This is a genomic window from Methylobacterium sp. 10, assembly GCF_000519085.1.
Lineage (GTDB): Bacteria > Pseudomonadota > Alphaproteobacteria > Rhizobiales > Beijerinckiaceae > Methylobacterium.
In genome coordinates this window covers 3,094,035-3,150,665 of the sequence record NZ_KI912577.1, presented here as the reverse complement: position 1 = coordinate 3,150,665, position 56,631 = coordinate 3,094,035, and the positions used below count along the sequence as shown (strand labels likewise).

Sequence of the window (56,631 nt, the reverse complement as noted above, 5' to 3'; positions counted from 1 at the left end):
GACCAGGTAATTGTGCTTCGTGCAGTGGCGCGTGATGCCCACCGTGTCGCATTCCTGGAACGCATCGGTGCCGATCAGGTGCGTCGGAACCTGGCCGGTGATGCAGACGAGGGGGATCGAATCCAGCATCGCGTCGGTGAGCCCGGTGACGATGTTGGTGGCGCCGGGACCGGACGTGACGAGGACGCAGCCGACCTTGCCCGACGAACGGGCATAGCCCTCGGCCGCATGGACCGCGCCCTGCTCGTGCCGGACGAGGACGTGCTTCAGTTCTTCCTGGTGGAAGAGGGCATCGTAGATCGGCAGCACCGCGCCGCCCGGATACCCGAACAACGTATCGACACCCTGATCCCGGAACGCCCGGATGACCATTTCGGCCCCGGTCATGACCTCGCCGCTCATCGTCCTGCTCCTCAAAACCTGATTGAACCCAGTGTCAAACGTCTCGTCGCGGCAACAAAAAAGGGCCCCGAAGGACCCTGCACGCGCCACCATCCGGATCACGACCCCTGTATCAGGGCCGTCCGGTCGGTGGCGCTTCCGTTACGATAAGGATGACCCGCATGGGAAAACCGAAACCTCGTCGTTCGTCGATCTGACGAATCGTAAACTCGTGACCGGTTGTTTAAACAGATCCGAGGAGCCGGTCAACGCCGTTCGAGGCAAGATAATGCCTCGCGCTGGCACAGTGAGATCGCGCCGTCGATCCCGGCGATGACAGTCCGCCCGGATTCACTCCATTTGCGTTTGCTCGCCTCCGATGAGCGGACTAGGTGCTGAAGGACCGAGAATCCGGGGCTCCCGCACGAGACCCCGGGCTACCCGACGACGATCCTGCAGCGCGGCTTTCGATGGGCCTCAATCTTCGCCTCGGCCGGGTCACATGGTCAGCTCGGACCTGGATCGTGCTCGGTGTTCTCGCGCCGATCGGCATGCTGATCACCTCCGGGGTGATGCTGCTCGACATGCGGCGCGACGCTTGGGACAAGGCCGAGCAGACCTCGCGAAACCTGCTTCGGGTCATCGAGCGCGACATCGCCCGCAATTTCGAGATCATCGACCTGTCGATTCAGGGCGTCGTCGACGGCTTGAACGTGCCGGGCGTACGAGACGTCAGCCCCGAATTGCGGCAGCTGATCCTCTTCGACCGCGCTGCCAGCGCCAGGGACATGGGGGTGATGCTAGTCCTCGACGAGAACGGAGACACCGTCATCGACGCCGCATCGGTCACGCCGCGTAAGCTCAACAATTCCGATCGCGACTACTTCAAGGCGCAAAAAGCCCGGGCCGATCTCGGCCTCTACATCAGTCCTCCCGTCGTCTCGCGCCTGTTGAGGACGCCGGTGCTGGTCCTGAGCCGCCGCATCGACAAGCCGGACGGATCCTTCGGCGGCATCGTGCTGGGCTCGCTGAGCCTGTCCTACTTCCACAGGCTGTTCGATCGGATCGGTCTCGGCCCGTACGGCGCGATCAATCTGTATCGCTCCGACGGCATGCGCATCGTTCGCCATCCTTATCTGGAGAGTGATATCGGCAGTTCCATCGCCGGGACCCCGACATTCGAACGGTTCCGGCGGGAGGGCAGCGGCAGCTTCGTGGGGACATCGCCCCGCGACGGCAGCGAGCGGCACTTCGCCTTCACCCGCATCGGCGATCTTCCCTTCATCCTCAACGTCACCCTGTCGGCTGACGAGATCGAGGCGGAGTGGCGCCGGAAGGCCTTCGTCATCAGCCTCGTCGTGGTGCTGCTGTGCGGCCTGACCATCGGCCTCTCCCTCCTGTTCTGGCGGGAGCTGCAACGCCGTGCCGCGATCCAGGCGGAATTGGAGCGGCTGTCCCGGACCGACGTGCTCACCGGATTGCCCAACCGCCGCGCGTTCGAGGAGATGGTCGCCCGGCTCTGGACAAGCGCCCGCCATCAGGGAACGCCGCTCTCTCTCCTCGTGGTCGATGCGGACCACTTCAAGCGCTACAACGACCGCCATGGCCACGCCGTCGGCGACAGGGTGCTCCAGGGCATCGCTGGCCGCCTGTCCGCCAGCCTGCGTCGTCCCGGGGACATCGTCTGCCGCGTCGGCGGTGAAGAGTTCGTCCTGCTGCTGCCGCATGCCGATCGGGCCGCCGCCCTTGGCGTCGCCGAGCGCGTGCATGCGCACATGTCGACCCTGTCGGTCCCGGCGGCGGGGATCGAAGCGGGCGCGATCACCGTGAGTGTCGGCGTGGCCAGCGCCCTGCCCGAAGCGGGCGGTTCCCTGGAACCGTTCGACCTCTACCGGCGGGCCGATGCCGCCCTCTACGAGGCCAAGGCCGCCGGCCGGAACAGGACCTGCTGCGCCGCTCCGGAGGGTGCCCCGCATCCGCGGGCCGCGCCATACCGCTTCGAGGGCTGATCCGGCTCCGCAGCACCGGTGGCGGAGCGAGAACTCCGGTCCGGGGAGATCGAATCCATTTGCGTGGCTCTCCGGCATCGGCCTATCTGGGCGACCCTCCCATCATGCCTTCCGGGACCGATGCCCCCGACCGCGACGACGGCCTTCCTGATCCTCGACGTGGCGGGCACCGCCTGCGCCCTGGCCCGGACCTGTGTGAGCGAGGTCCTGCCGCTTCCCCGGCTGCACCGGCCATCCGCGACGGCGGGCATGCTCGCGGGATTCCTCAACCTCGGCGGTGCCGCGGTTCCGGTGATCGATCTCGCGCGGCTCCTCGGGCTGAGTGAGACGGCGGCCGATCCCGATGACGTGGATCGGCATCTCGTCCTCGACGCGGCGCGTTCCACCGCCTTCCTGGTCGACCGCGCCGAGGCCCTCGTCGTCGTTCCCGATTCCGAGATCCAGCCGGCGGATGAAAAGCGCAGCCTCAACGGCTGCGTGGTCGCCGGGTTCGAGCGGGGGCGCAGCCGCGTCGATGTGTTGAGCCTGCCCCGCCTTCTTACAGAAGAAGAGCGCATCCGCCTCGATGCCCTCACCCGCGCGGCGGCCGAGCGGCTGTCCGGGCTCGACGCAGCGACTTCCCCATGAGCGACTTTCCCATGAGCGGATCGCCCATGAGCGGATCGCCCATGAGCGGATCGCCCATGAGCGGATCGGCCGCCCGATGATCCGTCCGGCCAAGGCTGGTCCCGAACGCGATCCGACCTTCGCCGCCCTCAAGGCGAAGGTGATCGCCCGGACCGGGCACCATTATTACGCAGACAAGGACGACCTGCTCTTCGACCGGCTGCGCAAGCGATTCAAGGCATGCCGGCTCGCCGATTCCGCCGCCTATCTCGCCCATCTCGACGCCGAGGCCACCGGTCCTGCGGAATGGGCCGCCCTCGAGGCCGAGATCACCATCGGCGAGACGTTCTTCTTCCGCTATGCCGAGCAGTTCGCGGCCCTGCGCGGGACGATCCTGCCCGGCCTGATCGCGGCGCGCGCGGAGACGAAATCCCTGCGGATCTGGAGTGCCGGATGCTCGACGGGGGCGGAGCCCTACTCCATCGCGATCCTGCTCCACGAACTCCTCGGCGACGACCTTCCCCACTGGCGGATCGCCATCACCGGCACCGACATCAGCCACGAGGCCCTGGCGACGGCCCGCGCGGCGGTGTTCGGCCGCTGGGCCCTGCGCACCCTGCCGCCCGAGGAACATGCGCGTTACTTCGTCCTCGGCCCCTCGGTGCCGGGGATCGCCCGCGAGGGCAGTTTCACCCTGAGGCCGGAATTCCGGCGGATGGTACGCTTCGAGCGCCAGAACCTGATGAGCCTGATCGACGGTTCCGCTTCCCCGCCCACCGCAGGGTTCGATCTCATCCTCTGCCGCAACGTGCTGATCTACTTCCAGGCCGAGGCGGTGCTCGGCATCGTGCGCGGGCTCGGTCATCGCCTCGTTCCGGACGGCTGGCTCCTGATCGGGCATGCCGAACCGAACCCGGCCTTCGCGGCCACCCTGCAGCCGGTGAACCTCCCCGGTACGGTGGCCTACCGCCTGCCGACGACCGCGCTCCCCGTCGAGCCGCCGCCGGTGCTCGCGACCGTGGCGACCGCCGTCGCCATATCCGTTCCCGGACCTCCGGCGCCCGAGGCCGAACCGCCGTCGGTCTTCGCCTCGATCCCGGCTCCCATCGCCGACGCCCCCTCCCCCTCGATCGACGGGGTCGAGCCGGAGGATGTCGAGGCGGTCCTGGCAGCGATCCGGACGCTTGCCGATTCCGGGCAGATCGCGGAAGGGTGGCGCAGGGTTCACGCCGCCCTCCTGGCCACGCCCACCGATGCGCGGCTGCACTATTACGATGGTCTCCTCGCCTACGACCTCGGCCGCGAGGCGGAGGCCGAGCGGGCCCTGCGCGGGGCGCTCTACCTCGACCGCACCTTCGTGATGGCGCATTACCAGCTCGGATTGCTGCTGGGCGCCCTGGGACGCGAGGCCGAGGCCCGTCGGGCGTTCGACAACGCCGTCCGCTTCGGCCGCGACCAGCCGCCCGACACCCTGCTCTGCGAAGGCGACGGGCTGAGCGCAGGACGATTGGTCGAGAGCGTGGACGCCGCCCGCCTGCGCATGAGGAGCTCCGCAACGTGATCGCACAGGCCGCAGGGGACACCTCCGACGATCCGCGTATCCGGAGGCTGCTCGATGAGCGCACGGCCGCGCTCGCCCGCCGAGGCGGCGACATCGCCCGCCATGCGGTGACCCGCCCGTACCTGGTCTGCGCCGCCGGGGACGACCGCTACGGCCTGCCCCTGGACTCCGTCGTCCAGGTGGTGCCGGCGCGGACCTACACGCCCGTTCCGGGGGCGCCGCCGGAACTCCTCGGCCTCATCGCTCTGTCCGGCCGCGTCGTCAGCGTGCTCAGCCTCGCGGGCACCCTCTCGCGTCCGGTTCTCTCGCGCGCGGATTCTTCTCGGGCCGAGTCCTCGACGGCGACGGGCCACATCCTCGTCCTGCGCGGCGGCATCGCCCCCGTGGCCCTCGCCGTCGACCGGGTTCTCGCCGTCGCGGACGTGGACGGCGCACTCACGGCCGAGTCTGTCCCCATGGGCGGCTTGGGTGCGGATGCGGTTTCGGGCTATGCAGCGGCTCCCGGCCCGGAGGCCGCCCTCCAGGGCGGAGAGGCCGGCTTCGTCGTCATCGATCTGCCGCGTCTCCTGCGGCGATACCTGCCTCAAGGCTGACGGTCAGGCTCCCCGCGAGCCCTGCCCGTCGAGCGGTTTCGGAGCGTCGCCCAGCGTGTCGATCTCGATCGGAAAACGGATCCTCATCGGCTTTGTCGCCATCACCCTGGTGATGGTGGGGCTCGGCGTCTACGCGCTGGGCCAGATCGGAGCCGTCCGCGACAACACCGCGACGATCGTCACGCGCGACCTCAACATCGCGCGCAAGCTCGACGACCTCGGCAACAAGTCGCGCGACCTCGGCAGCCTTCGCCGCAACGGCGTCATCGCGGCTTTGATGCGCAACCGCCCCGATGGCGAGATCGCCGCGATCGTCGATACGTGGCGCCGCGTGGCGTCCGAGTCGGAAGCGATCCTCGTCGACACCATCCGCACCGCCGACGGCTATGGCGCCACGGCCCCCTCTCCCGAGCGCGCGGCGATCTGGAAGCGGCTCGGCGAGGCCGCCAGCGCCGCCGCGGTGGATTTCCGGAAGCTGCGCACCGCCAGCGAGGTGCAACTCGCCGCCATCTCGGCCAAGGACGTCGAGGGGGTGGAAGCCCGCAACGACGATCTCAATCGCATCCAGGACGAGTTCCTGCGTGATCTCGACCGCACCCGCGACCTGCTCGACCAGGGAATCGATGCGGGCCAGCGCCGCTCCAGCGACATCTACGAGCGCAGCCTCGTCTCCATCGGCCTCATTCTCGCTCTCTGCGTCGTCCTGAGCATCGTGGTCACGGGCCTCATCCGCCGGGGCGTGGTCAAGCCCCTCGAAGAGGTCATGGCCTTCGCCGAGCATGTGGGGTCGGGCGACCTGACGCGGACGCTCGCGCGCACCGGCTCCGACGAGATCGGCCGCCTGGCATCGACCCTGAACGCCATGGTCTCGGGCCTCGCCGACCTCGCCCGCACCAACCGGGCGGCCACCTCCGACCTCAATGCCGCCGCCGCCGAGATCCGCGCCTCCGCCCAGGAACAGGCGGCCAGCGTAGAAGAGCAGTTCGCGGCCGTGCAGGAGACCGCCGCCACGGTCGACGAGATCACCCATTCCGGCGCCCAGATCGGCAAGCGGGCGAGCGAGGTGATCGCCACCGCCCAATCCACCGCGCAGATCTCGCGGGCCGGCCTGCGGGCCGTGGCGGATACGGCCAAGGCCATGGATTCCATCCGCGAGCAGGCGGAGGCGGTGGCCGGCAACATCGTATCCCTCAGTGAGAAGACCCAGGCGATCGGCGAGATCATCACCACCGTCAACGACATCTCGGAGCGCACCCACCTCTTGGCGCTCAACGCGGCGATCGAGGCGGCGGCGGCGGGCGAGAGCGGCCGGAGCTTCGCCGTCGTCGCCTCGGAAATGAAACTGCTGGCCGATCAGGCCAAGGCGGCCACCGCGCAGGTGCGCACCATCCTCTCGGAGATCCAGCGGGGCATCAACACCTCGGTCATGCTCACCGAGGAGGCGGTCAAGCGCACCATGACCGGCAAGGCCCGCTCGGACACGACCCAGCGGACCATCGAGGAGATCACCGCCAAGGTCGAGGAGAGCGTCCAGACCTTCCAGCAGATCGTCGCCTCCACCAACCAGCAGCAGCTCGGCATCGAGCAGGTGATGGGGGCCCTCCAGAACATCCGGCAGGCGAGCCAGCAGACCGCCGCCGGTACCCGTGAGGTCGAGGCGGCCTCCGCCAATCTCACCGAACTCGCTCAGGCGCTCCTGACCCTCGCCGACCGATACCGGCACTGACGGGAGAGGCCGGGCGCAGCCGACCGATGGATATCCGCCAGCAGCTCCTCGCGGCCTTCGAGGTCGAGCATCGCGAGCATATCGATGCGATCCGCGCTGCCTTGGCCGGTGCGGCCGGGAACGTCCCTCCCGACTGGAACGACGTGTTCCGCCGGGCGCACAGCCTGAAGGGCGCCTCGCGGGCGGTGGACCTGCCCAGGGTCGAGGCCGTGGCGCATCGCCTCGAGACCCTGTTCGAGCGGATCGTCGCCGGCGACGCCGCCCTCGACCGCGAGGCGACGGGCGCCGTCCACCTCGCCCTGGACCGGATCGAGGCCTATGTCGCCGCCCTCAAGGGCGAAGCCGATCCGGCCATGCCGGCCGATGCGCTCGCGTCCCTCGACCGCTGCCTCGCCGGGCCGTCCCCGGTTCCCGCCGAGACGCCACCGGTCCGGACGGATCCGCCTGCGGTCGGTATCCCGGCGCAATCGCCGCCGCAGAAGCCCGCGCCGAATCTGGCGGACTCCACCGCCGATGCGGGAGCGCTGCTGCGCGTGCCCGCGGACGCGGTGGAGGCGATGACACGGGCCTCGCATGAATTGACCAGTGCGCTCGGCGCGGAATCCGTGGTGGCGGAGGGACTGGCGAAGCTCCAGCGGGACGCCGCCGCCCTCGGTCGCCGGGCCGAGACCCTTCGCGGGGCCGAGATCCTTCGCGGGGCAGAGGCCCGTAGCGGCAAGGGCCGAACCGAGCCCGGGGCGGATGCGTCCGGCCTCGACGCCATCAGGGCGGAGTTGCGCGGTTTCGAGACGGCCCTCCTAGCCCTCGCCCGCGATGCCGCGCTGCTCGCCCGGATCCGTACGGGCGCCATCGCCGCGGCGGACGCCGCCTCCGCCCGGATCGGACGCGAGGCCGAGCGACTGGCCCTCGTGCCGGCGGAGACCGTGTTCGGCGCGTTTCCACGGGCGCTCCGCGACATGGCTCGCGAGGCCGGCCGGGAGATCGACGTGGTGGCGCGCGGCCTCGACCTCCCCGTCGACCGCGCCATGCTGCAAGCGTTGAAGGACCCGGTCCTCCACGCCCTGCGCAATGCCTTGAGCCATGGCGCGGAGCCGCCCGAGCAGCGTGAACGCCGGGGCAAGCCGCCCGCGCTCTCGATTACCCTCGACGTCGCCGTGCGCGGCGGCCGCCTCGTCATCGGCATCCACGACGACGGAGGCGGGCCGGACCTGCGCGCCATCGAGGCGACGGCGCGGGCGCGCGGCCTGATCGGTGCCGCCGATGGCGATCCGGATTCCTTCCTCGCCCTCGTGTTCGAACCCGGCTTCTCCACCGCTTCCGCCGTCGACACCCTGTCCGGACGGGGCATCGGCCTGTCCGTCGTCGCCGATACGGTCCGGCGTCTCGGCGGCAGCGTCCGGCTCGAACCGCGTGTCCCGGCGGGGACGTCGCTCATCATGCACCTGCCGCTGTCCGCGGCGCGGCGGACCCTACTGCTGGTGGATGTCGGCGCCTCGATCTTCGCCCTGCCGAGCGCCAGCGTGGAGCGCCTCTTGCGCCTCGACCGATCGAGCCTCTCCTCGGTCATGGGCCGGACCATGGTGCGTCTGCCGAGGGAGGGCGGCGAGGATCTGTCTCTGCCCCTGGTGGACTTGGCGGGCCTCATCGGGGTGGCGGGCGAGGACAACCGTCCGGGCGAGGGCCGCCCGGTGACGGCGGTGCTGATGCGCGCGTGCGGCCGGTCCTGGGCGGTGCGGATCGATGCCCTGCGCGATGTCCGCAACCTTCTCGTCCTGCCGGCACCGCCCATCGGCGCGGACCCGCGTCTGATCTCGGGCACCGTCGTCCTGGGCGGTGATACGCCGGTCCTCGTCCTCGATCCCGATGGCCTCGCCGGCCGGGCGGGCGACCTGAACCATGCCGCGCCGGACCCTGCCGGCGAACCCTCCGGAACAGCCGCGCCCCCGCGACGTTCGACGATCCTGGTGGTCGACGATTCCATCACCACGCGAACCTTGGAGAAGGGCATTCTGGAATCGGCGGGTTACCGCGTCGTCGTCTGCGTCGACGGGCAGGACGCCCTCGACCGCCTCCGCGCCGGCATCGAGACAGTGGATCTGGTCGTGGCCGATGTGGAGATGCCGCGCCTCGACGGGTTCGGGCTGCTGAAGGCCTTGAGGGCGGACGAGGCCTTCTCCCGCCTTCCCCTGATCCTGATGACCTCGCGGGGGGATGCAGACGATGTCGCACGGGGGCTCGCTCTCGGCGCCGACGCCTATCTGACGAAACAGACGTTCGACCAGCGCCAGCTTCTCGACACGATCGGGCAATTATTGTGAGTGACGCCGAACAGACACCGATCGAGGTCCCTCCGGCGGCGAGACGGGGTACCCCCGTGCGCGTGATGCTGGTGGAGGATTCCCTCGTGGTTCGCGAGCTCCTGCGCCACATCGTGGGCCGCGACCCGCGCCTCGAAGTGGTGGCCGCCGTCGCGTCCGGCGAGGAGGCCCTGGCGGTGCTTCCCAATGCCCGCCCCGATGTCATCTCGATGGACATCCGTCTCCCCGGCATCGACGGTTTGGAAACGACGCGCCGGATCATGGCCGAGCGGCCGACGCCCATCGTCGTCATCGCCGATTCGGTGGAAGATTCCTCCCTGCGCATTTCCATGAACGCCCTGCGCGCGGGTGCGCTGTCCGTGGTGGAGAAGCCGGTGGCGACGACGCATGCCGGCTACGATGCCGTCTCCGCCGAGATCTGCACGCAATTGCGGATCATGGCCGCGGTGCCGGTGATCCGCCGTCGGCCGATCGGTTCGGAATGGGCCGGGCGCCGGTGGGCGCCCCTTTCGTCGTCGGACCTCGCCGCTCCGCCGGCTGCCTCGGACGCCGCCAGCGTCCTGGCGATCGCTGCCTCCACCGGCGGCCCGCCCGCCCTCGCCCGCGTCATCGGCGGGTTGCCCGACGGGTTCCCGCTTCCCGTCCTCGTGGTCCAGCACATGGGGCCCGCTTTCATGGAAGGCTTCGCCTCCTGGCTGAACGGTGTCGTGTCCCTGCCGGTCAGGCTCGCCGCCGATGGCGAGCGGGCCGAGCCGGGGCATGTCTACGTGGCGCCCGGCGATCGACATCTCGAATGGGCGCCCGGGGGATACCTCCGCATCTCGGATGCGGCGCCCGTGGGCGGCCAGCGCCCGGCCGCCACTGTCCTGTTCTCTTCCGTGGCCCGCCATGCCGGGGCGCGCGGCATCGGCGTCCTTCTCACCGGCATGGGCGAGGATGGAGCCACGGGGCTCCTCGCCATGCGCCAGGCCGGTGCCCAGACCGTGGCCGAGCACGAGAGCACCGCCGTCGTGTTCGGCATGCCGGCCGCCGCGATCCGGCTCTCGGGAGCCTCCGCGATCCTCCCCCTCGACCGGGTCGCTCCCCATCTCGTCCGCCTCGCTTTGCCCGGCCTCGCGGCGACGGACCCCTTCGCATGAGCGGTCCCGGCACTCCCGACGGTACCCTCCCCCGGCCCCGGATCCTGCTCGTCGAGGATTCGGAGACGCAGGCGCTGGAACTGCGTCTGCTCCTGGAGGGCCACGGCTTTTCGGTGGAGCGCTGCCCCACGGCGGAGATGGCCCTCGACCACCTCAACACCCGCCTCCCCGACCTTGTCGTGGCCGACCACCACCTGCCGGGAATGAACGGCGACGAGTTCACCCGCCAGCTTCGCCTGTCGCTTCGTACCCGCGCACTGCCCCTGCTGATGCTCACAGGCGCCCGCGACGGCGAACGCCAGGGGCTGGAGAGCGGCGCCGACGCCTATGTGGCGAAATCCGCCGACCGGGACATCCTGATCCTGCGTATCCGCGCCCTCCTGCGCGAGCGCCAGGGGGGCGGCGCCCCCGGCGACGGGCCGGGCGTGTCGGCCTTCCGGCGCGGCCGCGTGCTCGTGGTCGACGGCAGCGCCACCTATCGCACCTTCCTCGCCGGCCTCCTGGCGCATGAGGGGCACGAGGTTCGTACCGCCGCCACCCACGACGCCGCCCTCGCCGCCCTCGATGAGGCCGACGCCGCGTTCGATTGCGTGACCATCGACCTCCTCGGCCCCGCCTATGACGGCCTCGCCCTCTGCAGGGCCATCGACCGGCGCCGGGCGGCCGGGATCGAGGCGCGGGAGGCCGGCGCGCCGACCTTCCACCTCGTCGGCATCGCCGGCAGCGCCCCGGCCAAGGACTTCCTGGTGGAAGCCTATGCGGCGGGGGCCGACGACGTGGTCTCGAAGGCTGATGGCGAAGTCCTCGTCATCCGTGTCAGGGGTCTCGTCCGGCGCAAGCTCCTTGAGGAGGACGACCGCCGCATCGCCGGCGAGTTCGGCGCCCGCGAGCGCGCCCTCGAACGCGCGCGCGCCGAGGCCGAAGCGGCCGAGGCGCGTGCCGCCCTGGCCGGCGCCCTCGAACAGGCGAACCGCGACCTCGCCACCGCCAACCGCAAGCTCACGGATGCCCAGGCCAAGCTCGTCCAGGCCGCCAAGATGGCGTCCCTCGGCGAACTCGTCGCCGGCATCGCCCATGAGATCAACAATCCCCTCGCCTTCATCCTCGCGCATCAGGGCACGGTCGAGCGCCTGCTCGGCGAGATCGCGGCATCCGAGGCGGAACTCGCTTCCCACCGCGCGCTCGCCAAGTGCCGCGACCGCGTCGGCTCCATGCGCATGGGGCTCACGCGCATCCAGGATCTCGTCCTCAACCTGCGCAAGTTCTCACGCCTCGACGAAGGCGAGCGCACCCTCGTCAACGTTCCCGAATCGATCGAGACGGTGCTTGCCTTGATCCAGCACAAGCTCGGGACGCGGATCACCGTCGAACGCGACTTCTCGGGCCGTCCCGAGATCCACTGCACTCCCGCCCTTCTCAATCAGGTCGTCATGAACATCCTCGGCAATGCCGCCGATGCCATGCCGGAATCCGGCACCATCTCCATCGTCACACAGGAATTGCCCGAGACGGACGTAATCCGTATCAGCGATACCGGTCCCGGCATTCCCGAGACCCTGCGGGAAAAGATATTCGAGCCCTTCTTCACCACGAAGCCCGTGGGCGCGGGGACGGGCCTTGGGCTGGCGATTGCATACAGCGTGGTACAGGCGCATAGCGGCTCGCTCAGCGTGGAGACGGCCGAAGGGGGGGGAGCCTGTTTCGTGATCGGCATTCCGCGGCAGGCAGCGTAGACATGGTCAAAGGCACGATCCTCGCCGTCGATGACGAGCCGGACATCCTGATCGCCCTCGAAGACCTGTTCGAGGACGATTACACGGTCGTCACCACGACGAAGCCGTCCGAAGCGCTCGACATCCTCAGGGCGAGCCCGGACATCGCCGTGATCCTCTCCGATCAGCGGATGCCCGGCATGACCGGCGACGTCATGCTGGCCGAGGCGCGGGCGTTCCACGACGCGCAGACGATCCTGCTCACCGGCTATGCCGACATGAGCGCCGTCGTCGCCGCGCTCAACCGGGGTGGCATCACCGGCTACGTCACCAAGCCGTGGGACCCGGTCCTGCTGCGCGCCACCGTCCGTCAGGCCTTCGAGCGCCACAGCCTCGCCCGCGACCTCGCCACCGAGCGCGCCCTGCTGCTCGGGCTCCTGGACAATGCGGAAGACGCCATCGCGTTCAAGGACAAGGACGGGCGCTTCGTCCGCCTCAACGCGCGCAAGGCTAGCAGGCTCGGGCACACCGTCGCCGAGTGCCTCGGGCGCACCAGGGAGGAGATAGAAGGCAGGCCGAACGGTGAGAGCACCGCGCGCGAAGCCGATCGCGCCGCGATCGCGAGTGGAAGCATCTCTGAGACGGTCTCCGCCGAGGGGCCGCTGGGGGCGGAGCGCTGGAGCCATGTCACCCGCGTGCCGATTCGCGGTGCCGCCGGGGCCATCACCCACCTCGCCACCATCGAGCGGGACGTCACCGAGCAGAAGAACCTCGAGGCGCGCCTGCGCCAGTCGGACAAGATGCAGGCGCTGGGGACCCTCGCCGGTGGAATCGCCCACGACTTCAACAACCTTCTCACCGCGATCCTGGGTAGCCTCGAACTCGTCGGCCCCAGGATCGTCGACCAGCCGCGGGTCCAGCGCCTGGTCACCAACGCGACGCAGGCCGCGCAACGCGGTGCCTCACTGACGAAGCGCCTCCTCAGCTTCAGCCGGGCGCGTGACCTGCGCCCCCGGTCGGTGGACGTGAATGCCCTCGTCGCCGGGATGGACGTGCTGCTTGGCGGAAGCCTCGGCGGGCTCGTCACGGTGACCACCGATCTCGACGCCGCCCATCCGGCGGCCCGGGTCGATCCCGACCAGCTGGAACTCGCCATTCTCAACCTCTGTATCAACGCACGCGACGCCATGCCGGACGGGGGGTCGATCGCCATCGCAACGGGCGCGGTGACGGTGAGCGACGATCCCGACCTGGCTGCGGGCGACTACGTCACGGTGACGATCACCGATTCGGGCATGGGCATCCCGCCCGAGATCCTGGCGCGGGTGTGCGAACCGTTCTTCACCACGAAGTCGGTCGGCCAGGGCACCGGTCTCGGCCTCGCCATGGTGTTCGGCCTCACCCAGCAGTCGCAGGGCAAGCTGCGCATCACGAGCGAAGTCGAGAAGGGCACGAAGGTCGAGGTGTTTCTCCCTCGCGCGGACTTGGCCGAGGAGAGACCGCCCCTCGCCACCGTGACGGCGCCACGCGCTCTGAGCTCGGCGCGTATCCTCGTAGTGGACGACGATGCCGAGGTCCGCCACGTCACCGCGTCATTCCTCAACACCTTCGGCTACACCGAGACCGAAGCGGCCGACGGCGCGGCGGCGGTGGCCCTGTTGGAGCACTCCTCCTTCGACCTCATCGTGGCGGACCTCGCCATGCCGGGAATGACGGGCGTCGAACTCGCGGAGATCGTGCGTCGGCGCTGGTCGACCGTTCCGATCCTCATCGTGACCGGGCATGCCGAGGCGATCCCGATCCCCGAGGATTTGCCGGTTCTGCGCAAGCCCTTCGACTCGGCCGATTTGGCCGCTTTGGTGTCGGGGATGCTCGTCACCGCATAACGAGTCCCTCTGCGTCCGCTCGGTGCGCTCCCGCTGGGGGGACAGGGCCGAGGGTCCGGGCCCGGAGCGGTCAAGAAAAAAGGCGGCCTCTCGGCCGCCTTTTCGTCGTCAGGTGGAGGGAGCCGAGGCTTACGCCGCGTCGGAGACCTGCGACGGACCCGAATCAAGGCCGCGGGCATCCACGTCGCGATCGACGAACTCGATCACGGCGAGCGGAGCGTTGTCGCCGTAGCGGAAGCCGGCCTTCATGATGCGGCAGTAACCGCCGGGACGGGCGTTGTAGCGCGGGCCGAGAACCGCGAAGAGCTTGCGGACCATGGCCTCGTCGCGGATCTGCGACATGGCGAGGCGGCGCGTATGCAGGCTGTCGATCTTGCCCAGCGTGATCAGCTTCTCGATGACCGGACGCAGATCCTTGGCCTTCGGCAGGGTGGTGATGATCTGCTCGTGCTTGATCAGCGCGGCCGACATGTTGGCGAACATCGCCTTGCGGTGTTCGGTGGTGCGATTGAAGCGACGACCGCGAAATCCATGACGCATCTGGCTGTTCCTTGCTTATCTGGCCGCCGTGCCACGGTACGGCCGAGCGCCCCATGATCGGGGCTGTTCATTCCGCATGACCCCGCGGCGGGTTTTTTGTGAGCTGGCGTACAAGGTTGGACGCCGGCTGGATCGACCAAACCGGCGGCGCCGAGACGCGCCGCCAAGTCATGCCCGAGGCGGCTCGCCTCAGTAGTGCTCTTCGAAGCGCTTGGCGAGATCTTCGATGTTCTCCGGCGGCCAGCCGGGGATGTCCATGCCGAGGTGGAGACCCATCGCGGCCAGGACTTCCTTGATCTCGTTGAGCGACTTGCGACCGAAGTTCGGGGTGCGAAGCATCTCGCCCTCGGACTTCTGGATGAGGTCGCCGATATAGACGATGTTGTCGTTCTTCAGGCAGTTCGCCGAACGGACCGACAGCTCGAGTTCGTCGACCTTCTTGAGCAGCGCCGGGTTGAAGGGGAGCTGCGGCGCGAGCGGCTGCGCCTCCTCCTTGCGGGGCTCCTCGAAGTTCACGAACACCTGGAGCTGGTCCTGGAGGATGCGCGCGGCATAGGCCAGCGCGTCCTCCGGCGACACGGCGCCGTTGGTCTCGATCGTCATCGTCAGCTTGTCCTTGTCGAGATCCTGGCCCTCGCGGGTGGTCTCGATGCGGTAGGACACCTTGGTGACCGGCGAGAACAGGGCGTCGACCGGGATCAGACCGATGGGCGCGTCCTCGGGACGGTTGCGCTCGGCCGGGACGTAGCCCTTGCCGGTGGCGACGGTGAATTCCATCCGGATCTCGGCGCCATCGTCGAGGGTGCAGATGACGAGTTCGGGATTGAGGATCTGGATATCCCCGACGGCGGCGATGTCGCCGGCGGTGACGGTGCCCGGACCGGTCTTGCGCAGGGTCAGGCGCTTGGGCGCTTCGGTCTGCGACCGGATCGCGATGGTCTTGATGTTGAGGACGATGTCGGTGACGTCCTCACGCACGCCGGGGATCGACGAGAATTCGTGCAGCACGCCGTCGATCTGGACCGAGGTCACGGCCGCGCCCTGGAGCGACGACAGGAGAACCCGGCGCAGGGAGTTGCCGAGGGTGGTGCCGAAGCCGCGCTCGAGGGGCTCGGCGACGACGGTGGCGACCCGCTTGGGGTCATGCCCGGTCGAAACCTGGAGCTTGTTCGGCTTGATGAGCTCTTGCCAGTTCTTCTGTATGACCACGGTCCTACCTCTCGCACTTCCGACACGAGCCACTGCAGTGGTCGGTCCTTGAGCCCTTCCCGTGCATCGCCTTGCACGGCTCGGTCTCGAAAATCATGTACCCGCGACGCAGCGGGCGGTTATTGGGCCGCGACCCAGAGTTCCGGGACGAAGCTGTAGGCCCCGCCCTCCCGCGCCACGTAGCCGAGCGCCGGGAACTCCAGATGTCCGCCGGTGACGAAGGTTCTCTCGCTCGAGACCTCGTCCAGCATCCGCTTGCGCACCGCCCTCGCCCGATCCGGATCGACGTCGAAGACCATCGTGGCCTCCGGACGCTTGAACTGGATCGCCGGCAAATGGACGATATCCGCCCACATCAGGAGGGACGCGGAGCCCGAGACGATGCGAAAGCCGGTGTGACCCGGCGTATGCCCCGGCAAGGGAACTGCCGTGATGCCCGGAAGGACGTCACCATCGGTCATCGTCCGCACGCGGCCGGCATAGGGAGCCACCGCCTTCTGCGCATTCTCGAAATACGGCCGGGCTCCCGCGGGAGCCCGTGAGATCGCATCGTCCGCCAGCCAGTGAGCGCTCTCGGCCTGATGCAGGACGAGTTCCGCGTTGGGATAGGCCGCCGAACCGTCGTCGTGGATCAAGCCACCGGCATGATCGGGATGGAGATGCGTGAGCAGCACCGTCTCGATGTCGCTCGGGCTGACCCCCGCCGCAGCGAGCGCGGCCGGAACCCGACCGAGCGTGTCGCCACCGAAACGGCCCATGCCCGAATCGATGAGGATCGGCTTCCGGCCGGGCCCCTCGATCAGGTAGGCGTTGAGCGTGATCCGAGGGGCCTGCGCACGAAAGCCGGCCGCCTGAAGCGAACCGGCCTCGTCCGACCCGATCCCGGTGACGAGATCGAGGGAGCCTTGAAGGTAACCGTCATTCAGAACGGTGACGGTCAGATCGCCAAGGCTCCAACGTAGAACGCCGGGGAGCGCCTTCACGGCATCGGGCACACGTTTCTCCGCTTTCACACCAAAGGGCCGAGCAACGAACCGGTATCAGACGCGACGACGCTTGCGCGGACGGCAGCCGTTATGCGGGATCGACGTCACGTCGCGGATGGAGGTCACGGTGAAGCCGGCGGCCTGCAGCGCGCGGAGCGCCGATTCACGGCCCGAACCGGGACCGGACACCTCGACTTCGAGGGTGCGCATGCCGTGCTCGGAGGCCTTGCGGGCGGCGTCCTCGGCGGCGACCTGGGCGGCGTAAGGCGTCGACTTGCGCGAACCCTTGAAGCCCATGGCGCCGGCGGACGACCAGGAGATGGTGTTGCCCTGCGCGTCGGTGATGGTGATCATCGTGTTGTTGAACGAGGCGTTCACGTGGGCGACGCCCGACACGATGTTCTTGCGTTCGCGGCGGCGAATGCGGGTTGCTTCCTTGGCCATTGTCTCTCGTCTCGTCCTTCAGGCGCGCCCGTCATTCCAGGCGCTCGGGATTTTTGTGCGGTGCCGGCGGCGCGGCTCAGGATGACCGTTCCGCCATACGGGCTGCCGCTAGCGGGCCACCCGGCGCGACAGAAGGGAGGCAGAGCGAAGCGCTGCCTCCCAATCTCGAAAAATTACTTCTTCTTGCCGGCGATCGGCTTCGACTTGCCCTTGCGGGTGCGCGCATTGGTATGCGTACGCTGACCGCGGACGGGGAGATTGCGGCGATGACGCAGGCCGCGGTAGCAGCCGAGGTCCATCAGACGCTTGATGTTCATCGACACTTCACGGCGCAGATCGCCCTCGACGATGTAGTCGCGGTCGATCGTCTCGCGGATCGACAGCACCTCGGCGTCGGTCAGCTGGTTCACGCGGCGCTCGGCGGGGATGCCGACCTTGCCGGTGATCTCTTCGGCCTTCTTCGCGCCGATGCCGTGAATGTACTGCAGCGCGATGACGACGCGCTTGTTGGTCGGGATGTTGACGCCTGCGATACGGGCCAAGGTCTCACTCCATTGGGCGCTCGGACGCTGCGGTCCGGCCCTGCTGTGTCACGCGCGTCCGGTGGAGGCCGGCCCCTGCGCGCCGCCCATAACGACAAATCGGCCCGCAGCGCCTCTTGAACCAAGGCACTCCAGACCCATCACGCATGGACGAATAACGGCCTGCTAGCGCGGGCCGACGATATTGTCAACGTCCAACGGGACGAAGAATTCAGGACGCGGTGGTGCTGGCCAGAGGCTCGAGGAGAGCCATCACCTCGTTTGTCACGTCGTCCACCGGCTTCATGCCGTCTACGGTCCGAAGCATGCCGAGGCTCGAATAATAAGCCGACAGAGGCGCCGTCTGCGCGCGGAAAGCGGCGAGGCGAGTCTTGAACACTTCCGGCGTGTCATCCTTGCGGACGGGTTCCCCGCGTGCCGCGGTCTCGGCTGCGCGCTTGGCGATGCGCCCGACCAGGATCTCTTCGTTCACTGCGAACTCAACGACCGTGTCGAGCGACAGGTTCTTCTCGGCCAGCATCCTGTCCAGGGCCGCGGCCTGCTCCACCGTACGGGGGAACCCGTCGAGGATGAAGCCGGGGCGGGCATCCGCCTCCTCGATCCGGTCGGCGACGATTCCAACCACGACGGAATCCGGAACGAGCCCGCCACTTTCCATGATCGACTTCGCTTCGAGGCCGACGGGTGTTCCCGCAGCCACGGCCGCGCGCAGCATGTCGCCCGTGGAAAGCTGCGGAATGCCGAAACGCTCGACGATCCGGGCCGACTGGGTTCCCTTGCCGGCTCCAGGTGGTCCGAGCAGAATGATCCGCATAGCGTCGTTGTCCTCGTCCGGTAGCCGCTTCGGGCGTTATGGTTCAGGCGTTCAGGGCGCAGGGAGGCGATGCCTTCCGGCATCGCCCTGGTCTATCGGCTTCGTCACGGGTGGCTCAGCGGCGCCGCGTGGCACCGCGCAGCTTCGCCTTCTTCACGAGGCCCTCATACTGGTGGGCCATCAGATGTCCATGGACCTGAGCCACCGTATCCATCGTCACGGAGACGACGATGAGGAGCGAGGTGCCGCCGAATCCGAGGCTTGCCGATGCGTAGGAGGCCAGGATCTCCGGCACAAGACAGACGAAAGTCAAATACAGCGCGCCGATGAGGGTGATGCGCGTCAGCACCTTGTCGATGAAGGTGGCGGTGCGCTCGCCCGGACGGATGCCGGGAATGAAGCCGCCCTGCTTCTTCAGGTTGTCCGCCGTCTCCTGCGGATTGAAGACCACCGCAGTGTAGAAGAACGCGAAGAAGATGATCAGCGCCGCGTAGAGAACCATGTAGAGCGGCCGGCCATGGCCGAGATAGGTCGTGATCGTCGCCAGCACCCCGGTACCGCCATTATTGGCCGAGAAGCTCGCCACGGTGGCGGGCAGCAGTAGCAGCGACGACGCGAAGATCGGCGGGATCACGCCGGCGGTGTTCAGCTTCAGTGGCAGGAACGAGGTCTGGCCCTCGTACATGCGGTTACCGACCTGGCGCTTGGGGTAGTTGATCAGGAGCCGGCGCTGAGCCCGCTCCATGAACACGATGAAGTAGACGAGGACGATGGCCGCGAGGCCGACGCCCAGGATGACGGCGGCGGACAGCGCACCGGTCCGGCTCAGTTCCAGCGCACCGACGATGGCGGTGGGCAGATGGGCGACGATGCCGGCGAAGATGATGAGGGACGAGCCGTTGCCGATCCCGCGAGACGTGATCTGCTCGCCGATCCACATCAGGAACAGGGTTCCGCCGGTCAGCGTGATGACGGTGGACAGGATGAAGAACGGGCCCGGATCGATCGCGGCGCTCGAACTCTGGAGGCCGAAGGCGATGCCCCAGCTCTGAACCAGCGCCAGCACCACCGTGAGATAGCGGGTATACTGGTTGATGACCTTGCGGCCGGATTCGCCCTCCTTCTTCAGCGTCTCGAGGCTCGGGATCACCGAGGTGAGAAGCTGGATGATGATGGAGGCCGAGATGTACGGCATGATGTTGAGGGCGAAGATCGCCATGCGCTCGACGGCACCGCCGGAGAACATGTTGAACAGCCCGAGGACGCCGCCCGCCTGCTGCTGGAAGTTCCGCGCGAACTGCTCGGGGTCGATGCCGGGGATAGGGATGTAGGTGCCGAGGCGGAACACCACGAGCGCGCCCAGCGTGAACCAGATGCGCTTCTTGAGCTCGTCGGCCTTGGCGATGGCCCCGAAATTGAGGTTCGCGGCAAGCTGCTCGGCGGCTGAGGCCATGGCACCCGTTCCTGAAATCGATCCAGATTGGGGGTTGAAGCACCCCCGAACAAACTGAAACGGCGGCCACGCGCAGGTCGCACGGGCCGCCGCTCAGAGCTTCGACTTAAAGTCTGCCCCGACGCTACGCAACAGCGGCGTCGGAAGACTTATTCCGCGGAAGGCTTGCCGCGGGTGGAGATGCCGGCACCATAAGCGACGTTGACCGTGCCGCCGATCTTCTCGACAGCCTCGACCGCCGACTTCGATGCGCGGGTGACCTCGAAGGAGAGCTTCGCGGTCAGTTCGCCGACGCCGAGCAGCTTCACGCCGTCACGGGGACGAGCGATGATTCCGGCGGTGACGAGGGATTCCACCGTGACAACCGCCGAAGCGTCGAGACGGCCGGCGTCCACAGCCTGCTGGACGCGACCGAGGTTCACCTCGTTCAGGTCCGTGGAGTACAGGTTGTTGAAGCCGCGCTTGGGCAGGCGACGGTGAAGCGGCATCTGGCCGCCCTCGAAGCCCTTGATCGAAACGCCGGTGCGGGCCTTCTGACCCTTGACGCCGCGACCAGCGGTCTTTCCCTTGCCGGAGCCGATGCCCCGGCCGACGCGCATCCGGTTCTTGGTTGCGCCGTCGTTATCGTGGATTTCGTTCAGTTTCATGATGCCCTCCCTCAGGCCGCGTCGTCGAGGACGCGCACGAGGTGGTGCACCTTGCGGATCATTCCGCGCACGGAGGGAGTATCCTCCAGCGTGGCCACCCGGTGCAGCTTGTTGAGCTTAAGGCCGATCAGCGTCGCACGCTGGTCGCCCTCGCGGCGGATCGGCGAGCCGATCTGCTCGACGCGGAGAGTCTTCGTTGCCATTGCACCCTCCCCTTAAGCGACTGCGGCTTCGGACAGGTCGGACGGATCGGCATCGCGACGGCGAGCCTGAAGCGTCGACACCTTGAGACCCCGACGGGCAGCCACGGCGCGCGGGCTGTCCTCGTTCTTCAGCGCCTCGAAGGTGGCGCGGACGAGGTTGTAGGGGTTCGACGAGCCGAGCGACTTGGCCACGACGTCCTGCATGCCCAGCGTCTCGAAGACGGCGCGCATCGGGCCGCCGGCGATGATGCCGGTACCCTGGGGGGCGGCGCGAAGGATGACCTTGCCCGCACCGTGACGTCCGTAGACGTCGTGGTGGAGGGTGCGGCCCTCGCGCAGGGCGACACGGACGAGACCGCGCTTGGCGGCTTCCGTGGCCTTGCGGATGGCTTCCGGCACTTCGCGTGCCTTGCCGTGGCCGAAGCCGACGCGGCCCTTCTGGTCGCCGACGACGACGAGGGCAGCGAAACCGAAGCGACGGCCGCCCTTCACCACCTTGGCGACACGGTTGATGTGGACGAGCTTGTCCACGAATTCGCTGTCGCGCTCCTCGCGCTCATCGCGGCGGCCGCGGCCACCGCCTTCCCGTTCACGTGCCATGTTTGAATCCTGTCTCACTAACGCAGGCGGCGGAGCCCGCTCGCTTGATAGCTTGTCCGAGGGACGGCCTGTGCCGCCCCTCCCCGCCTAGTCTTAGAATTCGAGGCCACCCTCACGGGCGGCATCGGCGAGCGCCTTGACGCGCCCGTGATAGATGTAGCCTGAGCGGTCGAAGATCACCTTGGTGACCCCGGCGGCCTTGGCGCGCTCGGCGACGAGCTTGCCGACAGCCGCGGCCGCTGCCGTATCGGCACCGGTCTTCAGGCCCGGGCGCAGATCCTTGTCGAGGGTCGAGGCGGCGGCGAGGGTCTTGCCCTCGGCGTCGTCGATGACCTGGACGTAGATCTGCTTTGAGGAACGGAACACCGAAAGCCGGGGCCGTCCATTCGCCGCCGCCCGCAGCGCGCGGCGCACACGCGCCTTGCGGCGGTCGAGTGCATCGATTTTGCGTGACATGATGGCCGGCCCTTACTTCTTCTTGCCTTCCTTGCGGAAGATGAACTCACCCGCGTACCGCACGCCCTTGCCCTTGTAGGGCTCGGGACCGCGATAATCGCGAATCTCGGCTGCCACCTGTCCCACCACCTGCCGGTCGATGCCGGAGATGACGATCTCGGTGGGCTTGGGCACCGCGATCGTGATCCCGACCGGGATCGCGTACTCGATGTCGTGGCTGTAGCCGAGGGAGAGCTTGAGGGCCTTGCCGGCCATGGCGGCACGATAACCGACGCCGGTGATCTCGAGCTTCTTCTCGAACCCCTTGGAGACGCCCTCGACGAGGTTCGCCACCTGGGCCCGGGAGGTGCCCCACAGCGAGCGGGCCTCCTTGGTCTGGTTCTTGGGCAGCACCGAGACGGCGCCGTCCTCGAACTTCACGTCCACCACATTGGGGACGACGTATTTGAGCTCACCCTTGGAGCCCTTCATCGTTACCGTCTGACCGGTCACCGTGGCCGTCACACCGGACGGGACGGGAACGGGCTTCTTGCCTACGCGAGACATTGCCTTTCCTCCAAGTCCGAGATCAGAACACCTTGCAGAGCACTTCGCCGCCGACGTTGCGCTCACGCGCCTCGTGGTCGGCCATGACGCCCTGCGGGGTGGACACGATGGTGACGCCGAGGCCATCGGCGACGCGGGGAAGTTCGGTCACGGCCGAATAAACACGGCGGCCGGGCTTCGAGACGCGCTGGATCGAGCGGATGACGGGCTGGCCGTCATAATACTTGAGCTCGATCGAGAACTCGGTGCGGCCGTTGCCGAAATCGGTCGTGGCATAATCGCGAATGTAGCCCTCGGCCTTGAGGACGTCGAGAACGCTCGCACGGAGACGCGAGCCGGGCGTCTGAACGACGTTGCGGCGGCGCATCTGGCCGTTGCGGATGCGGGTGAGCATATCACCCACGGGATCGTTGACCATGGTGTCTGCTCCTTACCAGCTGGACTTGACCAGACCGGGGATGAGACCCCGATTGCCAAGTTCCCGAAGCGCCACACGCGAGATGCCCATCTTGCGGTAGAAAGCGCGGGGACGTCCCGTGATGCCGCAACGATTGCGGACTCGGGTCGCCGACGAGTTGCGGGGCAGTTCCGCGAGCTTGAGGCGCGCCTCGAAGCGCTCCTCCATCTCGAGGCCTTCGTTATTGGCCGTAGCAAGGAGGGCCTTACGCTTGGCGGCGAACCGCTTCACGAGTTCCTTGCGGTGGTTGTTCTTCTCGACTGAGCTTTTCTTTGCCATGTCTCTCTCCAGTGTCCGCGTCTAAGCGCTTTTCAGCCCTTACTGCCGGAACGGGAATCGGAATTGCGACAGGAGCGCGCGCGCCTCGGCATCGGTGCGAGCCGATGTCTGGATCACGATGTCCATGCCCCAGGTGGCATCGGCCTTGTCGTAGGAGATCTCGGGGAACACGAGGTGCTCCTTGAGGCCCAACGCGTAGTTGCCATTGCCGTCGAACGAACGGGGGTTCAGGCCGCGGAAGTCACGAACGCGCGGGAGCGCGATGGTGATCAGACGGTCCATGAACTCGTACATCCGATGCTTGCGCAGGGTGACCTTGCAGCCGATCGGCATGCCTTCGCGGACCTTGAAGGTCGCGATGGCCTTACGGGCCTTGGTGATGACCGGCTTCTGGCCGGCGATCAGAGCAAGGTCGCCGGCGGCGACGGAGGCCTTCTTAGAATCGGCGGTGGACTCGCCGACGCCCATGTTGATCACGATCTTCTCGATGACCGGAACCTGCATGGGGTTCTTGTAGCCGAACTCTTCGATCAGCTTCTGGCGAACGACCTCATCGTAATGCTTGCGCAGACGAGGGGTGTACGCGTCGTTGTTCTTCTCAGCCATCGATCAGATCCCCCGAGCGCTTGGCGAACCGGACCTTGCGGCCGTCGTCGAGAATGCGGAAACCAACGCGCGTGGGCTGACCGTCCTTGGGGTCGGCAATCGCGATGTTGGACAGATGAATTGCGGCTTCCTTTGAGATGATGCCGCCTTCCTGGTTCTGCGTCTGCTTCTGGTGCTTCTTGACCAGATTGACCCCGCGCACGAGCGCACGGTCTTCCTTCGGCATCACCTGGATGACTTCACCGGAACGACCCTTGTCGCGTCCGGTGAGAATGACGACCTTGTCGCCCTTCTTGACCTTGGCAGCCATCACAGCACCTCCGGAGCGAGCGAGATGATCTTCATGTGGTTCCGGGCGCGCAACTCGCGCGGCACGGGTCCGAAGATGCGGGTGCCGATCGGCTCTTTCTGATTGTTGATCAGGACAGCGGCGTTCTTGTCGAACCGGATCACGGATCCGTCGGCGCGCTTCACTTCCTTGGCGGTGCGAACAACGACGGCTTTCATGACGTCGCCCTTCTTCACGCGGCCGCGGGGAATGGCCTCCTTCACCGAGACGACGATGATATCGCCGACTCCGGCATACTTGCGCTTCGACCCGCCGAGAACCTTGATGCACATCACGCGACGCGCACCAGAATTGTCGGCGACGTCCAGATTCGTCTGCATCTGGATCACGAGAGTGACCTTTCCTTGTTTCAGACGGGTTTCCGCACACGGACGGTATTGTCCGGCGGACGACGTCTGATGGGGATCTGATGTCCCCGGCTCATATAGAAGGACCGCGCAATCGGCGCTTGCCACGCCGGCGCGGTCACCGCGTCCGAAAGGTGCGAACACCCTTCTCAACTGTCGCGAAGGAATGCCCGATACATCATGGCTCGGACAGGTGCAAGACCGAACTTCGCTTTCGGGCCCGCGAAAGGGCTGCCGGGACGCGCGCGACCAGTCCCGTCACGACCCGCACGGCGGCGAATCCATGCGCTCTGAGACGACCCGGCGGCCGGCGGTGTCACCAACCGCCTGCGGGCTGCCCGCCCTGGGAAGGCGGACGGCCCGCAATCCTCTCGCCCGGTTCGGTGTCCCGCCCCGCCGCCCTCCCCCGCCGCCGTCCCCCGCCATGTGCCGCCGCCGAGGGTGTCTGGTCAGGCCCCACCGCAGCACTCGTCGAAGGCCCGCGTCTTCTGTCCACCGATGCTGCGGGCCGTGTCCGGAAGTCCTATGATCCTGCGGCCAATCCGGTTCTCGTTACCCGTGGCTTCGCCGAGGATCGTCGACACGGTCGCGCGGTCGACCTGGTTCCCGTTGCCGGCCGCGAGGGCGGCCTGGGCGAGGCGGCGTACCACCTCCTTCACAAAGGCGGCGCTGGCCCCCTCCGAACGCGTCACCGCGTCCTCGATGGCGCCTTCCTCGAACGCGAGGGCCCCACCGTAGAGCGCGATGAGCCGTGTGCGGCATCCGGCATCGGGATTGGCGATCTCGATCGCTTCGTCGACCCGCCCCGGGCGGGAGGCCAGGGCCTCCTCGATCTCGGCGGGACGGTTCGTGGTCAACAGGAAGAGCACGTCGGCGTCGTCGTGCAGGCCATCCATTTCGTTGAGCAGGCGGTTCAGCAGAACCTCCGTATTGGGACTGTTCATGTCCCCACGTGACCGGCCGACGAGATCCACATCCTCCAGGACGACGATGCTCGGTTGGAGGGTGCGGGCGAGTGTCATGTATTCCGACAGCTTGCCGACCTGCTCCGCGGTGATCAGCACCGTGGTGCGGTCCGGCATGTTCGCCGCGATGAAGCGGATGACGTGCGTCTTGCCCGTACCCGGCGGCCCATAGAGGAGCAGCCCCTTGCGGGTGGATTGTCCGAGCCGTTTGAGGTCCGCCCTGTGGCGGTCGAACTCGAAGACGTGTCGGTCGAGCCGCGCCATCGTTGCATCGTCGAGAATGATCGCGTCCCGTCCAACGTAAGGGAGCTTGTGGACGGTCATCGCCGCCCTCATGCCCGAGTACGAAGAGCCGGTCTCGAAGGAGAGAACCTTGCCCCGATAGAGGGTCGAGTTGGCCGCGGCAGTCTGGGCCGCCGCGAGGAACTCGCCGGCGAACCGGAGGGATGCCGTATCGGCCAAGGTGGCGATTTCGAGTTGCGTGAACTTGCCGTCCGCATAGGTCGCATATTGCGACAGCAGCACCGCGACGGGACGGCCTTCAGCCTTGAACAGCCACAGGCCGTTGTTGAGGGTCGCGTAGGGCGATTCCTCCCCCACATCCATGTCACGATACTGCAGCGGCGTGATCGAGATGGCCTGGTCGCCATTGCGAACGAGCAGGGCGGAAATCGTGAGCGGCAACATCTCGTGGGGCTGGTGCACGCCCATGAGAGTGGGATGGAACGGGGAGAGGCGGTCGATCGTGGCTGCTTGAAGGTCGGGAAGGAGGTGCACGCCGAACTGCCGGCGCGAACTCATGATCCCATTGATCGCCTCGGCGCCGAACAGGGCGAGCAGAACCTGCCAGGTGGTGTTGGAGTTTTCCCGCATCGTCGGCGCGCCTCGGCAGAAGCTTCCGCCGGGCCGGCGGCCCCGTGATCCGCAGGAAACTCCTCATCGAGTCTGTCGGTCGGGACCCGCGGGAAGACACCGCCCCGGCGAAATAAAGTCGGCGCTGCAACCGGAGCGATACGGCATGCACGAAAAAGCGGGCGCAGAAGACTGCGCCCGCTTTTTGATACGTCCGACCTGTCGGTTCACGCCTCGGCGGCGGGAGCATCCGACGTGGCGCCGGAGACCAGCTGCCAGGTCTTCGTCTTCGAGAACGGACGGCACTCCTCGATCGACACGGTCTGACCGACCTTGGCGACGTTGGTCTCGTCGTGGGCGTGGTAGTTCTTCGAGCGACGGACGGTCTTCTTCATCACCGGGTGGGTGAAGCGACGCTCCACCTTCACGACGATGGTCTTCTCGCCCTTGTCGCTAACGACGACGCCCTGCAATACGCGCTTCGGCATGGTGTACTCCTCAAGCCTGCGCGGACTTCAGCGTCTTCTGACGCTGGAGAGTGCGAACGCGGGCGATATCGCGGCGGACCTCACGGACCCGTGCGACGTTCTCGAGCTGGCCGGTGGCGCCCTGGAAGCGCAGGTTGAACTGCTCCTTCTTCAGGTTCAGCAGCTCATCGTTCAACTGATCGGGCGACAGGGCGGCCAGATCCGACTGTCTCTGTGACGACTTCATGATCCCCTCCCCTTAGTCAGCGATGCGCTGAACGACGCGCGTGCGGATCGGGAGCTTCGCCGCACCGAGGCGCAAAGCCTCCTTGGCGATGTCCTCGGCGACGCCGTCGACTTCGAACATGATACGTCCGGGATGCACGCGGGCAGCCCAGAACTCGGGTGCACCCTTACCGGAGCCCATTCGGACTTCGGTGGGCTTCGCCGTGACCGGAACATCCGGGAAGATCCGGATCCAGACACGGCCCTGGCGCTTCATCTCACGGGTGATCGCGCGGCGAGCCGCCTCGATCTGCCGTGCGGTGACACGCTCGGGCTCGATGGCCTTCAGGCCGAACGTCCCGAAATTGAGGTCGAAGCCGCCCTTGGCCGCACCGTGGATGCGACCCTTGAACTGCTTACGGAACCTGGTCTTCTTGGGTTGCAACATGGCAGCCTCTCAACACCTTCTATGGCTAACGGGCGTACGCGATCACGCCTCAGGCGTGTTCGCGCCGGCCGCGTTCGCGGCCACCCTCGCCATCGCGCTCGCGACGTCCGCCCGAACGGCCGCCTTCTTCCTGAGCGCGCTTGTCCTGCGCCATCGGGTCGTGCTCGAGGATTTCGCCCTTGAACACCCACACCTTGATTCCGCACGTCCCGTAGGTCGTGAAGGCAGTCGCCACGCCGTAATCGACATCCGCGCGCAGGGTATGCAGCGGGACGCGACCTTCGCGGTACCATTCCTGGCGAGCGATCTCGGCGCCGCCGAGACGACCGGAGCAATTGATCCGGATGCCCTCGGCTCCGAGACGCATGGCCGACTGCACGGCGCGCTTCATGGCGCGACGGAAGGCGACACGACGCTCGAGCTGCTGGGCGATCGAATCGGCCACCAGAGTGGCATCGATCTCGGGCTTGCGCACCTCGACGATGTTGATCGTCACGTCAGCCTTGGTCAGGGTGCCGACGAGCTTGCGCAGCTTCTCGATATCCGCGCCCTTCTTGCCGATAACCACGCCCGGACGACCCGAGTGGATGGTGACGCGGCACTTCCGGTGCGGACGCTCGATGACGATCTTCGAGACCGCCGCCTGCTTCAGCTGCTTCATGAGGGCGGCGCGAATGGCCACGTCCTCATGCATCAGCTTGGCGTATTCGCCCTTCTGGGCGAACCAGCGGGAGTCCCAGGTCCGGTTGATACCGAGCCGTAGACCGATCGGATTGACTTTCTGGCCCATCAGGTCCTCCTCACGCCGCTTCGGCGGTCGGGACTTCGCGCACCACGATGGTGAGGTTCGCGAAGGGCTTCAGGATGCGGGCGCCGCGGCCACGCGCACGGGCGTGGAACCGCTTGAGCACGAGCGCCTTGCCGACGAAGGCCTCGGAGACGACGAGATCGTCGACATCGAGGTCATGGTTGTTCTCGGCATTGGCGATGGCGCTCTCGAGGCACTTCTTGACCTCGCGGGCGATCCGCTTGCGGGAGAATTCCAGGTCGGCCAAAGCCGACTCGACCTTCTTACCGCGGATGAGTTGCGCGACGAGATTGAGCTTCTGAGGGCTCACGCGCAGCATGCGCGCGACGGCCTTCGCCTCGTTCTCGGGGAGCGCGCGGGGGGTGGCTTGCTTGCCCATCTCAGCGCCTCTTCGCCTTCTTGTCGGCTGCGTGGCCGTGGAAGGTACGGGTCGGCGAGAACTCGCCGAACTTGTGACCCACCATCTCCTCGGACACGTAGACCGGGATGTGCTTCTGTCCGTTGTGCACACCGAAGGTGAGCCCGACGAACTGCGGCAGGATCGTGGAGCGACGGCTCCAGATCTTGATGACTTCGTTGCGGCTGGATCCGCGAGCGGTCTCAGCCTTCTTGAGGAGGTAGCCGTCGATGAACGGCCCCTTCCAGAGCGAGCGTGCCATGAGGGTTACTTCTTGCGGTTGTGACGGCTGGCGAGGATGAAGACGTCGGTCCGCTTGTTGGAGCGGGTCTTCTTCCCCTTGGTGGGCACGCCCCAGGGCGTGACCGGGTTACGGCCGCCCGAGGTACGACCCTCACCGCCGCCGTGCGGGTGATCGACCGGGTTCATGGCTACGCCGCGAACGTGCGGGCGCTTCCCGAGCCAGCGATTTCGGCCGGCCTTGCCGAGGGAGATGTTCATGTGGTCCGGGTTCGACACCGCACCGACACTGGCAAAGCAGTTGCCGTGGACCAGGCGCTGCTCACCCGAATTGAGGCGCAGCGTGACGTACCCCTGATCGCGTCCAACGATCTGAGCGTAGTTCCCGGCCGAACGAGCGATCGCGCCGCCCTTGCCGATCTTCAGCTCGACGTTGTGGACGATGGTGCCCACCGGCATGTTGCCGACTGGGCCGGCATTGCCCGGCTTGATGTCGACCTGCTCGGCGGCAATCACCTTGTCGCCCGGCGACAGGCGCTGGGGAGCCAGGATGTAGCTCTGCACACCATCGGGGAAGGTGATCAGCGCGATGAACGCCGTGCGGTTGGGATCGTACTCGATCCGCTCCACCGTGGCGGCCACGCCGAGCTGCTCACGCCGCTTGAAATCGACGTTGCGCAGAGTGCGCTTGTGTCCACCGCCACGGAAGCGGACGGTGATACGTCCGAGGTTGTTACGGCCGCCCGAGGACGACTTGCCCTCGGTGAGCTTCTTGACCGGCTTGCCCTTGTAGAGCTCACGGCGGTCGACGAGCACGAGCTGGCGAAGGCTCGGCGTGACCGGTTTGAATGTCTTCAAGGCCATCGGCTTGATCCTAACGCTTTTCGTGTCAGAGCCCGGTCGTGACGTCGATCGTTTCACCCTCGGCGAGGGTCACGATCGCTTTCTTCACGTCCGAACGCTGTCCGCGAAGCCCGCGGAAAATCTTCTTCTTGCCCTTGGTGACGAGCGTGTTCACGCCTGTCACCTTGACGTCGAACAGCTTCTCCACCGCTTCCTTGATCTGCGGCTTGGTAGCCTTCGGGGAGACCCGGAAGACGACCTTGTTCTGCTCGGTGAGGTTCGTCGCCTTCTCGGTGATGACCGGGGAGACGATGATATCGTAGTGGCGCGGATCGGCACTCATTTGAATCGCGCCTCCAGCGCATCGATCGCTGCGCGCGTCAGCACGAGCTTGTCGCGACGCAGGATGTCGTAGACGTTGATGCCCTGAACCGGCAGGACATCGATCTGCGGGATGTTGCGAGCGGCGCGACCGAAGTTCACGTCGACCTCGGCTCCACTGATGATCAGCGCGCTCGACAGGCCCATCTTCTCGAACCGCTCGACCAGGTTCCGGGTCTTGCCGTCTGCGAGCGTCACGTCGTCCACGATGATGAGGGTCTCGGCCTTCACCTTGGCGGACAGGGCGTGACGGAGAGCCAGGGCGCGGACCTTCTTGGGCAGGTCATGGGCGTGGCTGCGCACGACCGGACCGAAAGCGCGTCCACCGCCGCGGAACTGCGGAGCCGAGGCAGCGCCGTGACGAGCGTTACCGGTGCCCTTCTGCTTGTACAGCTTCTTGCGCGTGCGGTTGACGTCCGAACGGTTCTTGACCGCGTGGGTGCCGGCCTGACGCTTGGCAAGCTGCCAGCGCACCATGCGCTGGAGCAGATCGGCGCGGGGCTCGAGACCGAAGATGGTCTCGTCCAGGTCGATGGACCCGGCGCCGTCGCCGTCGAGAGTAGTGATATCGAGCTTCATCACGCGTTCTCCTCGGAAGCGGGAGCCTCGGGAGCCGGAGCTTCGGTGGCGGGAGCAGCGGAAGAACCGTTCTCACGGAACTTGCCCGGCTGCGGCACGTCGGCGGGGAGCTTGCGCTTCACCGCGTCGCGGATTTGGATCCAGCCGCCGGCGACACCGGGGACGGCGCCTTCGACGAGGATAAGGCCACGCTCGGGATCCGTACGCACGACGCGCAGGTTCTGGGTCGTGACCCGGTCGACGCCCATGTGACCGGGCATCTTCTTGTTCTTGAAGGTCTTGCCGGGATCCTGGCGGCCACCGGTCGAACCGATCGAACGGTGCGAGATGGACACGCCGTGGGTCGCCCGCAGACCACCGAAGTTCCAGCGCTTCATACCACCGGCGAAGCCCTTACCCGTGGTCGTACCCGTCACGTCGACGAACTGACCGGGGATGAAGTGGTCGGCAGTGATTTCGGCCCCTACCGGGATCAGCGCATCCTCGGACACGCGGAACTCGGCGAGCTTCTGCTTCGGCTCGACCTTGGCGACCGCGAACCGGCCGCGCTCGGCAGCCGACACGTTCTTCACCTTGGCCTTGCCGACGCCGACCTGAAGGGCGACGTAGCCGTTCTTCTCGACGGTACGGTGGGCAACCACCTGGCATTGATCGATTTTAAGCACTGTCACGGGGACATGTTCGCCTGCATCCGTAAAGATGCGGGTCATGCCGACCTTCTGTGCAATGACGCCTGAGCGCATAGGTGTCTCCCTCGCGCGATTCTACGGTAAGCTCTAAATCCCCGCGGGACTTAGAGCTTGATCTCCACGTCCACGCCGGCGGCGAGGTCGAGCTTCATCAGCGCGTCCACGGTCTGCGGCGTCGGATCGACGATATCCAGGACGCGCTTATGGGTGCGCATCTCGAACTGCTCGCGCGACTTCTTGTCGATGTGCGGCGAGCGGTTGACGGTGAACTTCTCGATATGCGTCGGCAGCGGGATCGGACCACGGATGGTCGCGCCGGTGCGCTTGGCCGTCGACACGATCTCGCGGGTCGAGGCATCGAGGATGCGATGATCGAACGCCTTAAGGCGAATGCGGATATTCTGACCGTTCATGACCTGAAACCTTGGCGGGACTTAAGAAGGGGCGGGCGCGAGGACCCGCCCCTCTGTCGATCCCAGCAGACTGAGCGTACCGAACTTAATCGTTGATGGCTGCGACGACGCCTGCGCCGACGGTGCGTCCGCCTTCACGGATGGCGAAGCGGAGCTTCTCTTCCATGGCGACGGGGACGATGAGGGTGACGTCCATGGTGACGCTGTCACCGGGCATCACCATCTCGGTGCCCTCGGGCAGTTCGCATACGCCGGTGACGTCGGTGGTGCGGAAGTAGAACTGCGGCCGGTAGTTGGTGAAGAACGGGGTATGGCGGCCGCCCTCCTCCTTGGTGAGGATGTAGGCTTCGGCCTTGAACTTGGTGTGGGGCTTGACCGAGCCGGGCTTGCACACGACCTGGCCGCGCTCGACGTCCTCGCGCTTGGTGCCGCGCAGGAGCACGCCGACATTGTCGCCGGCCTGGCCCTGGTCGAGCAGCTTGCGGAACATCTCGACGCCCGTGACCGTGGTGGTCTGGGTGTCGCGGATGCCGACGATCTCCACGGTCTCGCCGACCTTGACGATGCCGCGCTCAACGCGACCCGTCACCACGGTGCCGCGGCCCGAGATCGAGAACACGTCCTCGATCGGCATCAGGAACGGCTTGTCGATCGGACGCTCCGGCTGCGGGATGTAGGCATCCACGCTCGCCATCAGGGCGATGACCGCGTCGTGGCCGACGGCCTTGTCGCCGTTGTCGAGGGCCACCTTGGCCGAACCCTTGGTGATCGGGATGTCGTCGCCGGGGAAGTCGTACTTGGAGAGGAGCTCGCGCACCTCCATCTCGACGAGCTCGAGGAGCTCCTCGTCGTCGACGAGGTCGACCTTGTTGAGGAACACCACCAGCGCCGGCACGCCGACCTGGCGGGCGAGCAGGATGTGCTCGCGGGTCTGCGGCATCGGGCCGTCGGCGGCCGACACCACAAGGATCGCGCCGTCCATCTGGGCGGCACCGGTGATCATGTTCTTCACGTAATCGGCGTGGCCGGGGCAGTCGACGTGCGCGTAGTGCCGGTTGGCCGTCTCGTACTCGACGTGCGCCGTCGAGATCGTGATGCCGCGGGCCTTCTCCTCGGGGGCCTTGTCGATCTGATCGTAGGCCGTGAACGTCGCCCCGCCCGACTCCGCAAGGACCTTCGTGATCGCTGCCGTCAGCGACGTCTTGCCGTGGTCGACGTGACCGATCGTGCCGATGTTGCAGTGCGGCTTGGTGCGGGCAAACTTCTCTTTGGCCATCGTAGCCTCCGTAATCTCAGTGTTTCAGGTGATGCTGCTGCGGTCCGGAAAAGGCGGGAAGCCTTAAGCGTACTTCGCGACGACCTTCTCGGCCTCGCCGCGCGGCACCTCTTCGTAATGGTCGAATTGCATCGTGAAGTTCGCGCGGCCCTGGGAGAAGGAGCGCAGCTGGTTCACGTAGCCGAACATATTGGCCAGCGGCACCATCGCATTGATGACGTTCGCATTGCCACGCATGTCCTGGCCCTGGATCTGGCCACGGCGGGAATTCAGATCGCCGATGACCGAACCGGTATACTCTTCCGGCGAGACGACCTCGACCTTCATCACCGGCTCGAGCAGGACCGATCCGCCCTTCTGGAGGGCTTCACGGAGCGCCGCACGGGAGGCGATTTCGAAGGCCAGGGCTGACGAATCGACGTCATGGTAGGCGCCGTCGATCAGCTCGACCTTGATGTCCACCACCGGGAAGCCGGCAAGGATGCCGGCGCCAAGCACCGAGTTGAGGCCCTTTTCGACGCCTGGGATGTACTCCTTGGGCACCGTGCCGCCGATGATTTTCGAAGAGAACTCGAAACCCTTGCCGGGCTCGTTCGGCTCCACGACGAACTTCACCCGGGCGAACTGACCGGTACCGCCGGTCTGCTTCTTGTGGGTGTAGTCGATCTCGGTGCGCTTCGTGAGCTTCTCACGATACGCCACCTGCGGCTGGCCGATATTCGCGTCGACCATGTAGGTGCGGCGCAGGATGTCGACCTTGATGTCGAGGTGGAGTTCGCCCATCCCGCGAAGGATGGTCTGGCCCGATTCCTGGTCGGTGGAGACGCGGAAGGACGGATCCTCAGCGGCGAGCTTGGCGAGAGCGATGCCGAGCTTCTCCTGATCGGCCTTGGACTTCGGCTCCACCGCGATCTCGATGACGGGCTCCGGAAACTCCATCTTCTCAAGGATGACGGCATCCTTGGGATCGCACAGGGTATCGCCCGTGCGGGTGTCCTTAAGGCCGGCCAGGGCGACGATGTCGCCGGTGAAGGCTTCCTTCACGTCCTCGCGGTTGTTGGCGTGCATGAGAAGCATGCGACCGACACGCTCCTTCTTGTCCCGCGACGAGTTGATGACGTTGGCGCCCGACTCGACCTTGCCCGAATAGACGCGGCAGAACGTGATCGTACCCACGTGGGGGTCGTCCATGATCTTGAACGCGAGCATCGAGAAGGGATCGCTATCGGACGGGTGCCGAACGGTCTCTTCCTCGGTCTTGAAGTCGAGCCCCTTGATCTCGCCGCGGTCGGCGGGAGACGGCAGGTAATCGACGACGGCGTCGAGCAGGGGCTGCACGCCCTTGTTCTTGAAGGCCGAGCCGCAGAGCACGGGATGGAAGGCGCGACGCTGGACGGCTGTGCGCACAAGGCGATGCATCGTCTCGGCGTCCGGCTCGACACCGTCGAGATAGGCCGACATGGCGTCGTCATCCATCTCGACGCAGGCTTCGACGAGCTTGATGCGATACTCCGCAGCCTGATCGGCGAGGTCGTCCGGGATCTCGGTCTCCGAGAAATCGGCGCCGAGCTTCTCTGACGTCCAGACGATGGCCTTCATCTTGATCAGGTCGATGACGCCCTTGAAGGTCGTCTCGGCGCCGATCGGAAGCTGTAGGCAGACGGGCTTGCCGGCGACGCGGTCGATGATGTCGGCGACGCATTTGAAGAAGTCGGCGCCGATCTTGTCCATCTTGTTGACGAACACGACACGCGGAACGTCGTACTTGTCAGCCTGACGCCATACGGTCTCGGTCTGAGGCTCGACGCCCTGGTTGCCGTCGAGCACGCACACGGCACCGTCGAGGACGCGGAGCGAGCGCTCCACTTCGATGGTGAAATCCACGTGGCCGGGAGTGTCGATGATGTTCAGGCGCTTGTCGCGCCAGAAGCAGGTGGTCGCAGCGGAGGTGATCGTGATGCCACGCTCCTGCTCCTGCGTCATCCAATCCATCGTCGCGGCGCCGTCGTGGACTTCGCCGATCTTATGGGACTTGCCGGTGTAGTAGAGGATCCGCTCAGTGGTCGTGGTTTTGCCAGCATCAATGTGAGCCATGATGCCGAAATTACGGTAGTCCTCGATCGCATGCGTGCGGGGCATCGGATTGCTCCTGAAAGGGTCCGGGGCCGCTTACCAGCGGTAGTGCGAGAAGGCGCGGTTGGCTTCAGCCATCCGGTGCGTGTCTTCCCGCTTCTTGACCGCGTTGCCACGGTTGTTCGCGGCATCGAGGAGTTCGGCCGAGAGGCGCTCGACCATGGTGCGGTCGTTGCGGCCACGGGCGGCCTGGATCAGCCAACGGATCGCCAGAGCCTGACGACGCTCCGTGCGCACTTCGACGGGGACCTGATAGGTCGCGCCGCCGACGCGGCGGGAGCGGACTTCGATCGCCGGAGCGACGTTCTCGAGAGCAGCGCGGAACACCTCGATCGGGTTCGCACGGGCACGGTTCTCGACGATGTCGAACGCGCCATAGACGATACCTTCGGCGATCGACTTCTTGCCCTCGTACATGATGGAATTCATGAACTTGGTCAGCACGATATCGCCGTACTTGGCGTCCGGGATGATTTCACGCTTTTCGGCAGAATGGCGGCGGGACATCGCTCGCTCCGTCTATAAATCAAGGTCTTAAAACCACCCCGCGCAGGCCACCTGAAACCTCATGAAGGTCGGCGGCATCCTTACGGGGTGCGCGAAATTCTTACTTCGGACGCTTGGCGCCGTACTTGGAGCGGCGCTGCTTACGACCCTTGACGCCCTGCGTGTCGAGCACGCCGCGAAGGATGTGGTAGCGCACGCCGGGGAGATCCTTCACGCGGCCGCCGCGGATCATGACCACGGAGTGCTCCTGAAGGTTGTGACCTTCGCCGGGGATGTACCCGATGACTTCGAAGCCGTTGGTCAGACGGACTTTTGCGACTTTACGGAGAGCCGAGTTCGGCTTCTTCGGGGTCGTCGTGTAGACGCGGGTGCAAACGCCACGCTTCTGCGGGCAGGCGTCGAGCGCCGGCACCTTGTTGCGGCTCTTCTGCGCTTTACGCGGCTGCGCGATCAGCTGGTTGATCGTCGGCATACTCTGCCCTCTTCATTCGGACCGCTGAGGCGCGATCCCATGTTCGGCTTCACGAGGCAGCCTGTTTCCAGGCTGTCGCGGATCTTGATAAGAAGATCCGCAAAACGAATATGCGCCATGGATCGGTGAGGACCCGTGGCGCGTGTTCGGCAGAGGATCACGCCTTTCAGCGCGCTCGTACCTACTGATCTGACAAAGACGTCAGTCGATGTGAGTGCCGGAACCGGATTAGCGATTGTCTTTCGGCCCGAAGGTCGCGACTCGCTATGTCCTGCTGTTGTGCCGGAGTGGCGTGCTTCTATGCGGGGGACGGCGGAACGTCAATCCCGAAGCACGATAAAGTTTGGTCCGACCGGCGGTTAACGCCCGATTATCGTTCCGTTTCGGAGTTCGGTGCCGGTCCGAGGCGATCGGAGCAAGCGTGTCACTCTCGAATGAGCACGCTCAGCAAGTGCACTGAGTAGCATCGACCGGGATTCGCGACGGTTATTTCCGGAAGAATCGCCTTCGCAAGAAGGCGGCGTTCCCGACGGGACGGATGAAGCCGTACTGATGCAAGGCGTGTCGGTGGCGTTGGCTATCAGGGAGGCGCTACGTCTTCGCACCGCCAAGACGGTTCTGCGCAACTAGAAAAGGGCGGCCATTGCCGGCCGCCCCCTGGTTTCGCTCGGAACGCTGTCGTCGCTGTTACTCGGCGGCAGGCGGCAGTTCGCTGAGGGGCTGGGCGCCACTCTCCGCTGCCTTCTGCTGCAGGATCATGGCGTCGCGACGCCGCGCCACGGCGCGGATGTCGGCTGCCATCGACCCTGTGCCCGCCGGGATGAGCGAGCCGACGATGACGTTCTCCTTCAGGCCCTCGAGATGGTCGACCTTGCCGTTGACGGCCGCCTCGGTGAGGACGCGGGTGGTTTCCTGGAACGAAGCCGCAGAGATGAACGACTTCGTCTGCAGGGAGGCCTTGGTGATGCCGAGCAGCACCGGCACGCCCACCACGGGCTTCTTGTTCTCGGCGAGCAGCTTCTCGTTGATGTCCGCGAGTTCCGTCCGGTCGATCTGGTCGCCCGTGAGGATCTCCGAATCGCCGCCATCGGTGATTTCCACCTTCTGCAGCATCTGACGGACGATCACCTCGATGTGCTTGTCGTTGATGGACACGCCCTGGAGCCGGTAGACTTCCTGGATCTCGTTGACGAGGTAGGCAGCGAGCTCCTCCACGCCCTTGATCGCCAGGATGTCGTGCGGCGCCGGGTTGCCGTCGACGATGTAGTCGCCGAGTTCCACGACGTCGCCGTCCTGGAGGTGGATGTGCTTGCCCTTCGGGATCAGGTATTCCACCGCATCCGACCCGTCATGCGGAGTCAGCGTCAGGCGACGCTTGTTCTTATAGTCGCGCCCGAACTGGATCGTGCCAGACTTCTCCGCGATGATCGCCGCGTCCTTGGGACGACGGGCCTCGAACAGCTCCGCCACCCGCGGCAGACCGCCGGTGATGTCGCGGGTCTTGGCTGAGTCGGTGGAGACGCGGGCGAGGATGTCGCCGGCTTTTACCGTGCCGCCCGGGTCATAGCCGATGATGGCGTCGACCGGGAGGAAGTAGCGGGCATCCGAGCCGCGCGGCAGCTTCATCGGCTTGCCATCCTGGTCGAGGACCAGCATGGCCGGCTTGAGATCGGCCGTGCGCGCAGTTCCACGCCAGTCGATGACGACGCGCTTGGCGATGCCGGTCGACTCGTCGGTGGTCTCGGTGATCGACTGCCCGTCGATCAGGTCCTCGTAGGCCACGATACCGTCGGTCTCGGTGATGATCGGACGGGTATAGGGGTCCCATTCGGCGATGCGCTGGCCGCGCTTGACCTTGTCTCCCTCGTCCACCCGCAGTCGTGCGCCGTATTGCAGGCGGTGGACCGCACGTTCCGCTCCATCGGTGCCGACGATGACCACCGCCACGTTACGACCGGTGGCGATGAGATCGCCGTCGGTGTTGCGGGCGAGCGCCCGGTTGCGGATCTTGATCGTGCCTTCGAAGCTCGACTCGATGAAGGACGAATCCGCGATCTGCGCCGCACCGCCGATGTGGAAGGTACGCATGGTGAGCTGGGTGCCCGGCTCGCCGATGGACTGCGCCGCGATGACGCCGACGGCCTCGCCCATATTGACGGGCGTTCCGCGGGCGAGATCGCGCCCGTAGCAGGTGGCGCAGACGCCGCTCTTGGTGGCGCAGACGAGCACCGAGCGGATCTTCACCTCCTGGATGCCGGCCGCCTGGATGGCGGGCAGGTGCTTCTCTTCGATCGTCTCGTTGGTCTTGACGATGACCGTGCCGTCCTGAGCCACGAGATCTTCGGCCGTGGCGCGGCCGAGGATGCGGATCGAGAGCGGAGCCACGACCTGGCCCGCATCGACGATGGCGCGCATCTTGATGCCGTTGGTGGTGCCGCAATCGACCTCGCGGATGACCGCATCCTGAGCCACGTCGACGAGACGGCGGGTCAGGTAGCCGGAATTCGCGGTTTTCAAGGCGGTGTCGGCGAGGCCCTTACGGGCTCCGTGCGTCGAGTTGAAGTACTCGAGAACGTCCAGGCCTTCCTTGAAGTTCGAGATGATCGGGGTCTCGATGATCTCGCCCGAGGGCTTGGCCATGAGTCCGCGCATCGCGGCGAGCTGCTTCATCTGCGCCGGCGAACCACGGGCACCGGAATGGCTCATCATGTAGATCGAGTTGATCTGCTTGTCGGCGCCGTTCTCGTCCTTCTGCACGGTGGAGATGCGCAGCATCATCTCGGCAGCGAGCTTGTCCGAGCACTTGGCCCAGGCATCCACCACCTTGTTGTACTTCTCGCCCTGCGTGATCAGGCCGTCGTTGTACTGCTGCTCGTAGTCCTTCACCAGCGTGCGGGTGTCGTCGACGATGGGCCACTTGTTGTCCGGCACGACCATGTCGTCCTTGCCGAACGAGATGCCGGCCTTGAACGCGTGGTTGAAGCCGAGCGCCATGATCCGGTCGCAGAAGATCACCGACTCCTTCTGACCGCAGTGGCGGTAGACGGTGTCGATCATCGCTGAGATCTCCTTCTTCGTCATCAGCTTGTTGACGACGTCGTAGGGGACCTTCTTGTGCAGCGGCAGGGCCGTGGACAGGATCACGCGGCCGGGTGTCGTGTCGTAGGTCTGGGTCAGCGGCTCGCCATCGGGGCCGATGCCGTTCCACCGCCAGCGGATCTTCGAATGCAGCTTGACGGTCTTGGCTGCCAGGGCGTGCTCCAGTTCGCCGATGGTGCCGAAGACACCCTGCATCGGGTTCTTCTTGTTGGTCGGGTCGAAGGCGCCAATGGCCCCCTCGGCGACGATCGACAGGTAGTACAGGCCGAGCACGATATCCTGCGACGGCACGATGATCGGCTGACCATTGGCCGGATGCAGGATGTTGTTGGTCGACATCATCAGCACGCGCGCTTCGAGCTGGGCTTCGAGCGAGAGCGGCACGTGGACGGCCATCTGGTCGCCGTCGAAGTCGGCGTTGAAGGCCGCGCAGACGAGGGGGTGAAGCTGGATCGCCTTACCCTCGATCAGCTTGGGCTCGAACGCCTGGATGCCGAGGCGGTGGAGCGTCGGCGCGCGGTTGAGCATCACCGGGTGCTCGCGGATCACCTCGTCGAGGATATCCCAGACCTCCGGCTTCTCCTTCTCGACCAGCTTCTTGGCCTGCTTGACGGTGGCCGAGAATCCCTTGGCGTCGAGGCGCGCGTAGATGAAGGGCTTGAACAGCTCCAGGGCCATCTTCTTCGGCAGGCCGCACTGGTGCAGCTTCAGCTCCGGGCCCACCACGATGACCGAGCGGCCGGAATAGTCGACGCGCTTGCCGAGCAGGTTCTGGCGGAAGCGGCCCTGCTTGCCCTTCAGCATGTCGGCGAGGGACTTCAGCGGACGCTTGTTGGCACCCGTGATGACACGGCCGCGACGGCCGTTGTCGAACAGCGCGTCCACCGCCTCCTGAAGCATGCGCTTCTCGTTGCGGATGATGATATCGGGCGCGCGCAGCTCAATGAGCCGCTTGAGGCGGTTGTTGCGGTTGATGACGCGGCGGTAGAGGTCGTTGAGATCGGACGTGGCGAAGCGGCCGCCGTCCAGGGGGACGAGGGGGCGAAGGTCCGGCGGGATCACCGGAACCACGGTGAGGATCATCCATTCGGGCTTGTTGCCCGACATCTGGAAGGCCTCGATGATCTTCAGGCGCTTGAGAAGCTTCTTCGGCTTCAGCTCGGAGGTCGTGGTGGCGATCTCCTCGCGGAGCGAGTTCGCGATCCCGTCGAGATCGAGCTCCTGCAGGATGCGCCGGATCGCCTCGGCGCCGATCATCGCCGTGAACGAATCCTCGCCGTACTCCTCCTGCGCGCGCAGATACTCTTCCTCGGACAGGAGCTGACGCTCCTTGAGGGGGGTGAGACCCGGCTCGATGACGCAGTAGGATTCGAAGTAGAGGATGCGCTCGAGGTCCTTGAGCGCCATGTCGAGCAGCAGGCCGATGCGGCTCGGCAGCGACTTCAGGAACCAGATATGGGCGACGGGCGCGGCGAGCTCGATATGGCCCATGCGGTCGCGCCGGACGCGGGCCAGGGTGACTTCGACGCCGCACTTTTCACAGATGACGCCCTTGTACTTCATGCGCTTGTACTTGCCGCACAAGCACTCGTAGTCCTTGATCGGCCCAAAGATACGCGCGCAGAACAGGCCGTCGCGCTCGGGCTTGAACGTACGGTAGTTGATCGTCTCGGGCTTCTTGATCTCGCCAAACGACCACGAGAGGATCTTCTCGGGGGAGGAGATCGAAATCTTGATCTGGTCGAAGCTCTGGGGCTGAGCCTGTTGGTTGAAAAGATTCATGACCTCTTGGTTCATGGATCAACTCCTGCTGACGGGGCGCACCCTCCGCCGAGGGGCTACCGCGTGCTGAAAACGTGAGGTCGGCGCAGCGACCGTCCGGGTCGCCGCTGGCCGTCGTCCCGGGAGGCGCTTCCCCTCCCCGCTCGGACCGCGCCGGCGAAGTGCCGGCGCGGGAGCGTGTAGTGTGGTCCTACTCGGCCGCCTCGGCGGGCGGGTCGAGCTGGTCGTTCGCGAGCTTCTTCGAGGAGGTGAGCTCCACGTTGAGGCCGAGCGAGCGCATTTCCTTGACGAGCACGTTGAACGACTCGGGGATGCCGGCTTCGAAGGTATCGTCGCCGCGGACGATGGCCTCGTAGACCTTGGTGCGGCCGGCGACGTCGTCCGACTTCACCGTCAGCATCTCCTGCAGCGTGTAGGCTGCGCCATAGGCCTCCAGAGCCCAGACCTCCATCTCGCCGAAGCGCTGGCCGCCGAACTGCGCCTTTCCGCCCAGCGGCTGCTGGGTGACGAGGGAGTACGGACCGATCGACCGCGCGTGGATCTTGTCGTCCACGAGGTGGTGGAGCTTCAGCATGTAGATGTAGCCCATCGTCACCTTGCGGTCGAAAGGCTCGCCCGTACGCCCGTCGTAGAGCGTCGACTGCGCCGAGCGGTCGAGCCCGGCCAGCTCCAGCATCGTCTCGATGTCGGCTTCCTTGGCACCGTTGAACACCGGAGTGGCCATCGGCACGCCGCGGCGCACGTTGTTGGCCGCCTCCGCCATGTCATCGTCCGAAAGACCTTCTAGCTCCGACGGCGAGTAGATCGCCTCCATCTCCGCCTTGAGGGGCGCGATGTCGTTGCTGCGGAGATAGGCGTCCACGGCGAGCCCGACCTTGCGGCCAAGACCGGCAGCAGCCCAACCCAGATGGGTCTCGAGGATCTGACCGACGTTCATGCGCGAGGGCACGCCGAGCGGGTTGAGCACGATGTCGGCATGCGTCCCGTCTTCCAGGAACGGCATGTCCTCGATCGGCACGATCCGGGACACGACGCCCTTGTTGCCGTGGCGGCCGGCCATCTTATCGCCCGGCTGGATCTTGCGCTTCACGGCGACGAAGACCTTGACCATCTTCATCACGCCGGGGGGCAGCTCGTCGCCGCGCTGCAGCTTCTCGACCTTGTCGAGGAAGCGCTGCTCGAGGCGCTTCTTCGACTCGTCGTACTGCTTCTGCATCGCTTCCATCTCGGTCATGAGACGGTCCTCGACGACGGCGAACTGCCACCATTGCGAGCGCGGGTACTCGTTCAGGAGCTCACGGGTAAGCGTGGTCTCCTTCTTGAAGCCCTTCGGACCGGCGATCGGCGACTGGCCGATCAGGACGCCGGCAAGGCGGGCATAGGTGTTGCGGTCGAGGATCGCCTGTTCGTCGTCACGATCCTTGGCGAGGCGCTCGATCTCTTCGCGTTCGATGGCCTGGGCGCGCTCGTCCTTGTCGACGCCGTGGCGGTTGAACACCCGGACTTCGACGATGGTGCCGGTGACGCCCGGGGGAACCCGGAGCGAGGTGTCGCGCACGTCGGAGGCCTTCTCGCCGAAGATGGCGCGCAGAAGCTTTTCTTCCGGCGTCATCGGGCTTTCGCCCTTCGGGGTGATCTTGCCGCACAGGATGTCGCCCGCATGGACCTCGGCGCCGATATAGACGATGCCGGCCTCGTCGAGGTTCTTCAGCGCTTCTTCCGAAACGTTGGGGATGTCGCGGGTGATTTCCTCCGGACCGAGCTTGGTGTCTCGGGCCATCACCTCGAACTCCTCGATATGGATCGAGGTGAACACGTCATCCTTCACGATCCGCTCGGAGAGCAGGATCGAATCCTCGAAGTTGTAGCCGTTCCACGGCATGAACGCGACGAGCACGTTCCGGCCGAGCGCCAGCTCGCCGAACTCCGTCGACGGACCATCGGCGATGATCTCGCCCTTCTTGACCTGCTCGCCCACGCGGACCAGCGGCTTCTGCGTGATGCAGGTCGACTGGTTGGAACGCTGGAACTTCTGCAGGCGGTAGATGTCGACGCCGGGCTTGTTGGCATCGGCCTCTTCGGTGGCGCGGATGACGATACGGGTCGCGTCCACCTGATCGACGATGCCGGAGCGGCGCGCCGCGATGGCGGCCCCCGAATCGCGGGCGACAACGGCTTCCATGCCGGTGCCGACGAACGGCGCGTCGGCGCGAACCAGCGGCACCGCCTGGCGCTGCATGTTCGAACCCATCAGCGCACGGTTCGCGTCGTCGTTCTCGAGGAACGGGATCAGCGCGGCGGCCACCGAGACCAGCTGCTTCGGCGACACGTCCATGAGATCGACGCGGTCCGGCGGGACGACGATGACGTCACCGGCCCGACGGCAGACCACGAGGTCTTCCGTCAGCTTGAAGCTCTCGTCCATCTGGGCGTTGGCCTGGGCGACGTAGTACTTCGCCTCTTCCATTGCCGAGAGGTAGGAGACCTCCTTCGTCACCACTCCGTCCTTCACGCGACGGAACGGAGTCTCGATGAAGCCGTACTTGTTGACCCGCGCGAAGGTGGCGAGCGAGTTGATGAGACCGATATTCGGGCCTTCCGGCGTCTCGATCGGGCAGATGCGGCCGTAATGGGTCGGGTGCACGTCGCGCACCTCGAAGCCGGCGCGCTCACGGGTGAGACCGCCCGGGCCAAGCGCCGAGAGGCGACGCTTATGCGTCACTTCCGAGAGCGGATTGGTCTGATCCATGAACTGCGACAGCTGCGACGAGCCGAAGAACTCACGCACCGCGGCCGCGGCGGGCTTCGCGTTGATGAGATCCTGCGGCATGACCGTGTCGATATCGACGGAGGACATGCGCTCCTTGATGGCGCGCTCCATGCGCAGGAGACCCAGGCGATACTGGTTCTCCATGAGCTCGCCCACCGAACGCACACGACGGTTGCCGAGGTGATCGATGTCGTCGATCTCGCCCTTGCCGTCGCGGAGATCCACCAGCGCCTTGACCACCGCGAGCATGTCCTCGCGGCGCAAGGTGCGCACGGTGTCCTCGGCGTCGAGATCGAGGCGCATGTTCATCTTCACGCGGCCGACGGCCGAGAGATCGTAGCGCTCCGAATCGAAGAACAGCGAGTGGAACATCGCCTCGGCCGTGTCGAGCGTCGGCGGCTCGCCGGGACGCATGACGCGGTAGATGTCGAACAGCGCGCCTTCGCGGGACGAGTTCTTGTCCACGGCGAGGGTGTTGCGGATGTAGGGACCGACATTGACGTGGTCGATGTCGAGGACGGGAAGCTCGGAAACGCCGACCTCTTCCAGGCTCTTGAGGAGCTTGTCGGAGATCTCGTCGCCGGCCTCGGCCCAGATCTCGCCGGTCTTCGGGTTGACGAGATCCTCGGCGATGTACTGGCCGATCAGATCCTCGTCGGTGGCCTTAAGGAACTGCACGCCGCGCTCGCTGATCTGGCGGGCGTTGCGGGCGTTGAGCTTCTTACCAGCCTCGAGCACGACCTCGCCGGAATCGGCATCGACGAGATCGACGGACGCCTTGAAGCCCTTGAGGCGGTCGGCATCGAACGGAACCCGCCATTCGGCGCCGTCGCGGTCGTAGATGACGCGGTTGTAGAAGGTCGAGAGGATCTCTTCGCCGTCGAGGCCGAGAGCGAACAGCAGCGAGGTCGCGGGCAGCTTACGCTTCCGGTCGATACGCACGTGCACGATGTCCTTGGCGTCGAATTCGACGTCGAGCCAGGAGCCGCGATACGGAATGATGCGAGCGGCGAACAGGAGCTTGCCCGACGAATGGGTCTTGCCCTTGTCGTGATCGAAGAACACGCCCGGCGAACGGTGCATCTGCGAGACGATGACGCGCTCGGTGCCGTTGACGATGAAGGTGCCGTTCTCCGTCATCAGGGGCATGTCGCCCATGTAGACGTCCTGCTCCTTGATGTCCTTCACGGACTTCGCGCCGGTATCCGGGTCGACATCGAACACGATGAGGCGCAGCGTCACCTTGAGGGGAGCCGCGAAGGTGATGCCGCGCTGGCGGCACTCGTCGACGTCGTATTTCGGCTGTTCGAACGTGTACTTGACGAATTCGAGGAGCGCGGTCGCCGAGAAGTCGGAGATCGGGAAGACCGACTTGAACACGGTCTGCAGGCCTTCATCGCCCCGTCCGCCTTCCGGCTCGTCCATCATCAGGAATTGGTCGTAGGATGCCTTTTGAACCTCAATGAGGTTCGGCATCTCGGCGACTTCCTTGATCTTGCCGAAGAATTTGCGAATGCGCTTGCGACCGACCAGCGTGTTGGCCATGGGTGACCTCGCTCCTACGTCCCGCGTACCGGGTGCCCGGGGAAGGCTTTATGCCTCCCGCGACCAGGCGATGAACCCGTCCCGCCGGACCGAGCCCACCCGAAATGAAATGCCGCCGGTCCGTTCCAGGACCGATCGGTCGCTTGAAGCGACCTTAGCCCACGGGTCGGAGACCCGCGGGCGTCGGTGCCGGCCGGCCCCAAGGGGACCGACCGGAAGTGACGGGCCGGATTGGGCCCATCGGTAACTTACTTGAGCTCGACCTTGGCGCCGGCCTTCTCGAGCTGGGCCTTGAGCTTCTCGGCCTCTTCCTTGTTGACGGACTCCTTGACAGCCTTCGGAGCGCCCTCGACGAGGTCCTTGGCTTCCTTGAGGCCGAGGCCGGTGATCGCGCGGACCTCCTTGATGACCTCGATCTTCTTGTCGCCAGCGGCGGTCAGAAGAACCGTGAACTCGGTCTGCTCCTCGACGACGGCGGCCGGGCCGGCGGCCGGACCGGCGACGGCGACGGCAGCGGCGGCGGAGACGCCCCACTTCTCTTCGAGGAGCTTGGCGAGGTCGGCGGCTTCGAGAACGGTCAGCGAGGACAGGTCGTCGACGAGCTTGGCAAGATCAGCCATTGTATTCTTCCTTTGGATATCGGTTTGAACGGATGGTTTGTGAAGGACGGGGCGGCGTCAGGCCGCTTCGTCCTGAGCCGCGTCCTTGGTGGCATAGGCTCCGAACACGCGAGCCAGCTTGGCAGCCGGAGCGTTGACGACCTGAGCGATCTTGGTCGCGGGAGCCTGGATGAGGCCCACGATCTTGGCGCGGAGTTCGTCGAGGGACGGGAGCGACGCGAGCGCCTTCACACCGTCCGGGTTCAGAGCAGTCGTTCCCATGGCGCCGCCGAGGATCACGAGCTTGTCGTTACCCTTGGCGAAGTCCACCGCAACCTTCGCAGCCGCGACCGGATCGCTCGAATAGGCGAGCAGGGTCGGACCCTTCAGGAGGGGCTTGATGGAGGCGACGTCCGTGCCATCGAGAGCGATGTTGGCGATGCGGTTCTTGGTGACCTTCACGGTGGCACCGGCCAGCTTCATCTGCGCGCGCAGCTTCTGCATCTCGGCGACCGTGAGGCCTTTGTAGTGGGCCACGACGACGACGGACGTGTTCGCAAACACGCCGTTGAGCGTCGAGACGAGATCAGCTTTGGCTGTCCTGTCCACTGGGGCTCTCTCCGGTTGGCGGGTCCCTCTCGAGGAGGGGCCGCCGGTTGCACATGCCGCCCGGAACGGAACTCGGCTCAGCGAGAAGCCGGAACGTCCTGGACGACGCTTCACGGCCCTGTCCCCTGACATCCTCCGGAACGGTGGACGGCACGGGCGAGATGGTTCAAACCGATACCTGACTGCCTCGCGAATCGCGGGGTCGAAAGGGTCTTGAATTCGGTCTTCCCCGTCTGTGCAGGCTGGGGGATTAAGCCGGTCGCCCGGCGCCTGCAGTCTCGGACAGGACATGGCCGGACGAGGCTTAAAGAGGCTGTTCGCCCCTCAAAGCCTTCCGGCCATTATCGTCTGGTCACCCAGACGAATTCGCATGTCGGATGTCGACCGATTGGTCGAATCCTTTCAAAGTGTGAAAAACGTTGAGCGGGGTCTATAGGCCCTAGCAAGCGCCCTGCCAAGTGCCTCATGCGGAAAATCTTCGCCCGGCCGTACGATTTTGATTGACGCGATTTCCGCCCGCTTTGGCAGCGGGCGGTGCGCGGCAGGTGTCCGAGAACGACTAGGTCGGCAGGAACCTGCGCGCCGCCTGCCACCAGGGGGCGCGGGCCTCCTCCTGCTTCTGCTCGGCCTTGGCCGCGTAGAAGGACGCATTGTGTTCGCCGCGCAGGGCTTCGCGGGTGAAGCGGATCAAGTGGTGGGCGACGAAGCCCATGTTGAACACCGCCTCGATCTGTCCGCGCTTGAGGGCATGCCCCGCCGCGCGCCAGAACACCCCGCGATAATCCGACAGGATTCCCACGCGCAGGGCGATGTTGAACCCGAGGACGAGGCCGCGACGCAGGTTCGTCCGGGTGAGCTTGCCCCTGGTGGGTGTCTTGATCCGGTGCGGATAAGTCCGCTCGACCTGATACCGGAAGCGCGCGAACAGGTTCTCCGGCTCGTAGGCATGGGCGATGGCGCGGCGCCAACTGGCCACCACGTCGTCGTGAGGACGCTTGAACAGGACGTTGGATTCCAGCGCCGCGTCGTGGGTGAGGCGTCCCTCGCGGGTCAGACGGTCCCAGAGCGGCGTCTTCGGCAGGGCCTGCAGCAGGTTCATCGTCAGCACCGGCACCGCCGACTTGTCGACGAAGTCGATGAGCTTCTGCTCCGAGCCGTCCGTCTCGGTGTCGAGGCCGAGGATGATGCCCGAGGTCACTTCGAGGCCGAAGCTGTTGAGCGTCTCGATCGCCTCGTACATCGGCACGGCGGCGTTGTGCTTCTTGTCGATGCCCGCCAGCGCGTCCTCTTCGGGCGTCTCGATGCCGACGAAGACGGTCATGAAGTTGGCCTGACGCATCAGCTCGAGGATGTCGGGCTGTTTGGCCATGTTCAGGGTCGCCTCGCAGGCGAACTGAAGCGGGTAATCGTTCTTCTTCTGCCATGCCACCAGGTGGGGCAGCATGTCCTTCGTGGCCTTGCGGTTGCCGATGAAGTTGTCGTCGACGAAGTACACGACGGCCGGATGGCCCGTCTGCGAGACGATCGCATCGAGTTCGCCGAGCATCTGCTCCGGAGTCTTCAGGCGGGGCTGCCGGCCATAGAGCTGCGGGATATCGCAGAACTCGCAGCGATAGGGGCAGCCGGACGAGAATTGCAGGGAGCCGATGAGGTAGCGCTTGAGAGGAGCGGCCTCGTAGGCAGGTGCCGGGAAGTCCGAGAGCGGAAGTCGCTCCTTGGTCTCGAGGCGAACCTGGCTCGCCGGAATCGACACGTCGCGGTCGAGGATCGACACGAGTTCATCGGTGGCGTCGCCGATCTCGCCGATATGGAGATAGTCGAATTCCGGATATTGCTCGGGCGATCCGGAGACCGAAGGGCCCCCGAGCGCCGTCACCTTACCGGCCGCATGCGCCCTGGCATAGATGTCCCGGATCTGGGGGGCCTGAATGTGCATGCCGGACACGAACACCGCATCGGCCCAGGCGAAATCCTCCGGCCCGGCCCGTTTGATGTTTTCGTCGATGAACCGGTATTCCCATTCCTCCGGCATATAGGCCGCGATGAGGAGAAGGCCCTGCGGGGGCATGAAGGCCTTCACCCCGCCCATTAATGGGTAGGCATGGGCGAATGTCCCGAAGGACGGCGTGTAAGCGGGAAAGACGCACAGGATGCGTCGATTCGAGGTGACGGAGAGGGTGCATCGCATGGCGGCATACCTAGCACAGACAGGTGCGGAGGCGTCACCCTCGCGTGTTGATTTCTTGACCCTTTCTGGGATGGATCTCGCCTAGCCGCGTAGCCGGGGGCGATTCTTCGCGCGCGTTTGACGCAGGTGCGGACGCGTGTCCGACCCGCCGGTCCGTCGGGCAGGCCCCTGCGGATGGTATGGACCTCACTCCACCACGGAATCGTCTTCGTCGAGAGCCAAGCGTCGCAGCGTCCGGAGCGCGGGTCCCAGCCGCTCGAAGGGCGGTGAACCGAGGGCGAGGCGCACCCCGTTCTCCGGCATCGCGGGGTCGATGGCGAAAGCGCTCGCCGGCGACACCGCGACGCCGTTGCGCGCCGCGGCGCCCGCGTAGCGTTCCGCACTCCAATGAGGGGGAAGCGATAGCCAGAGATGGAACGCTCTCGGGTCGCCCCGAACGTCGAGGCCGTTCAGCGCTTCCCGGGCCGCGCTTTGGCGCGCCGCCGCATCCGCCCGCTTCGCCTTGCCGATCCGGCTCGCCGTTCCGTCGGTCATGAGATGAAGCGCGATGGCCAGGGGGAGTCCGCTCGCGGTCCAGGCTCCCGTACGGATCGAGCCCGCGAGCCGCTGTGTGAGCGGGGGCGGCCCGGCGATGAAACCGAGGCCCAGGCCCGGAGCCAGGCGCTTCGACAGGCTGTCGACGACGATCACCCTGTCAGGTGCCAGGGCGGCCAGGGGCTCCTCGTCGCACAGGAACCCGTACACGGCGTCCTCGATGCAGACGAGGTCATGCCTGCCGAGGAGCGATGCGACCACGCGCCGGCGTTCCGCGCTCATGGTTTGGCCGAGGGGGCTTTGCAGGACGGGCTGGAGGTAGAGGGCGCGGAGGGGGGCTTCTCGATGAGCCCGCTCGATGGCGTCCGGGATCACGCCCTCCGCATCCATCGCGAGGGGAACCAGTTCGACGCCGAGCCGCGCCGCCAGGCCCTTGACGATGGGATAGGTCATGGCCTCGACGCCGATCCGATCGCCGGGTTGGGCCAAGGCGGCGATCGCTGCGGCAATGCCCTGTCGTCCTGCCCCGGTGAACAGCACGGTCTCGGGGTCTGCCGACCACCCTCCCCGCGCGAAGGAGGCCGCCGCCGTGGCTCGGGCCGGCCCCGTCGCGCCCGGCCGGACCGGCGAGAACGTGGCTTGGAGCCTGGCCGGATCGAGGAGGTCGCCGAGGCTGGCGCTCAGCTCCGCCGCTTGATGCGGCAGGATCGAGAAGACGTGTTCGAGATTGACCAGTCCCGTCTCTGCGTCCGGTGATCCTGCGGCAGTGAAGGCCGAAGAGCGGATGAAGGTGCCGCGTCCGACCTCTCCGGTAATGAGTCCACGCCGCGTCAGCTCCGCATAGACGCGGCTCGCGGTGGAGACGGCGATCCCGCGCTCGAAGGCGAATTGCCGTTGCGTCGGCATCCGGCTCCCCGATGCCAGGTGTCCCCGCGCGATATCCGCAGCGATCCCCTCCGCAATCATCCGATAATCTGCCACGCGCACATTGCTCCGAGTACAATGATTTAATTGATTCGATTCAAATTCGGATCAATAGGAGTGGGTGACTCGATGGAGGGGACCCGATAATGCCGATATCCGACAATGCATCCGCCAATTCGCGGGCTCTCGCGAGGCCGTTCGACTCTCTTGGTCACCCTAACAAACCCTTTCCCGCGAGGGCAATCGCCCTCCTGTCGATCTGGTACAGCAGAGCGGCCGGACGGCGTACAATTCGCGAATTGACCTCGGAACAAGTGAAGGCGCTCGATCTCGATCCGGTCGCCCTGCGTGCAGAGGCCGCCAAGCCGTTCTGGCATGCGTGAGCACGGAGGCGAATGCCCGGGCTGAAAGCTGGGCATTCGCCCGCAGAGTTCGAAGGGGTGTGATCCAGGGGCGGATCCGTGACGCCGGACCGTCCCCCTCGTCCTCCCTGCCTCGCCTTGTCCGAATTTCCCGCCTTTAGTTCAGGGTTCGCGGACGATTCGAGGCTCAAGATAATCCCTGTCTTTTTGTACTGGCGGCGGAAGCTATATTCTCTTTGTGCGTATATACTTGAAACGACATTGTATTGATTTTATCTTTGAAGACAAACACCATTGCGGGGTCAGGTTTCGGAGCATGATCTGCAGATGTGCGAGCTCATCCGAAATGCGACGACTCTTCCTCGCCGGAGCGCGCCCGTGTCCTTCAGAACTCTTCTTGCCGCTCGTATTGCTCTGGCCGCCCTGGCCTTTCCGATGATCGGGCCTGCGGCGGCTCATGCCACCGAGCAGAAACAGAGCCAGACGAGCCCCCTCGTCTCCACCGAATGGCTCGAGGCCAACCTTGCCTCGCCGAAGCTCCGGATCGTCGAAGTCAGCGTCGAGCCGGGCGTCTACGAGCGCGGCCATGTGCCCGGCGCACAGAACGTCCTCTGGCACACGGACCTCGTGGAGACCGTGAGCCGCGACATTGCCGGGCCGGAGAAGTTCGCGGCGCTCATCCGGCGTCTCGGCATCGATCGCGACACCACCGTGATCCTCTATGGCGACAACAACAACTGGTTCGCCGCCTGGGGCGCCTGGGTCTTCGCCCAGTACGGGCTCGTCGACAACGTGAAGCTCCTCGACAGTGGCCGCAAGAAATGGGAGGCCGAGAAGCGGCAGCTCGATACCCGCAGCCCCGATGTGGCTGCCTCGACCTTTCCGGTGACTCCGGTCTCCAACGGCCAGCGCGCCCGCCTCGCGGACGTGCTCGCCGTGGCGCGCAAGGAGCGGAACGAGACGATCCTCGACATCCGCTCGCCCGACGAGTTCTCGGGCAAGCTCATCGCGCCGGCGGGCGTGCAGGAACTCGCGATCCGGGCGGGTCATATCCCCGGTTCGGTGAACGTGCCCTGGGCCAAGGCCGTGAACCCGGACGGTACCCTTAAATCCGTGGCGGAGCTGAAGACGCTCTATGCGGATGTCGGGATCGACGGCTCGAAGCCGATCATCACCTCCTGCCGCATCGGTGAGCGCTCCAGCCATTCCTGGTTCGTGCTCAGCCGTGTCCTCGGCTACCCTGTGCGGAACTACGACGGCTCCTGGACGGAATACGGCAACGCCGTCGGCGTGCCGGTGGTCAACCTCGCCGGGACGGTGTGGTCCGGCAAGTGACGGCCTCATCGCTATCCGAACGCAGCGCGCCCGGTCCTTCGACCGGGCGTCTTCCCGTCTCGCTGCGGGTCGCGTCGGCAGCCCTGATCGGCGCTGGATTGCTAATCGCGGCCTTGCGGTTGTCGGGTGATCCCGGCGGCAGCCGGCTCGCGCTGTCCCTGTCATTCGGAGCCCTGTTCGGCTTCGTGCTGCAACGCGCGCGATTCTGCTTCTTCTGTCTGTGGCGCGACCTCATCGATCGGCGTGATCCGCGCGGCGCCCTCGGCGTTCTCGCCGCCCTGGGCGCGGGAACGGTCGGCTATAGCGTGGTGCTGGGGGCGTGGCTGCCCGATCCGAGCGGCGTGCGGTTACCCCCTGACGCGCATATCGGCCCGGTCGGGCCGGTCCTGGCCCTCGCGGGCGTCGCCTTCGGGGCGGGCATGGCGATCTCGGGTTCCTGTATCGGAGCCCACCTCTACAGGCTCGGCGAAGGCTCACCCACGGCACCCTTCGCCCTGGTGGGGACGGCCCTGGGCTTCGTTCTCGGCTTCTTCACTTGGAATACGCTCTACCTCGCCAGCATCGCGGAGGCGCCCGTCATCTGGCTGCCCCGCCATCTCGGCTATGCCGGCAGCCTCTTCCTCACTCTCGCGGTCCTGGCGGCTTTGGCGGCGCCTCTCCTGCGATGGCTGCCTCCCGCCGATGCATCGCCATCGGAACGAGTCGCACCTCTGCGCGCGGTTTTTGTCGACCGCTGGCCGACTTGGCTCGGTGGGCTCGCCGTCGGCGCTCTCGGAACCTTGGCCTACCTCCGGGTCGGTCCCCTCGGCGTCACGGCGGAGATCGGCGGTCGATCCAGGCAGGCCGCTGCCGGGCTCGACCTCCTGCCGGCGCGGCTCGAAGGACTCGACGGGTTTCGCGGATGCGCCACCGCGATCCGCGATGCGATCCTGACACCGAACGGTTTGTTCATCGCCGGTCTCGTCGCGGCGTCCCTGGCCGCGGCCCTGGCGGCGGGCGAGTTCCGCCCTGCCCTGCCGAAGCGTGGCCAGATCGGGCGCGGCCTCGTCGGCGGCATCCTGCTCGGCTGGGGCGCCATGACGGGTCTCGGCTGCAGCGTCGGCACGCTGCTGTCCGGGATCATGGCCGGTGCCGCATCAGGCTGGCTCTTCGGCGTGGCGATGTTCGCCGGGCTCACCGCGACGCTGCTGGCGGGCCGGCGCCTGTCGCTCCTGCCATAGACAAACACAGCGTCCGGACAAAAGAAAACGCCCGGCCTTGAGAGCCGGGCGTTTTCATATCTTCGCGTGAGCAGAGCCGATCAGGCGGTGAGTACGGTCGAGGGCTCGACCCTGACGCCCGGACCCATCGACGACGTCACGGCGACGCGCTGGATGTAGGTGCCCTTGGCGCCGGCGGGCTTGGCCTTGGCCACCGCGTCGGCGAACGCCTTGATGTTCTCGACGAGCTTGGCTTCGTCGAACGAGACCTTGCCGATGCCGGCATGGACGATGCCCGCCTTCTCGACACGGAACTCAACCGAACCGCCCTTTGCGCCGGCGACCGCGGACTTCACGTCCATGGTGACGGTGCCGACCTTCGGGTTCGGCATCAGGCCGCGGGGGCCGAGCACCTTGCCGAGACGGCCGACGAGGGGCATCAGGTCCGGGGTCGCGATGCAGCGGTCGAACTCGATCTTGCCGCTCTGGACGATCTCGAGCAGGTCCTCGGCGCCGACGATGTCGGCACCGGCGGCCCGGGCCTCGTCGGCCTTGGCGCCGCGGGCGAACACCGCCACCCGCACCGTCCGGCCGGAGCCGTTGGGGAGGTTGCAGACGCCGCGGACCATCTGGTCGGCGTGGCGCGGATCGACGCCGAGATTCATCGAGACCTCGACGGTCTCGTCGAACTTGGCGCTGGCCTTTTCCTTAACGAGCTTGACCGCCTCGTCGATGGTGTAGAGCTTGAGCGCGTCGATGCCCTCGCGGGCGGCGCGGATGCGCTTGCCTTCGTGTGCCATTGTGCCCTCCCCTTAAGCGACGACGTCGAGGCCCATGGCCCGCGCGGAGCCACGGATCATGGCGACGGCGGCGTCAACCGAGTCGCAGTTCAGGTCGGGCATCTTCTTCTCGGCGATCTCGCGAAGCTGAGCCTCGGTGACCTTGCCCACCGTCGGGCCCTTGCCCGGGGTCTTGGAGCCGGAGGCCGGCTTCTTGCCGATCTTCAGGCCGGCGGCCTTCTTCAGGAAGAAGGTGACCGGCGGCTGCTTCATCTCGAAGGTGAAGGAGCGGTCCTGGTACGCCGTGATGACGACCGGGATCGGGGTACCCTTCTCGATCTGAGAGGTCTTCGCGTTAAAGGCCTTGCAGAATTCCATGATGTTGAGGCCACGCTGACCGAGCGCGGGGCCGATGGGCGGCGACGGGTTCGCGGCGCCGGCCGGAACCTGAAGCTTCACGTAGCCCGTGATCTTCTTTGCCATAGGGACTGCTCCCAAATGTAGGCTCGCCGCCCGGCTGCCTGGAGCACGGACGGGGCGAGCGGTTGCAGGTCGCGGTGCGGTCCGTGCATCCCGGCGGCAAACCGGGCGGGCCTCCCGCGTGTGACGCCGTCCGGGGACTCAACCCGACGGCCATTTTCACGCTCGGCTTGGCGCCAAGCGGAAAAGGTGAAGACCGGTCAGACGCGACCGACCTCGAACATCAATAAAGTCAGATCTTTTCGACCTGGGCGTATTCGAGTTCCACCGGGGTGGCGCGACCGAAGATCGATACGGCAACCTTGAGGCGCGAACGGCTCTCGTCGATTTCCTCGACGGTGCCGTTGAAGGAGGCGAAGGGACCGTCGGCGACGCGGACGGTCTCGCCGATCTCGAAGGAGATCGAGGGCTTGGGACGATCGACGCCCTCGGCGACCTGACCCTTGATGCGCTCGGCTTCGGAATCGGGAATCGGCACCGGCTTCGACTTGTCGGCGCCGAGAAAGCCGGTGACCTTGGGGGTGTTCTTGATGAGGTGATAGACCTCGTCGGTCAGATCGCACTTCACCAGGACATAACCGGGGAAGAACTTCCGCTCGGCATCGACCTTGCGGCCGCGGCGGACTTCGACGACCTTCTCGGTCGGAACCATGACCTCGTCGAACAGCTCCATCAGCCCGCGCTGCGCCGCCTGATCCTTGATGGACTGCGCGACCTTGTTCTCGAAATTCGAGTAGGCGTGGACGATGTACCAGCGTTTCGACACGGTTCTCACCAAATCCTGACGTCGGTCTGCCCGGTCGCGACGACGCGCCCAGAAAGACTCAGTTGTTCTAGGCGCCGACCCCGAGGATCAGGGTCACGATGTAGCGCAGGGCCTGGTCCACGACCGTGAAGAAGATGCTCGCCGCCACGACCATGATGAACACCATGATCGTCGTGACGGTGGTCTCCTTGCGGCTCGGCCACGTGACCTTGCGGCCCTCGTCGCGCACCTGGGACAGGAACTCGGCCGGGCCGACGCGCTTGGGCGCGGGCCGCACGGGCGGGGTGCCACGAGGCGGCGTCGGCGTGGCGGAGCCGCGCTGCGGAGTGCGCGCCAAGTCCGCCTTCTTCGTTGCTTCGTTCGATGCCATTGATGCCAACAACAGGGAAAATCGGCCCTGACCGGAAAGCGGACCGGTGCGGAGGCTCTGGTCGAAGCCCGCACCGAACACATTTACCGATCTCGGAATGCGAACGCTCTAGCGCAAGTCCAGGGTCTTGTCGACCGTCGCGGTCATGTCGACAGAAAGCCGGGGACACGCTCCAGTTCGACATTCCCGACGGGAGGCCGATCCGGTGTTGCGCTTAAGGAAAACACTGGCAGGAGTGGAGGGACTCGAACCCGCAACCTCCGGTTTTGGAGACCGGCGCTCTGACCAGTTGAGCTACACTCCTACGCGGGACGCTCAATGCCCGATCATCATCCTGGATGCAAGGGCCCATGCGGCGGCGCCGTGGAAATTGCGCCGGCGCAGGGTCACTCTTCCTCCGGGCGGCCGAGGTAGGTGGGCGGTACTTCGCCGACGAGCCAGACTCCGTTATCCGCACGGTAGAAAGGAATGCCGTCCCTCCACATCCTGTCCGCCGCCACGGTGAGAACAACCGGCGTCCCGTGCCGCGCACCGACGCGGCGAGCGGTTTCCGCGTCGCTGGAGAGATGGACGTGGTTTCTCGCCCCGGGCTTGAGGCCCTCCGCCATAATGGTCGCCACCGTCCGCAGCGCAGTGCCGTGGAAGAGTGTCGAGGGCGGCTCCTGCAGGACGAATCCCAGGGCGACGTTCACCGAATGCCCTTGAGCGGCCCGGATCCGCGAACCGTCCGGCGACAGGGTGAAGCGCTTCTTGTCGCTCGTGGCGACGATCGCATCGAGCGCCGCGCGGTCGATGCCTTTTCCGGCCCGAACGGCCACAGCCAGCAGGATGTCGACGTCGACCCAGCCCTGCCGATCCAAGGTGATTCCGATCGATTCCGGGGCGTGCCGGTGCACGTAGCTCAAGAATTCGCTGGCTTCAGTACTCATGGTTCGGCTCTCCCGCTGGGCTTCCGCTTCACGCCGCGGACGGTCGGGAAAAGAGAATGGGCCGGCGGTGAGCCGGCCCATTCGAGAGGGATGCCATCGTGAAATTCCGGTGATCGCCCGGATATGCCGGTTCCAGCTTCGGCCGGGCGATCCGGGGATCAGTCGTTGATGGCTGCGACGACGCCTGCGCCGACGGTGCGTCCGCCTTCACGGATGGCGAAGCGGAGCTTCTCTTCCATGGCGACGGGGACGATGAG

57 protein-coding genes, 1 tRNA gene and 1 pseudogene (1 of these 59 cut by a window edge) are annotated in these 56,631 nt (G+C 66.1%); 12 read left to right on the top strand and 47 right to left on the bottom strand.

What is annotated here, in order from left to right:
* Positions 1–402 carry the start of an acetolactate synthase 3 large subunit gene (locus K368_RS0114670; RefSeq protein WP_027172989.1) on the bottom strand. The gene continues 1,374 nt to the left of window position 1, outside the view, so only the first 402 of its 1,776 coding nucleotides appear in the window; the start codon lies at positions 400–402; its stop codon lies beyond the left edge, outside the window.
* 449 nt (positions 403–851) lie between these two features.
* Between K368_RS0114670 and K368_RS0114665 the strand changes: the two genes are divergently transcribed.
* The 9 genes from K368_RS0114665 (at position 852) to K368_RS0114625 (ending at position 13,931) form a co-directional block, all read left to right on the top strand.
* Positions 852–2,390: a sensor domain-containing diguanylate cyclase gene (locus K368_RS0114665; RefSeq protein ID WP_027172988.1), complete on the top strand. Its 1,539-nt coding sequence runs from the start codon at positions 852–854 to the stop codon at positions 2,388–2,390.
* 120 nt (positions 2,391–2,510) lie between these two features.
* Positions 2,511–3,017 (top strand): chemotaxis protein CheW, encoded by a 507-nt coding sequence (locus K368_RS0114660; RefSeq protein WP_027172987.1) that lies wholly within the window; start codon positions 2,511–2,513, stop codon positions 3,015–3,017.
* A gap of 76 nt (positions 3,018–3,093) precedes the next feature.
* Positions 3,094–4,557, top strand: coding sequence for a protein-glutamate O-methyltransferase CheR (locus K368_RS0114655; protein ID WP_027172986.1), 1,464 nt, complete (start codon positions 3,094–3,096; stop codon positions 4,555–4,557).
* Positions 4,554–5,150 carry a chemotaxis protein CheW gene (locus K368_RS0114650; RefSeq protein ID WP_027172985.1) on the top strand — a complete coding sequence of 199 codons (597 nt, stop codon included), beginning with the start codon at positions 4,554–4,556 and terminating at the stop codon, positions 5,148–5,150. The genes K368_RS0114655 and K368_RS0114650 overlap by 4 nt, the downstream gene beginning before the upstream one ends.
* 55 nt (positions 5,151–5,205) lie before the next feature.
* Complete coding sequence (locus tag K368_RS0114645) at positions 5,206–6,876, top strand: methyl-accepting chemotaxis protein (protein ID WP_027172984.1); 1,671 nt, start codon at positions 5,206–5,208, stop codon at positions 6,874–6,876.
* A 26-nt stretch (positions 6,877–6,902) separates the two neighbouring features.
* The gene (locus tag K368_RS0114640; protein ID WP_027172983.1) at positions 6,903–9,194 is read left to right on the top strand and encodes a response regulator; all 2,292 of its coding nucleotides are present in this window, start codon (positions 6,903–6,905) and stop codon (positions 9,192–9,194) included.
* 65 nt (positions 9,195–9,259) lie between these two features.
* Positions 9,260–10,333, top strand: a complete 1,074-nt coding sequence (cheB, locus tag K368_RS0114635; protein WP_036266339.1) for a chemotaxis-specific protein-glutamate methyltransferase CheB — start codon at positions 9,260–9,262, stop codon at positions 10,331–10,333.
* The gene (locus K368_RS0114630; protein ID WP_027172981.1) at positions 10,330–12,066 is read left to right on the top strand and encodes a response regulator; all 1,737 of its coding nucleotides are present in this window, start codon (positions 10,330–10,332) and stop codon (positions 12,064–12,066) included. Before cheB ends, K368_RS0114630 begins: the two co-directional genes overlap by 4 nt.
* 2 nt (positions 12,067–12,068) lie before the next feature.
* Positions 12,069–13,931, top strand: a complete 1,863-nt coding sequence (locus K368_RS0114625) for a response regulator (protein ID WP_027172980.1) — start codon at positions 12,069–12,071, stop codon at positions 13,929–13,931.
* 129 nt (positions 13,932–14,060) lie between these two features.
* Here the strand turns inward: K368_RS0114625 and rplQ are convergent, their stop codons facing one another.
* The 39 genes from rplQ to K368_RS0114430 form a co-directional block, all read right to left on the bottom strand.
* Positions 14,061–14,471, bottom strand: coding sequence for a 50S ribosomal protein L17 (gene rplQ, locus K368_RS0114620; protein WP_018044203.1), 411 nt, complete (start codon positions 14,469–14,471; stop codon positions 14,061–14,063).
* A gap of 189 nt (positions 14,472–14,660) precedes the next feature.
* Entirely contained in the window at positions 14,661–15,680 is a 1,020-nt protein-coding gene (locus tag K368_RS0114615) for a DNA-directed RNA polymerase subunit alpha (RefSeq protein ID WP_018044204.1), read from the bottom strand.
* Between the two features lie 119 nt (positions 15,681–15,799).
* Complete coding sequence (locus K368_RS0114610) at positions 15,800–16,675, bottom strand: MBL fold metallo-hydrolase (protein ID WP_027172979.1); 876 nt, start codon at positions 16,673–16,675, stop codon at positions 15,800–15,802.
* 45 nt (positions 16,676–16,720) lie between these two features.
* Positions 16,721–17,110, bottom strand: a complete 390-nt coding sequence (rpsK, locus tag K368_RS0114605) for a 30S ribosomal protein S11 (RefSeq protein WP_018044206.1) — start codon at positions 17,108–17,110, stop codon at positions 16,721–16,723.
* A gap of 173 nt (positions 17,111–17,283) precedes the next feature.
* On the bottom strand, positions 17,284–17,652 hold the full coding sequence (rpsM, locus tag K368_RS0114600; protein ID WP_018044207.1) for a 30S ribosomal protein S13: 369 nt from the start codon (positions 17,650–17,652) through the stop codon (positions 17,284–17,286).
* A gap of 211 nt (positions 17,653–17,863) precedes the next feature.
* Entirely contained in the window at positions 17,864–18,466 is a 603-nt protein-coding gene (locus K368_RS0114595; RefSeq protein ID WP_027172978.1) for an adenylate kinase, read from the bottom strand.
* A 115-nt stretch (positions 18,467–18,581) separates the two neighbouring features.
* Positions 18,582–19,919: a preprotein translocase subunit SecY gene (gene secY, locus K368_RS0114590; RefSeq protein WP_018044209.1), complete on the bottom strand. Its 1,338-nt coding sequence runs from the start codon at positions 19,917–19,919 to the stop codon at positions 18,582–18,584.
* Between the two features lie 149 nt (positions 19,920–20,068).
* The gene (rplO, locus tag K368_RS0114585; RefSeq protein WP_027172977.1) at positions 20,069–20,566 is read right to left on the bottom strand and encodes a 50S ribosomal protein L15; all 498 of its coding nucleotides are present in this window, start codon (positions 20,564–20,566) and stop codon (positions 20,069–20,071) included.
* Between the two features lie 11 nt (positions 20,567–20,577).
* Positions 20,578–20,769 carry a 50S ribosomal protein L30 gene (gene rpmD / locus K368_RS0114580; RefSeq protein ID WP_018044211.1) on the bottom strand — a complete coding sequence of 64 codons (192 nt, stop codon included), beginning with the start codon at positions 20,767–20,769 and terminating at the stop codon, positions 20,578–20,580.
* Between the two features lie 12 nt (positions 20,770–20,781).
* A complete protein-coding gene (rpsE, locus tag K368_RS0114575; protein ID WP_018044212.1) occupies positions 20,782–21,369 on the bottom strand; it encodes a 30S ribosomal protein S5 in 588 nt (195 codons plus the stop codon).
* 93 nt (positions 21,370–21,462) lie between these two features.
* Entirely contained in the window at positions 21,463–21,825 is a 363-nt protein-coding gene (gene rplR, locus K368_RS0114570; RefSeq protein ID WP_027172976.1) for a 50S ribosomal protein L18, read from the bottom strand.
* 12 nt (positions 21,826–21,837) lie between these two features.
* Entirely contained in the window at positions 21,838–22,371 is a 534-nt protein-coding gene (rplF, locus tag K368_RS0114565; protein WP_027172975.1) for a 50S ribosomal protein L6, read from the bottom strand.
* A gap of 22 nt (positions 22,372–22,393) precedes the next feature.
* Positions 22,394–22,789 (bottom strand): 30S ribosomal protein S8, encoded by a 396-nt coding sequence (gene rpsH, locus K368_RS0114560; protein ID WP_018044215.1) that lies wholly within the window; start codon positions 22,787–22,789, stop codon positions 22,394–22,396.
* A 12-nt stretch (positions 22,790–22,801) separates the two neighbouring features.
* A complete protein-coding gene (rpsN, locus tag K368_RS0114555; RefSeq protein WP_018044216.1) occupies positions 22,802–23,107 on the bottom strand; it encodes a 30S ribosomal protein S14 in 306 nt (101 codons plus the stop codon).
* Between the two features lie 39 nt (positions 23,108–23,146).
* On the bottom strand, positions 23,147–23,713 hold the full coding sequence (gene rplE, locus K368_RS0114550; RefSeq protein ID WP_027172974.1) for a 50S ribosomal protein L5: 567 nt from the start codon (positions 23,711–23,713) through the stop codon (positions 23,147–23,149).
* Entirely contained in the window at positions 23,706–24,023 is a 318-nt protein-coding gene (gene rplX, locus K368_RS0114545) for a 50S ribosomal protein L24 (RefSeq protein ID WP_018044218.1), read from the bottom strand. The genes rplE and rplX overlap by 8 nt, the downstream gene beginning before the upstream one ends.
* The gene (gene rplN / locus K368_RS0114540) at positions 24,023–24,391 is read right to left on the bottom strand and encodes a 50S ribosomal protein L14 (RefSeq protein WP_018044219.1); all 369 of its coding nucleotides are present in this window, start codon (positions 24,389–24,391) and stop codon (positions 24,023–24,025) included. Before rplN ends, rplX begins: the two co-directional genes overlap by 1 nt.
* Positions 24,392–24,858: 467 nt before the next feature.
* Positions 24,859–26,247: an ATP-binding protein gene (locus K368_RS0114535; protein WP_027172973.1), complete on the bottom strand. Its 1,389-nt coding sequence runs from the start codon at positions 26,245–26,247 to the stop codon at positions 24,859–24,861.
* Positions 26,248–26,453: 206 nt separating this feature from the next.
* Positions 26,454–26,714 carry a 30S ribosomal protein S17 gene (gene rpsQ, locus K368_RS0114530; RefSeq protein WP_027172972.1) on the bottom strand — a complete coding sequence of 87 codons (261 nt, stop codon included), beginning with the start codon at positions 26,712–26,714 and terminating at the stop codon, positions 26,454–26,456.
* Positions 26,715–26,724: 10 nt separating this feature from the next.
* On the bottom strand, positions 26,725–26,940 hold the full coding sequence (gene rpmC, locus K368_RS0114525; protein WP_018044221.1) for a 50S ribosomal protein L29: 216 nt from the start codon (positions 26,938–26,940) through the stop codon (positions 26,725–26,727).
* Positions 26,941–26,952: 12 nt separating this feature from the next.
* Positions 26,953–27,366, bottom strand: a complete 414-nt coding sequence (rplP, locus tag K368_RS0114520; protein WP_018044222.1) for a 50S ribosomal protein L16 — start codon at positions 27,364–27,366, stop codon at positions 26,953–26,955.
* Between the two features lie 49 nt (positions 27,367–27,415).
* Positions 27,416–28,156 carry a 30S ribosomal protein S3 gene (gene rpsC, locus K368_RS0114515; protein WP_018044223.1) on the bottom strand — a complete coding sequence of 247 codons (741 nt, stop codon included), beginning with the start codon at positions 28,154–28,156 and terminating at the stop codon, positions 27,416–27,418.
* A gap of 10 nt (positions 28,157–28,166) precedes the next feature.
* Entirely contained in the window at positions 28,167–28,553 is a 387-nt protein-coding gene (gene rplV, locus K368_RS0114510; protein ID WP_018044224.1) for a 50S ribosomal protein L22, read from the bottom strand.
* Between the two features lies 1 nt (position 28,554).
* Entirely contained in the window at positions 28,555–28,833 is a 279-nt protein-coding gene (gene rpsS / locus K368_RS0114505; protein ID WP_018044225.1) for a 30S ribosomal protein S19, read from the bottom strand.
* A 5-nt stretch (positions 28,834–28,838) separates the two neighbouring features.
* The gene (gene rplB, locus K368_RS0114500; protein ID WP_018044226.1) at positions 28,839–29,675 is read right to left on the bottom strand and encodes a 50S ribosomal protein L2; all 837 of its coding nucleotides are present in this window, start codon (positions 29,673–29,675) and stop codon (positions 28,839–28,841) included.
* Between the two features lie 25 nt (positions 29,676–29,700).
* Complete coding sequence (locus K368_RS0114495; RefSeq protein ID WP_018044227.1) at positions 29,701–29,997, bottom strand: 50S ribosomal protein L23; 297 nt, start codon at positions 29,995–29,997, stop codon at positions 29,701–29,703.
* Entirely contained in the window at positions 29,994–30,614 is a 621-nt protein-coding gene (gene rplD / locus K368_RS0114490; protein ID WP_027172970.1) for a 50S ribosomal protein L4, read from the bottom strand. Before rplD ends, K368_RS0114495 begins: the two co-directional genes overlap by 4 nt.
* On the bottom strand, positions 30,614–31,357 hold the full coding sequence (gene rplC, locus K368_RS0114485; RefSeq protein ID WP_018044229.1) for a 50S ribosomal protein L3: 744 nt from the start codon (positions 31,355–31,357) through the stop codon (positions 30,614–30,616). Before rplC ends, rplD begins: the two co-directional genes overlap by 1 nt.
* Before the next feature lie 50 nt (positions 31,358–31,407).
* The gene (gene rpsJ / locus K368_RS0114480) at positions 31,408–31,716 is read right to left on the bottom strand and encodes a 30S ribosomal protein S10 (RefSeq protein WP_018044230.1); all 309 of its coding nucleotides are present in this window, start codon (positions 31,714–31,716) and stop codon (positions 31,408–31,410) included.
* Positions 31,717–31,801: 85 nt separating this feature from the next.
* Positions 31,802–32,992 carry an elongation factor Tu gene (gene tuf / locus K368_RS0114475; protein WP_027172969.1) on the bottom strand — a complete coding sequence of 397 codons (1,191 nt, stop codon included), beginning with the start codon at positions 32,990–32,992 and terminating at the stop codon, positions 31,802–31,804.
* 63 nt (positions 32,993–33,055) lie between these two features.
* The gene (gene fusA, locus K368_RS0114470; protein ID WP_027172968.1) at positions 33,056–35,131 is read right to left on the bottom strand and encodes an elongation factor G; all 2,076 of its coding nucleotides are present in this window, start codon (positions 35,129–35,131) and stop codon (positions 33,056–33,058) included.
* Positions 35,132–35,161: 30 nt separating this feature from the next.
* Positions 35,162–35,632, bottom strand: a complete 471-nt coding sequence (gene rpsG, locus K368_RS0114465) for a 30S ribosomal protein S7 (RefSeq protein ID WP_018044233.1) — start codon at positions 35,630–35,632, stop codon at positions 35,162–35,164.
* A gap of 100 nt (positions 35,633–35,732) precedes the next feature.
* Positions 35,733–36,104, bottom strand: a complete 372-nt coding sequence (rpsL, locus tag K368_RS0114460) for a 30S ribosomal protein S12 (RefSeq protein ID WP_018044234.1) — start codon at positions 36,102–36,104, stop codon at positions 35,733–35,735.
* Positions 36,105–36,791: 687 nt separating this feature from the next.
* Positions 36,792–41,000, bottom strand: a complete 4,209-nt coding sequence (rpoC, locus tag K368_RS0114455) for a DNA-directed RNA polymerase subunit beta' (RefSeq protein WP_027172967.1) — start codon at positions 40,998–41,000, stop codon at positions 36,792–36,794.
* Positions 41,001–41,175: 175 nt separating this feature from the next.
* Positions 41,176–45,300, bottom strand: a complete 4,125-nt coding sequence (rpoB, locus tag K368_RS0114450; protein ID WP_027172966.1) for a DNA-directed RNA polymerase subunit beta — start codon at positions 45,298–45,300, stop codon at positions 41,176–41,178.
* A 248-nt stretch (positions 45,301–45,548) separates the two neighbouring features.
* On the bottom strand, positions 45,549–45,920 hold the full coding sequence (rplL, locus tag K368_RS0114445) for a 50S ribosomal protein L7/L12 (RefSeq protein WP_018044238.1): 372 nt from the start codon (positions 45,918–45,920) through the stop codon (positions 45,549–45,551).
* Positions 45,921–45,977: 57 nt separating this feature from the next.
* Positions 45,978–46,508, bottom strand: a complete 531-nt coding sequence (gene rplJ, locus K368_RS0114440; protein WP_027172965.1) for a 50S ribosomal protein L10 — start codon at positions 46,506–46,508, stop codon at positions 45,978–45,980.
* A 559-nt stretch (positions 46,509–47,067) separates the two neighbouring features.
* Entirely contained in the window at positions 47,068–48,696 is a 1,629-nt protein-coding gene (locus K368_RS0114435; protein ID WP_027172964.1) for a B12-binding domain-containing radical SAM protein, read from the bottom strand.
* Positions 48,697–48,882: 186 nt separating this feature from the next.
* Positions 48,883–50,196: a PLP-dependent aminotransferase family protein gene (locus K368_RS0114430; RefSeq protein ID WP_245259691.1), complete on the bottom strand. Its 1,314-nt coding sequence runs from the start codon at positions 50,194–50,196 to the stop codon at positions 48,883–48,885.
* A gap of 104 nt (positions 50,197–50,300) precedes the next feature.
* Between K368_RS0114430 and K368_RS26700 the strand changes: the two genes are divergently transcribed.
* The 3 genes from K368_RS26700 (at position 50,301) to K368_RS24680 (ending at position 53,071) form a co-directional block, all read left to right on the top strand.
* The gene (locus tag K368_RS26700) at positions 50,301–50,537 is read left to right on the top strand and encodes a hypothetical protein (RefSeq protein ID WP_155935148.1); all 237 of its coding nucleotides are present in this window, start codon (positions 50,301–50,303) and stop codon (positions 50,535–50,537) included.
* A 414-nt stretch (positions 50,538–50,951) separates the two neighbouring features.
* Positions 50,952–51,851, top strand: coding sequence for a sulfurtransferase (locus tag K368_RS0114420; RefSeq protein ID WP_245259690.1), 900 nt, complete (start codon positions 50,952–50,954; stop codon positions 51,849–51,851).
* Between the two features lie 119 nt (positions 51,852–51,970).
* The gene (locus K368_RS24680) at positions 51,971–53,071 is read left to right on the top strand and encodes a YeeE/YedE family protein (protein WP_245259578.1); all 1,101 of its coding nucleotides are present in this window, start codon (positions 51,971–51,973) and stop codon (positions 53,069–53,071) included.
* An 80-nt stretch (positions 53,072–53,151) separates the two neighbouring features.
* On the opposite strand, the gene rplA is transcribed toward K368_RS24680, so the two are convergent.
* The 7 genes and pseudogenes from rplA to K368_RS26045 all read right to left on the bottom strand — a co-directional run.
* Positions 53,152–53,850 (bottom strand): 50S ribosomal protein L1, encoded by a 699-nt coding sequence (rplA, locus tag K368_RS0114410; RefSeq protein WP_027172961.1) that lies wholly within the window; start codon positions 53,848–53,850, stop codon positions 53,152–53,154.
* Positions 53,851–53,862: 12 nt separating this feature from the next.
* Complete coding sequence (gene rplK, locus K368_RS0114405) at positions 53,863–54,312, bottom strand: 50S ribosomal protein L11 (RefSeq protein WP_018044245.1); 450 nt, start codon at positions 54,310–54,312, stop codon at positions 53,863–53,865.
* A gap of 229 nt (positions 54,313–54,541) precedes the next feature.
* Positions 54,542–55,075, bottom strand: coding sequence for a transcription termination/antitermination protein NusG (gene nusG / locus K368_RS0114400; protein ID WP_018044246.1), 534 nt, complete (start codon positions 55,073–55,075; stop codon positions 54,542–54,544).
* Between the two features lie 67 nt (positions 55,076–55,142).
* On the bottom strand, positions 55,143–55,445 hold the full coding sequence (gene secE, locus K368_RS0114395; RefSeq protein WP_027172960.1) for a preprotein translocase subunit SecE: 303 nt from the start codon (positions 55,443–55,445) through the stop codon (positions 55,143–55,145).
* 227 nt (positions 55,446–55,672) lie between these two features.
* Positions 55,673–55,749, bottom strand: a tRNA-Trp gene (locus K368_RS0114390).
* 82 nt (positions 55,750–55,831) lie between these two features.
* Complete coding sequence (locus K368_RS0114385) at positions 55,832–56,374, bottom strand: RNA 2'-phosphotransferase (RefSeq protein ID WP_027172959.1); 543 nt, start codon at positions 56,372–56,374, stop codon at positions 55,832–55,834.
* Positions 56,375–56,532: 158 nt separating this feature from the next.
* Positions 56,533–56,631, bottom strand: a pseudogene (locus K368_RS26045) (elongation factor Tu); the annotation flags it as partial.

What these genes read in the sequence shown, in the direction of transcription:
- K368_RS0114665 (WP_027172988.1), top strand. Translation starts at nt 852, where the DNA reads ATGGGCCTCAATCTTCGCCTCGGCCGGGTCACATGGTCAGCTCGGACC.
- K368_RS0114660 (WP_027172987.1), top strand. Translation starts at nt 2,511, where the DNA reads ATGCCCCCGACCGCGACGACGGCCTTCCTGATCCTCGACGTGGCGGGC.
- K368_RS0114655 (WP_027172986.1), top strand. Translation starts at nt 3,094, where the DNA reads ATGATCCGTCCGGCCAAGGCTGGTCCCGAACGCGATCCGACCTTCGCC.
- K368_RS0114640 (WP_027172983.1), top strand. Translation starts at nt 6,903, where the DNA reads ATGGATATCCGCCAGCAGCTCCTCGCGGCCTTCGAGGTCGAGCATCGC.
- cheB (WP_036266339.1), top strand. Translation starts at nt 9,260, where the DNA reads ATGCTGGTGGAGGATTCCCTCGTGGTTCGCGAGCTCCTGCGCCACATC.
- K368_RS0114630 (WP_027172981.1), top strand. Translation starts at nt 10,330, where the DNA reads ATGAGCGGTCCCGGCACTCCCGACGGTACCCTCCCCCGGCCCCGGATC.
- K368_RS0114625 (WP_027172980.1), top strand. Translation starts at nt 12,069, where the DNA reads ATGGTCAAAGGCACGATCCTCGCCGTCGATGACGAGCCGGACATCCTG.
- rplQ (WP_018044203.1), bottom strand. Translation starts at nt 14,471, where the DNA reads ATGCGTCATGGATTTCGCGGTCGTCGCTTCAATCGCACCACCGAACAC.
- rpsK (WP_018044206.1), bottom strand. Translation starts at nt 17,110, where the DNA reads ATGGCCAAGGAAGCAACCCGCATTCGCCGCCGCGAACGCAAGAACATC.
- K368_RS0114595 (WP_027172978.1), bottom strand. Translation starts at nt 18,466, where the DNA reads ATGCGGATCATTCTGCTCGGACCACCTGGAGCCGGCAAGGGAACCCAG.
- secY (WP_018044209.1), bottom strand. Translation starts at nt 19,919, where the DNA reads ATGGCCTCAGCCGCCGAGCAGCTTGCCGCGAACCTCAATTTCGGGGCC.
- rplO (WP_027172977.1), bottom strand. Translation starts at nt 20,566, where the DNA reads ATGAAACTGAACGAAATCCACGATAACGACGGCGCAACCAAGAACCGG.
- rpmD (WP_018044211.1), bottom strand. Translation starts at nt 20,769, where the DNA reads ATGGCAACGAAGACTCTCCGCGTCGAGCAGATCGGCTCGCCGATCCGC.
- rpsE (WP_018044212.1), bottom strand. Translation starts at nt 21,369, where the DNA reads ATGGCACGTGAACGGGAAGGCGGTGGCCGCGGCCGCCGCGATGAGCGC.
- rplR (WP_027172976.1), bottom strand. Translation starts at nt 21,825, where the DNA reads ATGTCACGCAAAATCGATGCACTCGACCGCCGCAAGGCGCGTGTGCGC.
- rplF (WP_027172975.1), bottom strand. Translation starts at nt 22,371, where the DNA reads ATGTCTCGCGTAGGCAAGAAGCCCGTTCCCGTCCCGTCCGGTGTGACG.
- rpsH (WP_018044215.1), bottom strand. Translation starts at nt 22,789, where the DNA reads ATGGTCAACGATCCCGTGGGTGATATGCTCACCCGCATCCGCAACGGC.
- rpsN (WP_018044216.1), bottom strand. Translation starts at nt 23,107, where the DNA reads ATGGCAAAGAAAAGCTCAGTCGAGAAGAACAACCACCGCAAGGAACTC.
- rplE (WP_027172974.1), bottom strand. Translation starts at nt 23,713, where the DNA reads ATGGCTGAGAAGAACAACGACGCGTACACCCCTCGTCTGCGCAAGCAT.
- rplX (WP_018044218.1), bottom strand. Translation starts at nt 24,023, where the DNA reads ATGGCTGCCAAGGTCAAGAAGGGCGACAAGGTCGTCATTCTCACCGGA.
- K368_RS0114535 (WP_027172973.1), bottom strand. Translation starts at nt 26,247, where the DNA reads ATGCGGGAAAACTCCAACACCACCTGGCAGGTTCTGCTCGCCCTGTTC.
- rpsQ (WP_027172972.1), bottom strand. Translation starts at nt 26,714, where the DNA reads ATGCCGAAGCGCGTATTGCAGGGCGTCGTCGTTAGCGACAAGGGCGAG.
- rpmC (WP_018044221.1), bottom strand. Translation starts at nt 26,940, where the DNA reads ATGAAGTCGTCACAGAGACAGTCGGATCTGGCCGCCCTGTCGCCCGAT.
- rplP (WP_018044222.1), bottom strand. Translation starts at nt 27,366, where the DNA reads ATGTTGCAACCCAAGAAGACCAGGTTCCGTAAGCAGTTCAAGGGTCGC.
- rpsC (WP_018044223.1), bottom strand. Translation starts at nt 28,156, where the DNA reads ATGGGCCAGAAAGTCAATCCGATCGGTCTACGGCTCGGTATCAACCGG.
- rplV (WP_018044224.1), bottom strand. Translation starts at nt 28,553, where the DNA reads ATGGGCAAGCAAGCCACCCCCCGCGCGCTCCCCGAGAACGAGGCGAAG.
- rpsS (WP_018044225.1), bottom strand. Translation starts at nt 28,833, where the DNA reads ATGGCACGCTCGCTCTGGAAGGGGCCGTTCATCGACGGCTACCTCCTC.
- rplB (WP_018044226.1), bottom strand. Translation starts at nt 29,675, where the DNA reads ATGGCCTTGAAGACATTCAAACCGGTCACGCCGAGCCTTCGCCAGCTC.
- K368_RS0114495 (WP_018044227.1), bottom strand. Translation starts at nt 29,997, where the DNA reads ATGAGTGCCGATCCGCGCCACTACGATATCATCGTCTCCCCGGTCATC.
- rplD (WP_027172970.1), bottom strand. Translation starts at nt 30,614, where the DNA reads ATGAAGCTCGATATCACTACTCTCGACGGCGACGGCGCCGGGTCCATC.
- rplC (WP_018044229.1), bottom strand. Translation starts at nt 31,357, where the DNA reads ATGCGCTCAGGCGTCATTGCACAGAAGGTCGGCATGACCCGCATCTTT.
- rpsJ (WP_018044230.1), bottom strand. Translation starts at nt 31,716, where the DNA reads ATGAACGGTCAGAATATCCGCATTCGCCTTAAGGCGTTCGATCATCGC.
- tuf (WP_027172969.1), bottom strand. Translation starts at nt 32,992, where the DNA reads ATGGCCAAAGAGAAGTTTGCCCGCACCAAGCCGCACTGCAACATCGGC.
- fusA (WP_027172968.1), bottom strand. Translation starts at nt 35,131, where the DNA reads ATGCCCCGCACGCATGCGATCGAGGACTACCGTAATTTCGGCATCATG.
- rpsG (WP_018044233.1), bottom strand. Translation starts at nt 35,632, where the DNA reads ATGTCCCGCCGCCATTCTGCCGAAAAGCGTGAAATCATCCCGGACGCC.
- rpsL (WP_018044234.1), bottom strand. Translation starts at nt 36,104, where the DNA reads ATGCCGACGATCAACCAGCTGATCGCGCAGCCGCGTAAAGCGCAGAAG.
- rpoC (WP_027172967.1), bottom strand. Translation starts at nt 41,000, where the DNA reads ATGAACCAAGAGGTCATGAATCTTTTCAACCAACAGGCTCAGCCCCAG.
- rpoB (WP_027172966.1), bottom strand. Translation starts at nt 45,300, where the DNA reads ATGGCCAACACGCTGGTCGGTCGCAAGCGCATTCGCAAATTCTTCGGC.
- rplL (WP_018044238.1), bottom strand. Translation starts at nt 45,920, where the DNA reads ATGGCTGATCTTGCCAAGCTCGTCGACGACCTGTCCTCGCTGACCGTT.
- K368_RS0114435 (WP_027172964.1), bottom strand. Translation starts at nt 48,696, where the DNA reads ATGCGATGCACCCTCTCCGTCACCTCGAATCGACGCATCCTGTGCGTC.
- K368_RS0114430 (WP_245259691.1), bottom strand. Translation starts at nt 50,196, where the DNA reads ATGATTGCGGAGGGGATCGCTGCGGATATCGCGCGGGGACACCTGGCA.
- K368_RS26700 (WP_155935148.1), top strand. Translation starts at nt 50,301, where the DNA reads ATGCCGATATCCGACAATGCATCCGCCAATTCGCGGGCTCTCGCGAGG.
- K368_RS0114420 (WP_245259690.1), top strand. Translation starts at nt 50,952, where the DNA reads ATGATCGGGCCTGCGGCGGCTCATGCCACCGAGCAGAAACAGAGCCAG.
- rplA (WP_027172961.1), bottom strand. Translation starts at nt 53,850, where the DNA reads ATGGCACACGAAGGCAAGCGCATCCGCGCCGCCCGCGAGGGCATCGAC.
- rplK (WP_018044245.1), bottom strand. Translation starts at nt 54,312, where the DNA reads ATGGCAAAGAAGATCACGGGCTACGTGAAGCTTCAGGTTCCGGCCGGC.
- secE (WP_027172960.1), bottom strand. Translation starts at nt 55,445, where the DNA reads ATGGCATCGAACGAAGCAACGAAGAAGGCGGACTTGGCGCGCACTCCG.
- K368_RS0114385 (WP_027172959.1), bottom strand. Translation starts at nt 56,374, where the DNA reads ATGAGTACTGAAGCCAGCGAATTCTTGAGCTACGTGCACCGGCACGCC.